The sequence below is a fragment of the Nonomuraea sp. CA-141351 genome, from assembly GCF_050944675.1.
Taxonomy (GTDB): domain Bacteria; phylum Actinomycetota; class Actinomycetes; order Streptosporangiales; family Streptosporangiaceae; genus Nonomuraea.
In genome coordinates this window covers 10519489-10572913 of sequence record NZ_CP191982.1, presented here as the reverse complement: position 1 = coordinate 10572913, position 53425 = coordinate 10519489, and the positions used below count along the sequence as shown (strand labels likewise).

Sequence of the window (53425 nt, the reverse complement as noted above, 5' to 3'; positions counted from 1 at the left end):
CAGCACGTCACGGGTGGACACCTCGGCATCGACGGCGCGGCCCAGGACGCGGGAGGTCGCCGGGATCGCCGCCATCGCGCACGTGGGCGGCTCGGGCAGCGTTCTGACCAGGTCGCCGGTGACGTACCGGAGCAGCAGCGTGGTGTCACGGAAGGTGGAGTACGGGGTGATGACCAGCATGCCGGGCGCGTCCGGCCCGGCGGGCTCCATGGTGACCGGGTCGAGCACCTCGATCAGGCCCTGATCCGTGGGGAGATGCAGGTGGCCGTCGTCGCATACCCGCCCGGCGACGGGCGCGACCTCGGTCATGGAGTAGCCGTCGAAGACCTTGGCCCCCAGCGCCTCCTCGGCGCGCAGGCGCAGCGCGTCCGTGAGCACCTCGCCGCCGGACGTGATCTCGACCAGCCCGAAGTCGCGCGGGCTCCAGCCGCCGCGCTCGGCCTCCTGGACCAGCGCGGCGAGGTAGGAGGCGGTCAGGTTCAGGTGGGTGATCAGGGGCTGCTTGCCGGGGACGTGCAGCGGAGTGGCCAGGCGGTCGAGGGTGGCGCGCGGGTCGATCATGCCGAGGTGCACGAATCCCGCGCCCGTCATCGGCACCGCCCGCTCGGCCACGATCTGGGCGATGGAGCGGGAGCTGATGGCGTTGGCCCACACATGCTCGGAGCGCAGGCCGCCGTTCAACATGGCGGCGAGCGCGGCCATGTACGACATCAGCTCGACCTCGTACGCGGAGAACCACACGAGCGTGGGGCTGCCGGTCGTGCCGGTGGTGTGCGCGAGCACGGCGGGATGGGCCAGTTCGGAGACGAACGCCGCTGGCATGCCACGCAGCGCCTGCTTCGGGGTGGGCGGGACGTCGGCCAGGTTGTCCGCCTCGAGGTGGCGGTAGTACGGGACCTCCGCTTTGGCATGCTTCATCGTCCGGCGCAGGCGCCGCTTCGTGAGGTCTTCCTGGATCTCCGGATCGGCGGCGGCCAGCATGTCCTCGGAGCCCTCTCCGGGCGAGCCGAACGCCTCCATGGTCGCCCGCGTGTCCTCCACCAGGGCTCGGACGTCCCGGATCCGGAACCGCCGGCCCGACATCATCGACCACGCGTAGCCCAGTTGCCGCACCGCTGTGCCGAACACGCCTCGCCCTCCTGTCGCGATGGAGCTGTGCGTCCCCCAGGCCCGGAGCGCCCGGGGGACAACGAGCGTCAGCCGTTGAGGATGAACACCGCGGTCGACAGCGTGCTGATGGCGTACTTGGCGTACCGGCGAACAGTCTTGACCATGGGACTCTCCCTATTCGTTCGGGATCGGGGGCTTTCGGGCTGCCCCCATGCCTGTAAACGATCAACCCGGGTCCTACAAAGCGGCTACAGAGCCGCTACACGCCTTGCGTCGGCACAGGAAGAGGCCATTAGATCCCGACCGATGACTTCCTCGCGCGCTGGCATCTGGGCTCGACTTTGCATGCAATCTGCATGCTAATGTGGAGGCATGGGAGTTATACAGGTTCGAGATGTTCCCGAAGAGACCGAGCGGACGCTGAAAACCAGGGCCGAACGTGAGGGCAAGTCGCTGGCGGCATATGTGCGCGATCTGCTGAATGAGGAGGCGTCCGTCCCGACCTTGGACGAGGTGATGACCAGGATCGCGGCTGACGAGCCAGTGCCGTATGACCCTGATTTCGTACGGGAGACGATGCGCGAGGGGCGCCGATGAGCTTGGTCGTGGACGCTTCGATCGTTTTCCGCCTGCTGGCGAACGTGAAAGGCGATGACCTTCTCCGGCAACGGCTGGCTCGTAGAGTGCACGCTCCAGCGCTGATAGATGTGGAGATCGCATCAGTCGTCCGCGGACATGTGATCACCAGCAAGCCGGAGGTGCGGATCTCCGAAGCACGGGCCAGGGTCATGTTGGAGCGGTATGGCCAGCTCAAGATCGTGCGACACCCCATGCTGCCCCTGCAGCCCCGGGTGCTGGAGCTCCGGAACAATCTCACGGCACACGACGGCATGTACGTGGCACTCGCCGAACTGCTGGGAGTGCCGCTGCTCACCGATGACGCCAAGTTCGCGGGCTCCACGGGTCATCGGGCGGAAATCCACCGATACCCGCCGCCCGCGGTGGCGTAGAGCTTCTGCGCGTTCGGGCCGGATGAGCCGCGACGTACGTGCGGCGACATGACACAGTCTCAGGGGGATGCGCGGTTCAGGTCGCCAAGCAGGACGGGGATCAGGCGTTCTTCCATCACCGTCCGGCCCCGGCTCGCCATGAGAGACGCGAGTTCCGGGGTCCCAGAGGCTCGGTGCCGCCGGGCCGGTCAGCGGGGTGGATTCGCTTTCGGCAAGTCCTGCGGCGTAGTCGGCTGATGACATGCGCCACGGGGTCGCCTGGTAGCGGGAGATCGCGCGTTCGACGGTTCGAAGGCCGGTCCAGTCGAAGTCGGCTCGCCATCCCAGCTCGCCTTCGGCCGTTTCCAGCAGGCGGTGGCAGGCTGCTGATGGCACGCCCTCGGTGCAGATCAGCGGCGCGCAACCGGGGCCCACGGTGCGGTTCGTGGATCTGCTGGGCCAGCCTGGTCTGCAGGGCATCCTCCAGGATGCGCCGCTCAGAGTCGGTGAGCAGTTGCTGCTGGTCGTTCCTGCCGGCAGAGATCTTCGCGGCGAACGCGTCGACCGGCAGCTCGCGAGCCCGGGAGGCGTGCAGCAGCACCTGGTAGTTGGCGCGGCCGCGGTCGAGGGCACGCAGTAACCACAGGTATTCGTGGCGTTTCTCGGTCGCGACGAAGTGGAACAACCGCATCCGGTCGTCCACGGTGAACGCGTCGATCCCGAAGGCCCCAGTGATCTCATCCATCCCTGAAAAGCATGCCGGATGTCGCCGACAGTCCAAGCCGTATCGGAATAGGAAACACCGTCCAGTGCTCGCCCGGCAGGCCCTACCAACCTTCGCCCCAGCTCTCGCTGTTGCTGCAGATCTTCACCGCGACGCTCTTCCGGAAGCTCTTGGGGGTGACCACCTCGAAGACGATGTTGTACGTGCCGGCGCCCTTCCACGTGATGGACGGAAGCAGGGGCTTCGACGAAGGCGTGCCCTGCTGCCTGCCCTGGTTCTGACCGTTGACGAGCCACCGGTAGCTGTAGGTGCCCGTGGCCGCGACCTTGGCCCAGATGTTCGTGTCGTTGCGCCAGCAGTCGCCCAGCTTGAAGCCCTCGTAGGTGAAGGTCACCGACGTCACGTTCCCCGAGCCGCCGCTGGCCGCGGTCGGTTTGGTGGTCGTGGGTCTCGTGGTGGGCCGCGACGTGGGCTTGGTGGTGGGCTCCGTCGTGGGGTGGGCGGTTGCGCTGGTCTTGGGGGCCTTCGGGGTCTTCGAGGTCTTGGTAGGGCGGGGCTGGGAGGTCGGGTGGGAGGTTCTGGCGGACTTCGTCGCCCCGGCGACAGGGGCGGAGGGGGTGGGGGTCGGGGCTGTGACGATGGTGGCGTTGGTGGTCCGGCCGGGCCATATGGGTGACCAGAGCCAGGCTGCCGCCACGGCACCGGCCACGACGACCGCGGTCCCCCCGGCCACGAGGGCCGGTGTGCGCTGGTTGCGGGAGGTCGCTCGGATGGGCCCGGCGTGGCGGTGGTGGACCGGAGGCGGCTGCGGATGCCCGGGTCCGGCGCCCTGGCCGGGGAATCCCGCCGGTGACGGACCGCCCGAGAATGCCGCGTGCCCGGGTCCGTGGCCCGGAAATGGCGCGCGCGCCGGCCCGTGGCCGGGGGAGGCCGCGTGTGCGGGACCGCCCGGCGATGCGTGGTACGCGTGTCCGCCTGGAGATGGGGGCGCCTGGCCGCCGATGAGCTGGAAGAGGACGTCCTGCATGGCCGGGCGGGCCGCGGGCTCCTTGGCGAGGCAGGCGTACACGATCGAGCGCAGCGGCTCGGGGACCCCGCCGAGGCGCGGCTCCTCGTACTGGATCCGCCTGAGCACCGCGGGCAGGGAGTCGTTGCCGAACGGCGGGGCGCCGGTGGCCGCGTACACGATCACCGCCCCCCACGCGAACACGTCCACGGCCGGGCCGGCGGCGCCCATGAACTGCTCGGGCGCCATGTACGCGGGCGTCCCCACAATGCTGCTGGTACGGGTCAGCGCGGCGTCCATGGCCCGGGCGATGCCGAAGTCGATGACGCGCGGCCCGTCCCGTCCGAGCAGCACGTTGGCGGGCTTGAAGTCCCGGTGGACGACGCCCGCGCGGTGGATGGCGGCCAGCGCGGTGGCCGTCGCGACCGCCAGCCGTTGCAGGTCGGCCCCGGCGTGGAGGCCCGCCTTCTGGAGCGAGGGGCCCTCGACGTACTCGGTCACGATGTACGGCCGCGCGCCCAGCGAGGCGTCCAGCACCTGCGCGATGCAGAAGGGCTCCACCCGCCGCGCGGCCGCGATCTCCTTGGCGAACCGGCCGTCACCGGGCAGCCCCTCGTGCAGCACCTTGACGGCGACCGGGGTGCCGTCGGGGGCGGTGGCCAGGTAGACCACGCCCTGGCCCCCCTCGCCGAGCTGCCTGACGACCCGGTACGGGCCGATGGTCTCCATCGTCACGAGGTTTCTATGGCGCAGACGTTGAACGAGACGCTCTTCTGCGCCGCGGAGGGCGAGGTGACCTTGAGGGTGACGGTGTGGCGTCCGGCCTTGAGCATGTACATCCCCGAAGTCGCGAACGCGGTGTATTGGTCCTCTGGCACCCACGACCTGTTTCGCGAGACCGACTTGCCGTCGAGTAGCCAGGCGTAGGAGACCCAGACCTCACGCCGGGTCGACTCCACATTGGTCTGGAAATGCACCGGTGGCATGTAGCAGCCATCGGCGTCGTTCTGACCGGGACCGCCGAACAGCTCGATCTCGAGGATGCTGGCCCGCGCGTTGGTGACCGGCTTCTTGGTGGTGCGGGTGGGCGTCGGGGTCTTGGTCGGTCGCGCCGTGGTGGCCTTGGGGGTGGGCGTGGCCGAGAGCGCGGGAGTGGTCTTGGGGGTGCTCTTCCGTACAGTGGGCGTATGGGTGGGCTCGCGGGTCTTCCGCGGCGGCGTCGTGTCGGGGTGTTTCGTGGTCCGGGTGGCGGAAGGGCTCGGGGAATCGGCGGCGAGGGATGCCGAGTTGGGCAGCTTCGACCAGGGGGCGAGCCAGACGACGCTGCCGACCAGCGTCACCACCACGACACTCGACACGCCCACGGCCACCGGAACGCCGATCCGGCGACCACCCGTAGCCCGAGCCCTCCGGCCTGGCCCAAGCCCTGCCCCCGGTATCGGCCTTTGGCGGGGCATCGGGCCTAGCCCCTGGCCGGGCATCGGTCCAGGTCCGTAGCCAGGCACGGGCGTCGGTCCGGGCCCTTGTACCCGCACTGGCGCCTGGGCCTGGAAGTCCTGGTACGGGCTGGGGACCGCGGGGTTCTGCCCGCTCAACAGCCGCAGGATCACGTCCCGCATGGTCGGCCGGGCGCGTGGATCCTTGGCCAGGCAGTCGTACACGATCGACTGCAACGGCTGCGGCAGGTCACCGAGCTGCGGTTCGTTGTGCAGGATGCGGTTGATGATGGCAGGCAACGTGTCCTGCCCGAACGGCGGCGTCTCGTTGGCCGCCCACACCATGACCGACGCCCAGGCGAACACGTCGGTGGGCGGCCCCACCGGCTGCCCCGCCAGCTGCTCGGGAGCCATGTACGCGGGCGTCCCGACGATGCTGCTGGTGTGCGTGACGGCGTCGTCCATGGCACGGGCGATGCCGAAGTCGATGACGCGCGGCCCGCCGGGACCGAGCAGCACGTTCGCGGGCTTGAAGTCCCGATGCACGATGCCCGCCGCATGGATGGCGGCCAGCGCGGTGGCCGTCGCGACCGCCAGCCGCTGCAGGTCCGCCCCGCTGTGGCGGCCTGCCTGCTGCAGGGAAGGCCCGTCGACGTACTCGGTCACGATGTACGGTCGTTCGCCCAGCGAGACGTCCAGCACCTGCGCGATGCAGAACGGCTCCACCCGTCGCGCGGCCGCGATCTCCTTCGCCAGCCTGTCGTCGAAGCCCGCGCCCTCGCGTAGCAGCTTGACAGCCACGTGCCGGCCGTCGGGCGTCTGCCCGAGATAGACGGTCCCCTGACCGCCCGCCCCCAGTCGGCCGAGCAAGCGATATGCGCCTAACGCCGCTGGGTCATCCTCCCGCAGCGGTTCGACATGCGCCATGAGAGAAGTGACTCCTGATACGGGTGCGGGTGATCTTTCGTACCATAGCGACTGGAATACGGATTTGTTGTGATGTTCCGGAGTCGTCGAAAACCTTCCCGCGTCGGCCGTGCTCGTCACGGCCGTCACTCTGTTGGTGCCGTCGGTTTGGCGCATCCGAGCCGAAAACGGCTGAACTTTCCGCCACTCCCGACACTCGAAGCATGAGTAACGGTTCGACACTCACGGGGAGATCATCATGAAGAAGATGCTCGCAGCGGTTCTGGCAGGCGGGGCTCTGCTCACCGCGGGCACGCCCGCGCTCGCCCAGACCAGCGCTCAGGCCGGTGCTCAGACCACCGCCAAGACCACGCTGGGGCCGTACGGCTACGGCAAGGTCAGGCTCGGCATGAGCGAGAAGCAGGCCAAGGCGACCAGGCAGATCGTGCTCAAGATGCCCAGCGAGGACGGCTTGTGCTCCGGCTGGGACCTGAGGGCACACCCCAGCGGCAAGAACGCCGTAGGCCTGTACATCTCCAAGAAGAAGGGTGTGGCCGTGATCAGTGCCCCGAAGGGGGTCAAGACGCCCGAGGGCATCGGCATCGGCTCCACGATGAAGCAGATTGAGAAGGCGTACCCGAACGTCAGGACCCCCGAGGACGGATACCCGTCCGTCCGCGTCCCCGGTAACCGCAAGGCCTATTACGCCTTCCTGCTCGAGAAGGGCAAGGTCCACGACCTGCTGATCGGACTCAACTCGCAGGACTGCACCAACTGACGGAGCGATCCACGCGGCGTCCACACCCAGCCCTACGCCGCGATCAGCGACAATTGCCGCATGTTGCACGTGCTGCTGGTGCGCTACACCGCTCCGATCGACCAGGTGACCCCGCATGTTCCCGGCCACGTGGCCTACCTGGAGCGGTGGCACGCCGACGGCACGTTCCTGCTGTCCGGCCAGACCGTTCCCGACAGCATCGGCGGCGTGATCCTCGCCGTCGGCCCACGCGAGCACGTCGAGAAGGCGGCGGCGGAGGATCCGTTCGCGGTCGCGGGCGTGGCCGAATACGAGATCGTGACCGTCGACCCGGGCCGCGTCCGCGACGATCTCCGCGCGCTGCTCCCCAAGAGTCACTGAGAAGCGCGCGGCAGGGACGCGGTCACGACCAGGCCGCCGCCCTCCCGCGGCTGCGCCCTGACGTCCCCGCCGTGCGCGACCGCCACCGACCGCACGATCGACAGCCCCAGCCCGGCGCTCCTCGCCGTGACCACGCGCTCGGCCCCGTGCCGGTGGAACGGCTTGAACAGCAGCGGGATGTCGTACGGCGGCACGCTCGGCCCGGTGTTGCTCACCTCCACCTCGACCTTCCCGTCCGACACGGTACGGCTCACCACCCGCACCCACCCGGTCCCGTCGTCCACGTTGTGCCGAATGCCGTTCTCGACGAGGTTGTGCACCAGCCGTTCGAGCAGCAACGCGTCCCCGGTGGTGGGCGCCTGAGCGGCGACCTCGTACACGGTGACCTTCGCGTCGTGAGCGTCGCCGGCCGTCTGCGCGACCACGTGCGTCACCACGTCCGCCAGGTCCACCGGCGACCGGTCCGCGATCTCCTGCTCGGACCGGGCCAGCAGGAGCAGGCCGGAGATGAGGCGTTCGTGGCGGGCGTTGATCTCCAGCAGGCTCTCGCCCAACTCCTTGACCTCAGGAGGGGCCGCACGGCGGTGCATGGCCAGCTCGACCAGCGCCCGGTTCAGGGTCAGTGGCGTGCGCAGCTCGTGCGAGGCGTTCGCCACGAACCTGCGCTGCCCGTCGAAGGACTCGTCCAGCCGCTCCACCATGGTGTCGAACGTGTCGGCGAGCTGCTTGACCTCGTCCGGGGGACCCTGCAGCGCGATCCGCTCGTGCAGCCCGCGTTCGGCCATGGGGGCGGCCGCGATCCTGCGCGCCGTGTCGGTCACGCGGTGCAGCGGGGCCAGCGCCCGGCCCGCGACGAACCAGCCGAGCCCCAGCGCCGCGCCGCCGGCCACGACCAGCGCGATCGCGCCCTCCGTGATCAGCGACGTGACGGCCGCGCCGCGTATCTCCGCCTCCTGCCGCCGCAGCCACTCCACCGCGGCGTCGCCGGTGAGCACGACACCGTTCTCGGCCAAGATCAGGTTCTTCATCTTGCCGGGCTCCGGCCGGTACCGGCTCTCGAACGACTGGGTCAGCTGCTGGTTGAACAGGAGATAGGTGACGCCGAGCAGGGCCAGCCCGGCGACCAGGAAGACGGCGCCGTACATCAACGTCAGCCGCAACCGGAGAGTCATGCGATCCGGTACCCCACCCCCGGCACGGTCTCCACGACCGGCGGGTCGGCGAGCTTGCGGCGCAGCTTGAGAATGGTGAGCCGGACCGCTCCGGTGAACGGGTCCGCGTTCTCGTCCCACGCCTTCTCCAGCAGCTGCTCGGCCGAGACGACGCTCCCGTTCGCCCGCAGCAGCTCGGCCAGCACCGCGAACTCCTTCTTCGACAGCGGCACGAACCGCCCGTTCCTGAACACCTCCCTGCGTGCCGGATCGAGCGTGATCCCGGCCCGCCGCAGCACGGGCGGGACGGCCGGGCGCGAGCGCCGCCCCAGGGCCAGCACGCGGGCGGCCAGCTCGGGGAACGCGAACGGCTTCGCCAGATAGTCGTCGGCCCCCAAGGACAGTCCGGTCACCCGGTCGTCGAGCTGGGCGGCGGCCGTCAGCATCAGCACCCGCGCGTCCCGCTCCGACTCGACCAGTTCCCTGCACACCTCGTCGCCGTGTACGCGCGGCAGGTCGCGGTCCAGCACGACCACGTCGTAGTCGTTGACGGCGATCCGTTCCAGCGCGGCCTCGCCGTCGTGTGCCAGATCGACCGCGTGGGTCTCCTCACGCAGCCACTCGGCAATCGCGTCGGCGAGCAGCCGCTCGTCCTCAACCACCAGCACCCGCATGGCGTACCTTTCATTCGCTTACGGAGCTGAGTGTGGCCTAGGCGGCATTTGCTCAAAATAAGCGCGAACGGAAACGCTGAGGAAACAGCGACCCCTATTGCATCTCCCCTCGAAACGGCATTCATCCGACAGAGGAGAGATTCCATGCGAGCACGAGTCCTCGGCGCGCTGGCGGCCGCCGCTCTGTTCCTGGCCGGCTGCGGCGCGGACGACGGCGGCGGAGCCGACGTGGCCTCGGTCAGTGGCACCGGCACCCAGGCCGCGGCCAGCGCGAAGCCGAGCGAAGACCCGTACCAGAAGATGCTCAAGTTCGCCCAGTGCATGCGCGAGAACGGCGTGCAGATGGACGACCCGCAGCCGGGCAAGGGCATCTTGATGAAGCTCGACGGGAGCGTCCCGAAGGAGACGGTCGACAAGGCTCAGGAGGCGTGCAAGCAGTACGCCCCGAGCGGCGAGCGTTCCGGCCAGCCCGACCCGAAGCGGGGAGAGGCGCTGCGCAAGCTCGCCCAGTGCATGCGTGACAACGGCGTGGAGAGCTTCCCCGACCCCGACGGCGGCGCCATGCGCATCACCGGCGAGGTCGGCGACGACCCCGACTTCAAGTCCGCCCAGCAGAAGTGCCAGAAGGAGTCCGCTGAGGCCGGTATGGGAGGGCTTTGATGGGGATGGCCACCCTTGATGGAAAGGCGGAGCCGGACGCGACGCCCTCCCGTACGCGCCGGCGTCGCGGCCGGGGCAAGATGGTCGCCGGGCTCCTGATCGTGGTGGCCGTGGCCGGCGGCGGGTTCGTGGCGGTCAACAGCGCGGGCCTGCTCGAAGGCAGCGCCGGCCCCACGCGGTCGGCCAACGCCCTGCCCCCGGCCACCGCCACGGTGACCAGGCAGACTTTGAACGACACCAGGGACGCCGACGGCGAGCTCGGCTACGGCCCGGTGACCACGGCGGTGAGCAGGAAACCCGGCACGATCACCTGGCTGCCCGACAGCGGCGCGCAGATCACCCGCGGCAGGTCGCTGTACCGGGTGGACAACAAGCCGGTCATGCTCATGTACGGCTCGACGCCCGCGTACCGCGACCTCAAGGCCGGCGTGGAGGGCAAGGACGTCGAGAACCTGGAGCGGAACCTCAGCAAGCTCGGCTACGACGGGTTCACGGTGGACGACGAGTACACCTATGACACGGCCGAGGCGGTCAAGGAGTGGCAGGAGGACCGCGGCCTGGACGAGACGGGCGTGGTCGAGCTGGGCCGGGTCGTCTTCGCCCCCGGCAAGGTGCGGGTGGAGAGCCTGGAGTCCGAGAAGGGCCAGCCGACCGCTCCGGGGCAGAAGGTCCTGACTTATACGGGCACGTCCAAGGTGGTCACGGTGAAGCTGGAGGCCGAGGATCAGCGGATGGCCAAGAAGGGCGCCCAGGTCGATGTCACGCTGCCGGACGGCAAGAGCGTGAAGGGCAAGGTCACCGAGGTGGCCACGGTCATCGAGCCGGGCGAGGGCCAGAACGCGGACCCGGAGACCCGGGTGGAGGCGCTCGTCTCGATCGGGAACGCCAAAGCCGCCAAGGGGCTGGACAAGGCGGCGGTGGACGTGACGTTCACGGCCTCCAAGCGCAAGAACGTGCTGACCGTGCCGGTGGCGGCGCTGGTGGCGCTGCAGGAGGGCGGGTACGGGTTGGAGGTCATCGAAGGCGGCACGTCCCGATATATCAAGGTCGAGACTGGTCTGTTCTCCGGAGGGCGGGTCGAGGTCAGCGGCGACGGGCTCGCCGAGGGCATGACCGTGGGGATGCCGAAATGACGTACCCCATGATCGCTCTGACGGACGTGTGCAGAACGTACCCGGGCGGCGTGGCGGCGCTGAACTCGGTGTCGCTGCGGATCGAGCACGGCGAGCTGGTCGCCATCGCCGGCCCGTCCGGGTCGGGCAAGTCGACGATGCTCAACGTCGTCGGCACCCTCGACCGGCCCACGTCCGGAACCATCCACATCGACGGGTACGACGTGTCGAAGCTGTCGGACAACCAGCTGTCGGCGTTGCGGGCGACGACGATCGGGTTCGTGTTCCAGTCGTTCCACCTGGCCGCGAAGGTCCCGGCGCTGGACAACGTGGCCGACGGCCTCGTCTACACCGGCCTGGGCAGGTCGGAGCGGCGCCGCCGCGCGGCCCAGGCGCTGGAACGGGTGGGGCTCGGCCACCGGATGGACCACGAGCCGCACGAGCTGTCCGGCGGCGAGCGGCAGCGCGTGGCCATCGCCAGGGCCGTGGCGGGCGACCCGCCGCTGCTCCTCGCCGACGAGCCGACCGGGGCCCTGGACTCGGTGTCGGGCACGGGGGTGATGGAGCTGCTGCACGAGCTGAACGCGGCCGGCACCACCATCGTGATCATCACGCACGACCGGGAGATCGCCGCGAGCCTGCCCAGGCAGGTACGGATGCGCGACGGCCAGATCATCTCCGACACCGCGCGGGTCCCTCTGGAGGCGGTGTGATGGCCGTTGTGGAGGTGGCGCGCCCGAAACTGCGTCCGGCCAGGATGCGGTCCCGCGACGTGATGCGGGTCGGGGCGGTGGGCCTGCGCACCCGGCCGCTGCGGGCGTTCCTGTCCGCGCTGGGCATCGCCATCGGCATCGCGGCAATGGTGGGGGTGGTCGGGCTCTCGTCCTCGTCGGGCGCCGAGCTCGACCGTACGCTCTCCGCGCTCGGCACCAACCTGCTCACGGTCTCGTCCGGCACCACGATCATGGGCGAGGCCGCGCAGATGCCGAAGGAAGCGGAGGCGATGATCGAACGCATCGGCCCCGTCAAGGCCGTCTCGTCGATCGGACGCATGGGCGACGTCAAGGTCTACCGGTCGGAGGAGATCCCCGAGGCCCAGACCAGCGGCATCGCCACGTACGCGGCCCGCCTCGACCTGCCCGCCACCGTGGGCGCGACCCTGCGGAACGGCACCTGGCTCAACGCGGCCACCGAACGCTACCCGGCCGCCGTGCTCGGCTCCTCCGCGGCGCAGCGGCTCGGCATCGGCTCGGCCTCGCCCGACACGCAGGTCGTGGTAGGAGGGATCCGCTTCACGGTCGTCGGGATCCTGAACCCGGTGGCGCTCGCCACCGACCTGGACAGCGGCGTCCTGGTCGGCTGGCCGGCGGCGGAGTCCAGGCTGGGCTTCGACGGGCACCCGACCACGCTCTACACCCGCTCGGACGAGGCCAAGCTGGAGGCCGTACGCCAGGTGCTGGCCGGCACCGCCAACCCGGAGGCACCCAACGAGGTGGACGTATCCCGGCCGTCCGACGCCCTGGCCGCCAAGCAGGCGACCAGCCAGGCGTTCGCCAACCTTCTGCTGGGGGTGGGCGCGGTGGCCCTGCTGGTGGGCGGGGTCGGCGTGGCCAACACCATGGTCATCTCGGTGCTGGAACGCCGCGCGGAAATCGGCCTGCGCCGCTCCCTCGGGGCCACGCGCGGCCAGATCCGCACCCAGTTCCTCGCGGAGTCACTCCTGCTGTCGGCCCTGGGCGGTGGCGGGGGGATCCTGCTGGGGACGGGTGTCACGATGGGGTACGCGCTGTACAGCGGCTGGCCCTCGGTGGTGCCCGCCTGGGCCACCATCGGCGGCCTCGCCGCGACCCTGGTCATCGGCGCGGCAGCGGGCCTCTACCCGGCGATCCGCGCCTCCCGCCTGTCCCCGACGGAAGCCCTCTCCACCCCCTGACACCCCTCACCCCGGGACCCGCACACTCACACGCCGCCCGGTCCAGGTGCGTCGTTCGCGCCCGACAGCGAGGCTGGGCTCGGCTGCGACGCTTGGTTGGGGCGTGCCGCTTGCACACCGCCTCACGGCACGGCTCGGGTGCCGGCCGGTTACGGGTGTGCGGCTCTGCTCGGGAGCGTTGCTCGACTGGGCACGGCTGTTCGGTTGGAGTGAGCCGCGCCATCGTCGCACCGTCGGCCGTGCCGTCATGGGTGGCGCCGTGCCACTACGCGCCCCGTGACCGGCAGCAACGCCCCGGCAGCGGTGTCGGCACGGGGAGGTCTGGTGGTGCGGGCACGGGGGAGCCCGGTGGTGGCGATGCGGGCTGTGGCTGCGGGGTGCTGGTGCGAGCGCCAGGTGGAGGGTCAGGGAGCGTGCCGGGTGGGCGGCGTCAGTCGGTGGCGTAGCAGGTTGTCTTGCCGACGATGCGGATGCCGGGCTTCTCTCCGGAGATGACGGTCAGCTCGAACGTCAGCCGCGTCTCAGGATTGCGCAGCACGGAAATATCCTGATCCCCGTCCCGCAGGTCCAGATCGTCGACCACCTTGTCGTACCCCATTGCCTGGAGCCGTTCGAGAAGTCCCGCGGAGGCGTCGGCGAGGTCGCTCTCGGCGCGGAAGTACCGCCGCACCTGCCCTGGCACGCAAGAGCCGTCTTCATCCCGCGCGACAGGCGACAAATGAAGGTCGGCGGCGCTGAGCAGAGAGGTGGCATCGGAGTCGAGCTGCCGGGCGGCCTCTTCGAGACTGGGCAGTTCGGACGCCGTCGCGCAGGCCGTCATCGCCGCGACACAGAAGAGCACCGCGGAAAAACTGTGACGGCGGGCGCGCACGATCGGACCATATCGGAGATCGTCCACGAACACCCGGGAAACGGAACAGAAACCTCTGCGGACCTGATCCGTATAAATCATCTTTTCATGGGCAGAAGCACTGCTTATCGCGATAAGGAGTCACTAGCGGAGCAGGATGACCTTCGAAACCAACGACCAAGCTCACGTGACCCCCATTTCGCGCCCTTTCGGCCTACGCGTAACCGGTGAGATCGATTACGGCAATCACCGTCTCCTTGCCGGAGCCCTCCATCGCGCGATTCGCGAGGGCGGCGAGGAGATCCGCCTCGACCTTGGGGAACTGGCCTTCATCGACGTGGCCGGGCTGCGCGTCATCGTGACGGCCGCCGCCCGATTATCCCCGCCGCGCAGGCTGATCCTCGACCCGATCTCTCCCGTGGTACGCCGCCTCCTCGCCGTAACGGGCTGGGAACACATCAAGGGCCTGCGAATGGGCTGAGCGGATGGGCGGTCACCTGTCCGGCACGGCCCAGGAGAGGCCGCTGCGAAGCCGGGCGACGAGACCCAGGTCGTCCACGAACCGGCCCAGGCCGAGGGCCACGCACTCCAGCGGCCGTTCCGCCCTCCGTACCGGCATTCTCAGCGACGCCCGCAGCCGCCGCGCGAGCCCCCGCAGCAGCGCGCCGCCTCCGATCAGTACGGCGCCTCGCCCCCCGAGGTCCGCGGCCAGTTCGGCCGGGCACCGCTCGACCGTCTCCATCGCCGCCCGCACGATCGCCTCGACCGGCTGCCTGGTCGCCTCGTAAATCTGCTGGACGGGCAGCTGCACCTCGCGCTCGTGGCCGGTTTCCGAGTCGCGGGCGTGCACCGTCACGTGCCGGTGCGCCGGTTTCCACTCGGCGCCGATGTGGCGTTTGGCCGACTCGGCCTCGTGCTCGTCGAGGAGGAGGCCGTGCTCGTGTTCGACCAGGCGCACGATGGCCCTGTCGACGGCCTCGCCGCCGCCTGGGACGGCCGTCGTGGACACGGCGGCCCCGGACGAGAGCACGGCGATCCTGGCCGAGTCGCGCCCGATGTCGATCACCATGTTCCCGGCGACGTCGTCGACCGGCAGTCCGGCGCCGAGCGCCGCCGCGAGCGAGTGCGGGACGAGCACGATCCGCCGGGCGTCCGCCTCGAACGCCACGTCGCTCAGTGCCGTCCGCTCGATCGGGGTGGAGGTGTCGGGCAGCGCCATGACCAGGCGTGGCCTGGCGAACGGACGCCGGTGCACCTTGCTCAGGAAATGCCTGACCATGCGCCAGGTCAGCTCGCCGTCGGCCGGCAGGCCGCCGCTGACCGGCCGGTACGTCTCGCCGTCGGTCGCGTCCGCGCCGTACGCGATGACCTTGCCGGTGCGCTCGTCGAGCATGACCGCCGAGGGCTCGTCGAGCACGATGCCCTTGCCCCTGGCGTAGATTCGTGTGCTCGCGCCTCCCAGATCCAGCGCCAGGTCACGGCCCAGGAGGCTCATGGCAGGACCGGGGGCTTGACCGTCATGCCGGGTGTATTTCCTGAGCCACTCCAACCCAACACCAGGAACTGAACGGTTCCCCTTTACCTATGAACCGCGTCGGGTCAGCGCCTGAGGTCGGCCAGCGTCTCCTCGGCCCACGCCAGACCGGCGCGGACGTGGCTCAGGCCGAGCTTCGCCGCGTACGCGCCGACCCCGTCCTTGGGGTGGCACTGCAGCACCGCGAGCCGCTCCTCGAAACCGGTCCTGATCCGCTCCACCACCGCGATCGCCTCGTCCGTGTCGAGCAGCGGCAGCAGGAACGCCTGGAGCGCGGTCTCGCTGCGTACGGTCACGGCGGGCTGGTGCTCGACCAGCCACGTGTGCAGCTCACGCGTGCCCTCAGGGGTGATCGTGTAGATCTTGCGCCCCCTCGCGCCCTCCGACTCGACCGCCACCAGCCCGTCGGCGGCCATCTTCACCAGCTCGGGATAGATCTGCGTGTGCCCGGCCTGCCAGACATGGTTGAGCGAGTGCTCGAACTTCTTGGCAAGGTCATAACCGCTCGCCGGGCCGATCGCCTCGAGCAGTCCGAGCAGCGCGATCCGTAGGGACATGCCCTTCAGCATAACGAAGACTTGACATGTCAGAACTTACATATAAGTTCTCACATGTGACTACTGACATGAAGACCCGTGGCAACGGGATTGTCCTGCTCGCCGTGCTCGGCGGGATGTTCCTGGCGATGCTCGACCAGACGATCGTCGGCACGGCCTTACCGCGCATCACGAGCGAGCTGGGAGGCGCCACCCTCTACGTCTGGGTCGTGACGGCGTACCTGCTCACCTCCACGGTGACCGTGCCGCTCTACGGCCGGCTGTCCGACCAGCACGGCAGGAAGCCGCTGCTGCTGATCGGGATGGTGGTGTTCGTGGCGGGCTCGGCGTTGTGCGGGGCGGCGCAGGACATGACGCAGCTCATCGCGTTCCGCGCGCTCCAGGGGCTCGGCGCGGGCGCGCTGTTGCCGCTGTCGATGGCGCTGGTGATGGAGATGTTCCCGCCGGACGGCAGGAGCGGCGCCCGCGTGCAGGGCGCGCTCGGCGGCGTGATGGGGCTGACGTACCTGGCGGGGCCGTTCCTCGGCGGGTTGTTCACCGACCACGCGAGCTGGCGGTGGTCCTTCTATGTGAACGTGCCGCTCGGCATCGTGCTGATCGCGATCGTCGTGCTGCGCCTGCCGAACCGGCCGGGCACCGGAGGCGGGCGTCCCGACTACGCGGGCATCGCGGTATTCACCGTGGCGATCAGCGCGCTGCTGCTGGGGCTGACGGAGAAGGGCCTGGACGGGCATACCTGGGCCGACGTCGCCGTGGCCGGGCCGATCGTGCTCGCGCTCGCGCTGCTCGCGGTGTTCGTGCTGATCGAGAGGCGGGTGGCCAGCCCGATCATGCCCATGCACCTGTTCGGCAACCGTACCTACACGTTCGTCAACGTCACGTCGTTCTTCACGGCGTTCTGCATGTACGCGGGGGTCGTGTTCCTGCCGCGTTACTTCCAGGAGTCCCTGGGCGTCAGCGCCACCGAATCGGGGCTGAGGATCTATCCGATGACGCTGGCGATGGTCGTGGGCAGCGCTCTCATGGGGACGCTCATGTCCAGGACCAGGGTCTACAAGCCGTGGCTGGTCGTGTCCCCGTTCCTGCTGGTCGCGGGCACCCTGCTCTGCCTCAACCTGACCGCGCACACCGACGGGGTGCTGCTGGCGGGCTGGATGCTGCTGATCGGGCTGGGCATGGGGCCCATGTTGTCCGGCCTGACCGTGGCCGCGCAGCAGTCGGTCGAGCCGCAGTACATCGGCACCGCCTCGGCGAACCTGGCCTTCTTCCGCCAGATCGGCGGCTCCGTCGCGCTGGCCGTGGGCGGCACCCTCTACGGCTCCACCGTCGCCGCGGACGCGCCCGCGCACGGCCTGGCCGCCGCGCACGCCTCCGCTGCGGCCGTGGTCATCCCGTCGCTGGGGGTGGTGGGAGCGCTGATCGCCCTGGTGGCGTTGGTGGCGATGCCGGGCAGGCGGCTGGACGCGCCGGCGGTCTCGCAAGGCAGGGTCGAAGCCGGTTTCGCGTCGTAAGCGGGGCCATGCGAAGCTGTGAGTTGTCCCCAACACCTTGGAGGTCCTCATGGCGGATACACCGGAGCCGGAAGTCAGCGAAACTCCCGAGGACGAGATGAAGCGCAAGTTCCGCGAGGCGCTGGAGCGTAAGCGCAACCTGCACGCGGACTCGGGCGCGGGTGGCAAGGGCGGCGACCCATCGAAGATCCACGGGGCGCACGGTCCGGCTGCGAGTAAAAGATCGTTCAGGCGCAAGAGCGGCGGCTGAGGCTGGATTTTTCAGGGGGTACGGCAGTGCCGTACCCCCTTTTTTCTTTGTACGGGAAGGTAGATCTTCTGCCCGTTTCATGACGAAGTGTTTGCGTATGTCCGGAATGCGTGGTTAGAGTGTTGCCCAATTCACAGCCGGTGGCGTGGACCTCACAGAGGAGGAACAGCCGGCTGGCGCCGAATCCCGATCGCTCGGGAACCGGGGACCCACTGCAAATGGGGTGAATCCGACCACACGTCGGTAGGGCATCTCCACGTCCGAACCCGCCAGCTAACCCGGTAGGCGAGATGGAGAGGACATATGAACGACTTGGACGACCGCGTCGAACTCCCAGACAGCGTGATAGCCGCCGCCTCCTGAGCGGTCCCTTCCTCAGGTTCGTTTCGCGCTCCGCGTAGCTCCCCCCAAGTCAGGTGCTTTGCCCTGCTGCGCCCTTTTGGAGCGAGCGCAACCTCCCTGCCCCCGTCGCGAAGGACTTAATTTTCATGTCTGCACGTTTTGGCCTGCGTTCCCTCGCTCTGCTCACCAGCTCTACCGTGTGCGCGCTGACCTGCGCCGGCACCGCGGCTCACGCCGACTCGAGCACTGACGAGAAGGTCCTGCTCAAGGGCTCGACCACCGCTTCATACTTCTGGGACGACTCCTCCGGCCGCGCCGGTGACACCGGCCTGCCCGCCAGCGGCAAGCCCATGCAGAAGGGCCTGGCCGCCAGTCCGAGCTGGCCGCTCATGACCGAGGGCTATGTGGTCTACGAGGGCAAGAAGCTGCCCTTCTTCGTCGGCGACCGCGGCCCGGGCGTGCCCTCCAACAACGGGGTCATGCTGGACCTGGATGCCAAGACGTTCGCGGAGCTCACCGGCGGCACGTTCAACTCCGACACACTGGGCGTCGACGGCAACGGCGGCGAGGGCCACATCAAGGTCGACTACGTCATCACCAAGTGGGGCCAGGGTCCAGGCAAGAAGAACTACCCGGTTCCGTTCTCGACCGGCGCCTGGGCCGAGCAGGACGACAACCCGGCCGAGCCTCCCGCGGCCGCCAGCGAGGCCGTGCCCGCACCGCTCTCGAAGAGCACAGCCGCCATCGTGGCCGGCGCCGTGGCCGTGGCGGGCGGCAGCGTGGCGCTCACCAGCGAGCGCATCCGCAACCTCATCAAGATCTGACTTTACGGGTCACTACCAGAATGTCATTCTGGTCCTCGTGACCACCCGTGTAGCCGCGAACGGCATCGAAATCGCCTACGAGAGTTTCGGTTCGCACGAGGGCCGTCCCCTGCTCCTCATCATGGGACTCGGCGCCCAGCTGATCCACTGGGACGAAGGGCTCTGCGAGCTGCTGGCGGGACAGGGACATCACGTCGTACGGTTCGACAACCGCGACGCGGGCCTCTCCACCCACTTCCACGACAAGGGCGCTCCCGCGCTGGGGGCGCCCTCGCCGTATCTGCTGGACGACCTGGCCGATGACGCGGCGGGGCTCATGGACGCCCTCGGCTGGCCCGCCGCGCACGTGGTCGGCGCCTCGATGGGCGGCATGATCGCCCAGGCCCTGGCCATCCGCCACCCGGACCGGGTGCTGACCCTGACCTCGATCATGTCCACGCCCGGACCCTCGGTGGCCCCGCCGACGGAGGCCGCGCTCGCCGTCCTCCTGGCCAGGCCCGCCCCCGACCGCGGATCCGTCATGGCCCAGGCGGTGCGGACCTGGTCGGTCCTCGGCTCGCCCGGATACGCGCTGGACCCTGAGAGGATCACCGAGCTGGCCGGGCTGGCGTTCGACCGCTGCTTCGACCCCGACGGCACGGCCCGGCAGCTCGCCGCGATCATGGCCTCGGGCGACCGTACGGCGCTGCTCACGGGCCTACAGGTGCCCACGCTGGTGCTGCACGGCGAGGCCGACCAGCTCATCCCTGTCGCCGCAGGCCACGCCACGGCCGCGGCCGTCCCCGGTGCCCGCCTGGTGACCTACGCGGGCATGGGCCACGACCTGCCGCGCCCGCTCTGGCCGTCCATCGTGGACGAGATCACCAAGCTCACCGCCACCGGCCCCCTTTCCGGCCCTCCCGTCGCACTTGGGTGAAGGTCCTTTTGGGGGAGGGGCGGTGGGTCACTCGTGGCGTGTGCTGCCAACGGGATCAGCCGAAGTGGGCACGGGTCTCCGCGAACGCCTGATCCGTGCCCTCCAGAGCCTTCGCCACGTCCGCCTCCGTGTGCGCGGCCGACATGAACCAGTTGTGCCACGGGTGCAGGTAGACCCCGTGCCGCAGGCAGGCGTCGCTCCAGTACATCGCGACCGAGAGGTCGGCGTCCCCGTCGAAGCTGAGCCAGGGGATCGTCACCGGCCCCGTCTGGTTCACCACGAACCCGTGGGACTTGGCCTGCGCGTGCAGCCCCTCACGCAGCTGCGTGCCCGCCCGCTCCATGGCCCCGATGCCGTCCGTGTCGCGCAGGGTCTCGATGGTCGCCTTGGCCGCCGCCATGGCGACCGCCGAGAACCAGAACGAGCCCGTGGAGTACAGCGTCTGCGCCGGTCCGCGCAGCGCGTCCGTGCCGGTGACGGCCGCGATCGGGTGGCCGTTGGCCATGGCCTTCGACCAGGCCGTCAGGTCAGGGCGTACCCCATAGGGCTCCCAGGAGCCGCGCAGGTCGATCCGGAACCCCGCCCGCACGTCGTCGATCACCAGTGCCGCCCCGAGCCGGTCGGCCAGGGCGCGGGCGCCGCGCGCGAACGCGGGCTCCACCAGCTCCTGGTCCTCGAACGAGTCGTGCTTGAACGGCGTCACGATGATCGCCGCCACGTCCCCCTCCACGGTCGCCGCCGCGGCCTCCAGCGACTCCAGGGAGTTGTACGTGAACTCCACCAGGTCCGCCCGCTCGTTGGGCGTCGTGCCCGACAGGGACGGCGTGCACCAGGGGTCCGCCCCGTGATAGGCCCCATGGGCCATCAGCACCTTGGTCCGGCCGGTGGCGGCCCTGGCGACCATGAGCGCCTGGGTGGTGGCGTCGGTGCCGTTCTTGGAGAACATCGCCCAATCGGCGCTGGGCACGGTGTCCACCAGCAGCTCGGCCAGCTCCACCATGATCGGGCCCGGGCCGTTGAGGCAGTCACCGAGCGCGGCCTGCCTCGCGGCGGCCTCCTCCACGCGCGGGTGCCGGTGCCCGAGCACGACCGGGCCCCAGCTGCACATGAAGTCGATGTACTCGCGCCCGTCCACGTCCCACTGGCGGCAGCCCTCGCCGCGTTCGAAGAACTGCGGGAAGCCGGGGGCGAAGAGGGCGGCGTTGAGGTGCCCGTACATGCCGCCGGGGACGACCTTCAAGGCCCGCCGGCGAAGTTCTGCGTCGGTCATCCGAGGATCCTTAGAGTCGAGTCGAGGTCGGTGAGGCCGGCGTCCGAGCCGAGCCCCGTGGCGACGCGGGCGGCGGCGGCCGTGCCCCAGCGGGCCGCGGTCAGCACGTCCTGCCCGTGCAGGAGCCCCGTCAGGAAGCCGGCGCAGTAGGCGTCACCGCAGCCGGTCGTGTCCGAGACGTCCGTCTTGAGGGCGGGCACCGGCTCCGTACCGTCCGGAGTGACCACGAGGCTGCCCGACGCGCCCAGCGTGACGAGCACGCCGCGCGGTCCGTCCGCCAGCAGGGCCTGGGCGGCCTCCTGGACGTCGGAGCAGTCGGTCATGAGGAGCGCCTGCGACTCGTTCGGCAGCACGTAGTCCACGTGCGGCAGAAAAGCCCGGGCCATTCCCAATAAATCCGGCATCTCCGAAAGGAGGTCCATCGTGATGATGGTGCCCGCGCCACGCACCGAGTCCAGGAGGGCGAAGAACGCCGGGTCGCCCAGGCCGAACGTGACGTCCATGCCGCCCAGGTGGATCGCGCGCACGCCGTGCAGCACCTCGGCGTCCAGGTCCGCGTACGTCACCGTAAGGTTCGCCCCGGGCACGTGGAAGCTGGGCCGCCCGCCGTCCGGCCTGATGGGCAGGATCGAGGCGGCCGTCTGCTCACCCGCCCTGCGCACGAGATGTGAGACGTCCACGCCGCGCTTGGCCAGCACGGCCACCAGGAAGTCGCCCAGCTCGTCGTCGCCGATCGCGCCCATGGTGACCACGGAGTTGCCCAGCTTGACCAGGTCTACGGCTGTCCCGGCGGCGGCGCCGGCGGCGGTGAGGCGGATCTGGTCCACCAGTACGGTGTCCTGGCCCTCGGGGATGTGCTCGACGGGCCTGGCGAGAATGTCGACGATGTGGACGCCGACGGTGGCGACGGTCATAGTCTAAATAGACAGACGTCCGAATAAAAAGTCAATGGAGGAGCCGATGCCCAAGATCGTCGATCACGACGAGCGCAGGCGCGAGGTCCTGTCAGCCGCCCGCCGGGTGATCGTCAGGGACGGCATCGACGCCGCCACCACGCGGGCCATCGCCAAGGAGGCCGGATACTCCAACGGCGTGCTCGCCCACTATTTCGCCGACAAGGACGAGATCCTGCTGTCGGCGCTGCGCCAGTCGCACCAGCGCATCCGGGACCGGCTCACCAGCAAGATCGAGGGCGTGACCGGGCTGGCCGCGCTGCGCGAGTTGCTGCTGGACAACCTGCCGCTGGACGCGGAGCGCACTCAGGAGACCCGGCTGGAGGTCAGCTTCTGGAGCCGCAGCCTGGCCTCGGACCGCCTGGCCGAGGTGCAGCGCACGGAGGCGGCCGAGCTGCGCGTCGCCGTACGCGACCTGCTGGGGCAGGCCCGCGCGGCCGGCGAGCTCCGCACGGACGACAACCTGGACGACCTGACCGAGCACCTCCTCGCCCTGATGGACGGTCTCAGCCTGCACCTGCTCCTCTACCCGGACCGGCTCAAGCGCGTCGACGTCGAGCGCCTCATGCTCCAGGCCCTCGACAGACTCTGATTGCCGCAATTCGGACGACCGACTACATTCGCCATCCATGAGCCTGCGCGAGCAGTTATGCGAGTACGGCCGTCGCGCCGTCGAGCTGGGCCTGGTCATCGGCACATCGGGCAACCTGAGCGTGCGCGAGGGGGAGCTGGTCGCGGTCACGCCCTCGGGGGTGGCGCTCGACCGGCTGACCCCCGAGATGTGTCCCGTCGTGGACGTCGAGGGGCACCTCGTGGAAGGCGAGCTCCAGCCGTCCAGCGAGACGCCCATGCACCTGGCCGTCTACGAGAGCACGGACGCCCGCGCGATCGTGCACACGCACTCGGTGTTCGGGACGGTCGTGGCCACCACCATGACCGAGCTGCCGCCCGTGCACTACAACGCGCTGCTGCTCGGCGGCACGGTCAAGGTGGCCGCGTACGCCACTTACGGCACCCCGGAGCTGGCCGCCAACGTGCGGGCGGCGATGGAGGGCAAGCGGGCCGCCCTCATGGCCAACCACGGCGGGGTGACCATCGGGGCGACGCTGGAGGAGGCGTTCGAGTCCACCCGGCTGCTGGAGTGGCTGTGCGAGGTGTACGTGCGGGGGCTCAGCGTCGGCAAGCCGACCATCCTCACGGACGAGCAGCTCAACGCGGTGATCGAGCGCGCGCTGAACCCTCCCACGTTCCCGCCGCGGCTATGACAGCGCGACCTGCTCCGCCAGCCCCAGGGGCAGCCCGCCCGACCCGGCGATCCGGTCGTGGAACTCCTTCAGCGACCCCTGGAAGGACTGCCGGATGCGGTCGATCTCGATCGCGCCCGTGAGATAGGAGGGCGCTTGCGTGGGCCAGGCGCAGTAGCGGTTCACCTCGCCCTGGGCCGTGCCGGGAGACAGCGACGCCTTGGTCGCCATGAACGTCTCCGCCTCCTCGATCGACATGTCCTCGCAGTGCAGCGCCGTGTCCACGACGATCCTGGCGGCGCGGAAGATCCGGCAGTCCAGGTGGGCCAGCTCGGTGGCCGGGGTGTCGAAGTAGCCCTGCTCGTGCAGGAGCTTCTCCACGTAAAGGGCCCAGCCCTCCGTGAAGTACGGGGTGCGGAAGACCTTCCTGACGGTACGGGGGTTGCCCGCCATGTACGACAGGTGCCAGTGATGTCCCGGGTAAGCCTCGTGCACGGAGATCGAGGGCATCTGAGCCCGCGAGTTCGTCCGCAGACGCTGGCGTACCTGCTCGGGGGTGAAGTCGTCGGGCGTGTAGGGGACGAAGAAGACGCCCTTGCGTGAGGCGCTCAGCGGGGGCGGCGCGAGGTAGTGGGCGACGGACAGGATCGGGCGGGTGTACTCGGCTGAGGGGAGGACGTCGCACTCCTCGCCATCGGCGAACGTGACCAGGTCGAGCTCCCGCACGAACTCCCTGGCCCGCCGCGTCTCGGCCTCGTACTCGGCGCGCATGTCGGCCAGCGTCGGCGGATGGTCGTCCATGAGGAACTCCATCGCCGCCCGCCAGTCCTCGCCGCCGTTGACCAGGACCGCCACCTCGCGCATCCGCGCGTCCAGCTCGGCCCAGGCGGCCTTGCCCTTCTCGTGCAGCTCGGCGGCGCCGTACCCGAGCAGTTCCTTCTCGCGCAGCAACGTGGAGTAGAGCCGCTCTCCCATCCGCCAGGTGCCGCCGCACTGGAAGCCCTCGAGGAACGTGACAAGTTCGTCGAAGGCCCTTGCGGCCGGCTCGGCGGCCTCGGCCAGCTTGGCGGCGAGCTCGGGGTCCTCGACCATGGACGGGATCGTGCGGGTGAGGAAGTTGCGGCCGGTACGCGCCTGGCCGAGCCCGCGCTTGATCAGCAGCGGCGCGGCGAGCTCGGGGTCCAGGTTGGCCTGGCAGGCGGCCAGCACGCCGGGCACCTCGGCCAGCCGGGAGAGGGCGGACGACACCAGCTCGGGCTCCGGCTTGAGCCGCCGCTGGAACGGCGTGTACATCGAGGAGAAGATCGCCGAGAGGTAGACGGCGGGGTCGCGCCGCCATTCGGGCCAGGACGCGAGCGCGATCGAGCCTCTCAGCTGGGAGAGGACCAGTTCCCTGTCGATCGCGTCGTCCGGGGAGACCGTCTCGATGCCCGAGAGGTGTCCGAGCCAGCGGACCTCCTCCCGCTCGCGGGCGGTCCAGGCGGAGGCGGTGAAGTCACCGAGGGTGTGATCGTAACCGTCGGCCCCCAATGAGCTGGCCACGACGGGACGGTCGGAAAAGTACCACTTGAGAAACTCGTCCACCGATGTACCATATCCTGAGCAAATGCCCCTGCAGATCACTGGCGCGCTAGGCGATCCTGACCTGATCCGCCTCCCCTGGGAAGTGCCGCTCCAAGACTGGCCGCAGTACCACCTCGTCGATCTACCGCGCGGCATTTCGCGGCACGTCGTGCGGTTCGCGCGGCTGTCCGGCAAGGTGTACGCGATCAAGGAGATCAGCGAGCGTTACGCCAAGCGGGAGTATCAGCTGCTCTGGGATCTCGCCCGTCTCGACGCCCCCGCCGTGGAGCCGGTCGCGTACGTGACCGGCCGCGAGGACGGGCTGGACGCGGCGCTGATCACCAGGCACCTGCAGTTCTCACTGCCCTACCGGGCGGTCATGTCGGGCACGCTGCGGCCCGACACGCTCACCCGGCTGCTGGACGCGCTGGCCGTGCTGCTGGTGCGGCTGCACCTGAACGGCTTCTACTGGGGTGACTGCTCGCTGTCCAACACGCTCTTCCGCAGGGACGCGGGGGCGTTCGCGGCCTACCTCGTGGACGCCGAGACCGGCGAGATGCACCCGATGATCAGCGAGGGCCAGCGGCTGGCCGACATCGACGTCGCGCACACGAACATCTTCGGCGAGATGCTCGACCTGGAGGCCGGCGGGCTGCTGCACCCGTCCATCGACCCCATGGACACGGCCGAGGACATCGTCGCCCGATACCACCGCCTGTGGGATGAGATCACCCAGAGCGAGATCATCGAGGAGGTCGACTGGCACCGGGTGGAGCAGCGGATCCGGCGGCTGAACCTGCTCGGCTTCGACGTGGCCGAGATGATGGTGCGGCGCAAGGTCGGCACCGGGCGGCTCATCGTACGGCCCAAGGTCGTGGACGCCGGGCACCACCAGCGGCGGCTGCTCCGGCTGACCGGACTCGACGTGGAGGAGAACCAGGCGCGGCGGCTGCTCAACGACCTCGACGGGTTCAGGGTGGCCAAGGGGCTGCGGCACGAGGACGAGGCCATCGTGGCGCACCGGTGGCTGGCGGAGGTGTTCCAGCCGACGGTCGAGGCCATTCCCGGGGAGCTGCGCGGGAAGCTCGAGCCCGCGCAGCTCTTCCACGAGATACTCGACCACCGCTGGTACCTGTCGGAGGAGCAGGGCGCCGACGTGGGGCTGGCCGCGGCCGTGAAGTCATACGTGGACAACGTGCTCGTGCACAAGCCCGACGAGAAGGCGCTCCTCCCGGACGAGCCGTCTCAGTAGGCCACCGTGATGCGCTTGCGCGGGTGGGCGCCGTTCTCCAGCTCGTCCGCGACGGCGACCGCGTAGTCCTCAGCCGAGATGAAGCTGCGGCCCTCGGCGTCGGCCAGCAGCATGTCGCCGCCGATGCGGTAGACGCCGGTACGCTCGCCGGGCGCGACCTCGGCGGCCGGCGAGATGTACGTCCAGTCGAGGTCCTCGACCTCCCGGTAGAGGCCGAGGGCCGACCTCTGGGCCAGCGACTCCTTCTTGTAGACGGCCGGGAAGTCGGGCGTGTCGACCAGGTCCTGACCGGGCGCGATCTGGAGGCTGCCCGCGCCGCCCACGACGATCAGCCTGCGCACTCCGGCCGCCCGCACGCCCTCGATGAGGGCGCGGTTGGCGTCGAGGAACGGCGGCTCCGGCTCGGTGCCGTCGCGCGGCGGGGCGATGGCGGAGACGACGGCGTCGTAGCCCTCGGCCAGCGTGGCGGCGTCGTGGACGTCGCCCTTGACCGGGCCCTTGCGGCTGACGGCGGTCACCTGGTGGCCGCGGTTGGTCAGCTCGGCGGCGATGCGCTGGCCGACCATGCCGGTCGCGCCGAAGAGCAGGATCTTCATGAGAGCCAGAGTATCCATCGGCCTGACCGGCGGGCCGAAGCGCTTCGCCCAGCTCAGGACGTGTATCGGCGTCACGCAGAAAGTCCTTCTGCGCCGTACCGGTAATGCTCCCTACATTCCGGACATGGGGTGAGTGGTGATATCGCCGCTATAAGGGAGAACGGATGGGAGTCGATCCCGAAAGCCGGTTCGAGGAGATCTACGGATCTTCGTACGGGCCGCTGCTCGGGTACGCGTTGCGTCGCTGCTCGGACCCCGACGACGCGGCCGACGTGGTGGCCGAGACCTTCATGGTCGCGTGGCGGCGCATAGAGGAGGTCCCCGAGGGCGACGAAGCGAGGTTATGGCTCTTCGGGGTGGCCAGGAATGTGCTGGCCAACCAGCGGCGCGGCGAGCGGCGGCACGAGCAGCGGACCGCCGCCCTGCGCGCGGAACTGGCGGCCTCGCCGCTCGTGGCCGAGCCGCCCGGAGAGGACCTCTCGCAGCTGGGCCGGGTGTTCCGGGCCCTGTCCGAGGACGACAGGGAGCTGCTGGCGCTGGTCGCCTGGGAGCGGCTGGATCCCGGCCAGATCGCCAGGGTTCTCGGCATCTCACGTAACGCCACACGAGTCAGGCTCTACCGCGCGCGCAAGCGCTTCGCCCGCGGGCTGACCGAGGCCGGAATCGAGTATTCGCGCGCCGTCGCGATGGAAGGGAGCAACCTGTGAACATCGCCGATCTCGCCCGGGTGCGGGACGAACAGCTGGCCGGGGATCCGGTGGGGCAGGCGTCCGGCGCGGGGGCGCGGGCGCTGATGGAGTCGATCATGGCCGAGGAGCGGGTGCCCGCGCGAAGGCGTGCCCCGCGCAGAGGACGGTGGCTCGCGCTGGGTGTGGCGGCGGCCGCGGCGACCGCCGTGCTCGTCGTCGGAGTGCCGTTCGGCGGCCCGGTCACCCAGTACGCCAACGCGGCCGTCTCGGTCAAGGCCGGCGACGACTATCTGGAAGTGGCGATCAACGACCCCGAGGCCGAGGCGGAGGAGTTCACGAAGGCGTTCCGGGCGGTCGGGCTGGACGCCGAGGTGAAGAAGGCTCCGGTGGCGCCGGAGGACGTGGGTAAGCTGATCGGCCCGATCATGGACGGGCAGTTCCCGCCCGGCACGGGCGTGAAGGGATCGTGGACGGAGGACTGCCCTTCCGCCTGGTGTGGCACGGTCTCCATCCCCGTCCACTTCAAGGGAAAGGTCATCTTCGGGATTGGCCGGTCCGCCGCGCCGGGGGAGTCCTACGCCACCCCTGGCCTGGTCTCGCCGCCCGCCGACGGCGGACCCATTGACGGCTACAAAGCCCGCGGCAAGCAGGTTTCCGAGGTCAGAGCCGATATGGAGCGGCTCGGGCTGAAGGCCAGCTACGTGGTGATGTGGCTCAAGCCCGACGGCAGCGGTCAGGGGTACAACGTGGAAGACGCGTACATCAAGGACGACTGGATCGTCGACCATGTCATCAAGACCGCGTCCGACGCCGTCCGGGTGCATGTCGAAGCCGGTCCCGGGGTGGCGCTGAACTCGTTGCCCAAAGCCGCCCCGCTCGAGGCTCCCGACTGGTGGAAGGACTGACCCTGGTCTTGCCGTTCATGTCCTCGTGCACGATGCTGGCATCTGTTCAGGCGAGGGGATCACGGCAAGGTCACGTCTCGATTGCGCCCCCTTGACGGGTGTCGGTGGCCGTTCGTACGTTCGGGCAAACGTTTAGGAAACTTTCCTAATTCCCCACGGGAGCCCTCATGACCCACCCGGGCGAGATCACTCGGCGTCAGATGCTGCGCCGCCTCGGCATGACCGCGTTCGTCGCCGGCCCCGGCGCGGGCCTCGTGAGCGCCTGCGCCACCGGCGGCACGGGAGGCGAGCCGTCGGCCGCCCCCAGCATCACCGCCTCCGCGAACTCGAAGAACCCGTTCGGTGTCGATCCTAAGAAGCCGCTCGAGGTGGTCATCTTCAGCGGCGGGTACGGCGACGCGTACGCCAAGGACCTGCACGAGGAGCTCTACAAGAAGGAGTTCCCCGGCGTGACGGTCAAGCACAACGCCACCCAGCAGATCGGCACCCAGTTACGCCCGCGCTTCGTCAGCGGCGACGTGCCCGACGTGCTCAACAACTCCGGCCCCGAGTCGATGGACCTGGCCGCGCTGGCCGCCGAGGGGCACCTGGCCGATCTGAGCGTGCTGTTCGACGCCCCTTCCATCGATGACCCGGCCAAGAAGGTACGCGACACCGTCACGCCCGCCGTGATCGACAACGCCAAGATCGACGGCAAGGACCTCGTGCTCAACTACACCGTGTCGCACCGGGCACTCTGGTACAACGCCAAGCTGTTCGCGTCCAAGGGATGGACGCTGCCGAAGACGTGGGCTGAGTTCACGGCGCTGGGGGACACGGCCAAACAGGAGGGCATCCTGCTGTTCGCGTACCCGGGGCTGAAGGGCCCGTACTACCAGCTCTGGAACGTCCTCTACACGGCCGCCAAGATCGGCGGGAACCAGGTCATCATTGACATCGACAACCTGGTCGACAACGCCTGGAACGCCGAGCCGATGAAGCAGGCGGTCACGGCCTGGGTAGACATCCAGGCGAAATATGGCGACAAAGCGTACTTCGGTCTCGATCACACCCAGACCCAGATCAAGCAGCTCCAGAACAAGCTGCTCTTCTACCCGGTGGGCTCCTGGATCGAGAACGAGATGGCCAAGGACAAGCCCGACGACTTCGAATACGCCATCGCTCCTCTTCCCGACGTCACCGCCGCGGACAAGATGCCCTACGGCGCCATCCAGGTCGGCGTCGGAGAGAACTTCATCGTGGCGGCCAAGGGCAAGAACCCGCAGGGCGGCCTCGAATATCTGCGCATCATGTTGTCCAAGGAAGGCGCGCGGGGATTCACGCAGAAGACCGAGAACCTCACGGTGGTCAACGGCGCCGCCGAGGGACTCGACCTGCCGGCCGGGCTGCGGAGCGCCGCCAAGGCCCAGGACGTGGCGGGCCAGAACATCATCACCGACGCGCGTTTCGAAGGCTGGTACAAGGAGCTGTTCGACTACGGCACCCAGCAGATCAACGTGGTCATGGCCGGGCGCATCACCCCGGAGAAGTTCTGCGCCGCCATGCAGAAGAAGGCCGACCAGATCAAGAAGGACGACGCGGTCGCCAAGCAGACGCGGAGCCAGTGAGCAGATGGAGCGGCTGCGCAAATACGGGTTCGTCGCTGGGTTTCTCGTCGTCCCGCTCACGCTCTATTCGGTCTTCGTCATCAGCCCGTACGTCCAGGCGTTCCAGCTCTCCCTGACGAGCTGGAACGGATACAGCTCGATCGTGCGGTACGTGGGGCTGGACAACTTCGGCCGGCTGTTCGACGACGAGGTGTTCTGGCAGGCCCTGCGCAACCACGGGATCATGCTGCTCGTGCTGCCGATCGTGACGATCGTCATCGCGCTGTTCCTGTCGTTCCTGCTGAACCTGGGCGGCGGCCCGCGCGGCGCCGGCATGAGCGGGGTGTGGGGGTCGAAGTTCTACCGGGTGGTGTTCTTCTTCCCCCAGGTCCTGGCCGTGGCCGTGGTGGGCGTGCTCTTCCAGTCCGTTTACCGGCCGGACGCGGACGGCGTCCTCAACGGCGTGCTCGCCAGATTCGGCCTCGAGCCCGTCGGCTGGCTCACCGAGCCGGGCCTCGCCCTCTGGTCGATCATCGCGGTGATGGTCTGGCAGGGCGTCGGCTTCTATGTGGTGCTGTTCTCAGCGGGCATGGCGGCCATTCCCAAGGACTATTTCGAGGCCGCGGCGCTGGACGGCGCCGGGCGCGTGCGGTTGTTCTTCTCGATGACGCTGCCGCTGCTGCGCGACACCATCCAGGTCGGCTGGATCTATCTGGGGATCGCCGCCTTCGACGGGTTCGCGCTGGTGCAGGTGCTGGCGGGCGACAAAGGCGAGCCGGACGGCGCGACGACCATTCTTCCCGTCACCATCTACAAAACGGCCTTCGCCTACAACAAGGTCGGGTACGCGTCCGCGATGGGTGTGGCGCTGTTCTTCCTCACCGTGACGTTCGCCGTGCTGACATTGCGTACGACCAGGCGTGAGAGGGTTGAGCTCTAGAAATGGCCAGAAACCGCCCGCCGCGCCCCAGCGTGCTCGCCGGGCTCTCGCACATCGCGCTGGCCGTCTGGGCGCTGCTGATCATCCTGCCGCTGCTGTGGACGTTCCTGGCGTCGTTCAAGAACAACACGGAGATCTTCGGCGATCCGCTGCAGCTTCCCGGGGCTTTGCGGCTGGACTCATGGGGGAGAGCGTGGGACAAGGCGCACATCGGGCAGTACATGCTCAACACCGTCATCGTCGTCTTCTTCGGCACGGCGGGCACGATGTTGTTCGGGTCGATGGCGGCGTACGTGCTGGCGCGCTACCAGTTCATCGGTAACAAGCTGATTTACTACTACTTCGTGGCCGGTCTGGCGTTTCCCGTGTTCCTGGCCCTCGGGCCGCTCTTCTTCGTCGTCAAGCAGCTCGGCCTGTTGGATTCCCATTTCGGGCTCATCCTGGTCTATATCGCCTATTCCCTGCCTTTCACGGTGTTCTTCTTAGCGGCATTTTTCCGGACATTGCCGGAAACTGTCGCCGAAGCCGCCATGATCGACGGCGCCTCGCACACCCGCACGTTCTTCCAGATCATGGTCCCCATGGCCAGGCCGGGCCTCGTCAGCATCACGATCTTCAACATCCTGGGCCAGTGGAACCAGTACCTCCTGCCCCTGGTCCTCCTGGCAGGCGACCCGAACAAATGGGTCCTCACCCAAGGCATCGCCAAGATCTCCACTTTGGCGGGATACGAGGCGGACTGGCCGGGCCTGTTCGCCGCCCTGAGCATGACGATCCTGCCGGTAATGGTCGTCTACATCATCTTCCAGCGCCAGATCCAGTCGGGGCTCAGCTCGGGGGCGCTGAAGTAACGTGACGCCATGGACACCAACCTGCCCGAATGGCGGCGTGAGGGCGACGAGATCCGGCGCACGGTCACCGCGCCCGACTTCCCCACCGCCATCCGCATCGTCGACGAGATCGCGGTCAAGGCCGAGGAGCTCAACCACCATCCCGACATCGACATCCGCTGGCGTACCCTCCATCTGACCCTGACCACCCACGACAAGGGGGGCCTCACCGACCTCGACTTCACGCTGGCCGCCATCATCGACGACATCGCGACGAAACACGGCGCCTGAGCGCGAATACGGGCCGTAGCTGCCCGATTACTCGTTAGAGTGGGTGCTCTCCCGGAGCCCGCAGTGCCGTAAGGGCTCGAACCATGGAGGGTCTCATGCGCGTGCCCGCACTCCTGCTCGTCATGCTCACCGCAGCCTGCGCGGGGTCACCCGCCCCGCTCCAGGATCTCGCGGGTCCCAGCGAGGTGCCCCCGACAGGGGAGATCAAACTGTCCGGTGCGGGGGAGTTCTCCCCGTCCGACACCTCGGCCATCGTCTACGACCGCAAGCTGGTCCCGCGGGGAGCCCAGGCCAGCGCCGCCGTCGAGTCGTCCGGCAACAAGACCCGCACCTCCCTCGTCGTCGAGGGCATGCTGCCCAACCACCGCTACGGAGCCCATCTCCACACCAAGCCCTGCGGTGCCAAGCCCGACGAGTCGGGGCCCCACTACCAGCACCATCGCGGCGAGGTCAGCCCGACCAGCGAGGTCTGGCTCGACGTGACCACCAACGGCGACGGCGCCGGCCGCTCGAGCGCGCGCAACGACTGGGCTCTCGATCCGGCCGATCTGCCCGGTTCGCTCGTCATCCACTCCCAGGGCACCAAGACCTCGGGCCCGGAAGTCGGCACGGCCGGGACCCGCGTGGCCTGCCTGACCCTCAAAAAGACGTCCTAAGCATCAGATCCGGGCATAATTACACAATTACATAGCGACGTTGGGAGTAGTCGTGACCCAGTGGCAGCCCCCCAGATTACGGCTGTTCGAAAACCTGCACCGCCGGGCGACCTGGCTCGAGCTACTCTACGACCTCGTCTTCGTCGTCGCCGTCGCCGAGCTGGCCGACGTGCTCGCCGACAGCCTTCTGACGTTCGTGGGCCTGTTCGTGCCGGTCTGGTGGGCCTGGGCGGGATATGTCTTCTACGCCAACAGGTTCGACACCGACGACGTCAGCCACCGGCTGCTCGCGTTGCCGCAGATCCTGGCCGTGGCGACGATGGCGGCGAGCGTGGGCGACATCAGCCAGCGTTCGGCGCTTTTCGCCATCTCGTACGCCGTGGCCAGGGTGCTGCTCATCGTGGCCTATGTCCGCGCCGGCCGCCACGTGCCCGAGGCCAGGCCGCTGACGACGCACTACGCCATCGGGTTCGCGGTGGCCGTGCTCATCTGGCTGGCCTCGCTCGCCGTCGATCCTCCCCTGCGTTATGTGTTCTGGGCCGTCGCGCTCGTGATCGACCTGGCCACGCCCCTCCTGGGGAGGCGACACCAGAGCAAGCTGCCGCCGCAGACCGAGCACCTGCCGGAGCGCTTCGGCCTGTTCGTGGTGATCGTGCTGGGCGAGGTGGTGGCGGCCGTCGTCGTCGGGCTGAAGGGTCACGCCGTCACGCCGGGCACGCTGCTGATCGCCCTGGTGGGAGTGGCGATCGCGATGGGCTTCTGGTGGCTGTACTTCGGCCACATCGACGAGTCCGTCGTGCTGCGTACCCAACTGGCCGGGCAGGTGTGGGTCTATTCGCACCTGCCGCTCTCGATAAGCCTGGTGGCGTTCGGGATCGGGATCGAGCACGCGATCGAGCACCCGGGGTCGACGAGCTGGTCCGTCGGGCTGCCCGCCGCCCTGGTGCTCGCCGTACTCGGCCTGCAGCACCTGTGCTCGTCCGACAGGCGCGCCGGCACGATCCGCCTCGCCGCGGCGGCGCTCACGCTCGCCACCTCGGCGCTTCTGATCGCGGCCGCGCTCCCGCTCATCCTGCTGTACGCGGCGGCGCAGGTCGTTTATGACTTGATCCGCCCCCAGCCGGAAGGTGCCGCATGACCGCCGAGGACCTGTTCGACCGCCAGCTGGCCGCCATCGCCGACCGCGACCTGGAGGCCCTGCTGAGCCAATATCACGACGACGCCACGGTCGTCCGCTTCGACCGGGTCGCACGGGGCCCCGCCGAGATCAGGGACCTGTTCAGTGCGTATCTCTCGGCGGAACCCCAGGTGGACGAGGTCATCTCAGTGCGGACGACCGACGACGTGATCTTCTACAGTGCCCTGATGACGATCGCCGGCAACCGCGTCACCACGTACGGCACCCTGGTGATCAGGGACGGCAAGATCTGGCGGCAGACGGCGGCCGCCGCGCCGGTCACCTGATCGCCGCCGCCATCGGCTGCCATGGCGTGGCGTCGAAGATCAGCATGATCGTGGCGATCTTCCCGTCGTGCAGCCTGAAGTGCTCGGCCGTCCGCTGGATCCCGGCGGGCGTCGCCGTGTGCACGTCGTAGACAAGCGTCGCCTCCGACTCGCCGTACAGCTCGCTGATCATCTCCACCTCCGTCACCACCCGCAGGAGCCCCTCCAGCCCCGCCAGGTGCCCGGCGGGGTCGGCGGAGGTGATGAACGGGCTCCTGAACGAGAACGGCTCGCCGATCAGCGCCGCGGCGGCCGCCACGTCACCCCGGAACCTGGCGTCGTGGTAGGCCCTGACGACCTCGCGCGTACTCATCGGCCCTCCTGAGCGGTCAAATAGTCGGCCAGCCGCTGCTGGTTGTCGGCCAGCCGCAGGCACAAATGGCGCAGCGAGGTCAGCTCCTCGGGCGAGAACCCCCGGAACATCGCCGCCATGGCGAGCTGCGACGGCTTCCTGAACGCCGCGATCCAGGCCCGCCCCTCGGGGGTGATCCGGGCCAGCACAGACCGCCGATCGCGCTGGTCCTGAACCCGCCGGACGAGCCCGTCCTTCTCCAGGGTGTCGACGAGCCCGGTCACGTTCCTCGAGCTCACGCCCGCCGACTGGGCCAGGTCCCCGATGCTGAGTCCGTCCTCGTCGGCGGCGCTCAGCCGCAACAGCACGTCCATCGCCCCCGAGCTGAGCCCGCGGCCCTCACTGCCGTGCGTGCGCATGCGTTCGATGGCCTGGAAGGCCGTGCGCACGGCGGCTGCGGCCTCGAAGGTGAGGGTGTCGTCCCCCGCGAGCTCGCTCATGGCGGCCCTCGCTCTGGGATCGAAGAGTGATCCGGCTGAATCATGTTCTATCTTCATAATGAAGGAGCACTTTATTACATACTTCCGGAAACTGCTAGTTGGCCGGTTTCGTACGCTTGCTCGCATGATGATTGTGGAACGTGCCCCCACGGACACCGAGCTCGTCGCCCTGCTCGACGCGGCCTTCGCCGAACTGGTCGCCAGATACGGCCCCGAGGGCCGCTCGGGCGTGCATGCCGACGCGAGGTTCCTGGTCGCCGTGGTCGACCGTGTCGCCGTCGGCTGCGGCGCCGTACAGCCGGGCGATGGCGCGACCGGCGAGCTCAAGCGCATGTACGTCGACCCCCGCCACCGGGGGCGCGGCGTCGCCCGTTCCCTGCTGAAGGCCCTGGAGGAACTCGCGGTCGAGCTGGGGTACGACCGCATGCGACTGGCCACCGGAGTCCGCCAGCCTGAGGCCGTCGCCCTCTATGAGAGCTCCGGCTACGAGCGGACCGCCCTCTATGGCAGGTACGTGGACCAGCCGCTGACCCTTTGCTATGCCAAGAACCTCGTGATGTGAAGTTCCTGGGGTTGCCATTCGGAACAGTGCTCCGAATATAATCGGAGCACTGTTCCGGATGTCGGGCTGCTCTGCCCGAGACCTCCCTAAGGAGCTCAACCGATGTCACCGATCCCCGAGGACTGGCAGGCCCGTAACGGCCGCTACGTCTCGCCCCCGCGCTTCGAGGACTACTCCGAGAAGTACGCCGACCACTTCGCGATGACCCGCCGCGACGGCGTCATCGAGCTGCGCATGCACACCGACGGCGGCCCGGCCGTCTACGGCATGGGCATGCACAACGCCTGGGGCCAGGCGTGGCAGGAGGTCGGCAACGATCCCGACAACGAAGTGCTGATCCTCACCGGGACCGGCGACTGGTGGCTCAGGCCGGCCCCGGCGGACAGGCTGGCGGAGATGATGCGCGAGCCGAGGCCCGACCACTTCGCCTATCGCACCTACTACGACGCGATGAAGCTGCTGGAGAACCTGATCCACGCGGTCGACATCCCCACCATCGCCGCGGTCAACGGTCCCAGCCCCGGCCACACCGAGTTCGCGTTGCTCTGTGACATCACCCTGGCCTCGGAGGACGCCACCTTCTCCGACACGCACCTGCTGGCCGGCACCGCCCCGGGCGACGGCATGCACCTCGGCCTCCAGGAGTTGCTGGGCACCAAGCGCGCGGCCTACTACCTGTACACCGGCGCCGAGATCGACGCACGCACCGCCCTCGACCTCGGCCTGGTCAACGAGATCCGGCCCCGCGAGAAGCTGCTGCCGCGCGCCTGGGAGCTGGCCGAGGCGATCCGCAGCCGCCCCAGGGCCGCCCGCAGGCTGACCCACGCCATCGTCTCGCGTCCGTGGAAGCGCCGCCTCGTCGAGGACTTCGGCTTCGGCCTGGCACACGAGATGTTCGGCATCTCCGCCGACAAGATCTTCGGGTAGCCGCCAGGCATCAGCCGCCCGCGGCGGCCGCACTCGCGGCGGCCTCCACGTTCTTGCGCAGGGCCGTGGCGACCGGCTCGACGGGCTCGGCCAGCACCGCGGCCCTGCCCCGGTGCTCGCGCCACTCCCGCCTGGGCACGACCCCCTTGAGCCTGGCCGCCGTGGCCAGCGCGGCCAGGACGCGGACGTCCTGCCCCAGCCGGTCCACGGGCCGGCCGCCGCGGATCGCACGGCCGACCCGTTCGGCGAGCCGGCGCGAGAGGTACGGCCGGCGCGGCGTGATCCGCTCGACCGGGAACAGCACGAGCCGTCGCCGCTCGACGCGGATCAGCCGGGCGGCCTCCAGCTCGTCCCTGACCAGGCGGAACGCACGCGAGCGATCCTTGCGGATCCAGTGCCGCCACGACCGGGCCGGGGAGTTCGTGATCTGCTCCCAGACGGCGGCCTGCAGGGGGCCGGGGTCGGCGGGGGCGGCGACCGGGCGTACCCGGCCCGACTCGTCCGCCACGTTGCCGCCCATCACGAGCTCGGCGAGCGCCGCCGCGCGCAGGAGGTAACCCAGCTCGCCGCGGTTGGACAGCTTCCCCTTGCGCAGGTCGAAGGCCAGCAGGAACGCCGACCTCGGCAGGGACTCATCCGGTTTCACCTGTCGACTCCTCTTCATCCGTGGACGTCTTGCTCGGCCGCCCGCGCGGGCGCATCCGCCCCACGCCGTCGGGCAGGCGTCCGGCCTCGGAAAGGGCCTTGCGCAGCAGGAACTCGATCTGCGAGTTCGTACTGCGCAACTCGTCGGACGCCCACCTGGCGAGCGCGTCGTGGACCACCGGGTCGAGCCGCAGCAGGATCTTCTTCCGCTCCACGGCGTTTACTGGTAGAGGGTGCCGGTGTTGACCACCGGCTGGGTGTCGCGGTCGCCGACCAGCACCACCATCAGATTGCTGACCATGGCCGCCTTGCGCTCCTCGTCCAGCTCCACCACGTCGTGCTCGGCGAGCTTGGTCAGGGCCATCTCGACCATGCCGACCGCCCCTTCGACGATCCGCTGGCGGGCCGCCACCACCGCCCCGGCCTGCTGACGCCGCAGCATCGCGTGGGCGATCTCCGGCGCGTACGCCAGGTGGACGATGCGGGACTCGATGACCTTCACGCCGGCCGCGGCCACCCTGACCCCGATCTCCGCGGACAGCTGCTCGTTGATCTCGTCGGCGTTGTCCCGCAGCGACAACCTCTGCTCGCCGTGCGCGTCGTACGGGTAGCTGCCCGCGATGTGCCGCACGGCCGTCTCCGCCTGGATGGCCACGAACTCCACGAAGTCGTCCACCTCGAACATCGCCTGTGCCGTGTCCCGCACCTGCCAGACCACCACGGTCGCGATCTGGATGGGGTTGCCGTCCGCGTCGTTGACCTTTGTCACTTCCGTCTCGTGGTTGCGGATCCTGGTGGACACCCGCCGCCGCACGGTGAACGGGTTGACCCACTGCAGACCGGGCGTCCGCAGGGTGCCGACGTACCGGCCGAGCAGCTGCACCACGCGCGCCTCGCCGGGCGCCACCGCGGTGAGCCCCCCGCACAGCACCACGCCGGCGATGAACGCCAGGCAGGCCACCGCGACCACCCACCCGCCGCCCTGCCCCGCCTCCGCGGCGAGCGTGAAGATCCCCCAGGCGAACAGCGCGATCCCGCCCAGGACCAGCACTGTCGCGATCCCGAGCACCGCGAATCCGTTGGCCGCCCGCACGGGGCGCTCGCTGGTGTGCGGCGCGGGCATGTCCACGACGGTTCCCTCAAGCGCGACCCCGCCCGATGTGTCCGCCATCTCCTGATCCCCCTTCTCCTGACTTCGGGTGCTAGCAAAGTGATATCACTTTTTTGGCAAGGGAGAAAGGGGCTCGTTCCGGTCTCTCGCGCGGTGGTGTCACTGGCGGCCGGCATCGCGCCGACGGGTGTGTGACGAACTCGTTCCCCAGGACACTGACCGTGATCGTGTAGATCAGCCGCCGGTCGTGGGCTTGGCCGCCCAGGCTCGGATCGCCGGCGTCGTGGTCCGCCGGCCAGGCGGTCGGGCGACGGGTGGGTGAGACCCGTTCGGGGACGTCAGCCGAAGACCGCGGGTGGGGGAACCGGGGCCAGGACCGGGTCGCCGTCCTTGATGGGGGAGGCGCCCGCGATGAAGTTCGTCAGCGCCTCCCCGTGCACGCATCTCGCCTGCGTGAGGCCGCCCGCCGCGCGCCGCGTCAGCAGGTCCACGGGCAGGCCCGTACGCGAGGCCGCCACGATCAGGTTGCCGAAGCGCCGGCCGCGCATGACGCCCGGCTCCGCCAGCAGGACCACGTGCCCGAACGTGCTCGTCACCGTGGCGAGCAGGCGCTTGGCGAAGGCCAGGCCCTTGCCGTCGGCCATGTTGATCAACAGAGTGCCGGTCGGCCGGAGGACTCTGGCTATGTCCCCCATGTACTCCAGCGTGGCCAGCTCCACCGGCATCGTCGCCCCCGTGAAGGCGTCCAGCACGACCAGGTCCGCCGATGCGTCCCAGATCTTGGCGGTGCCCTCCCGGCCGCCCTCCACGATGACCTTCAGCTTGGGCACCGACCGCAGGTCCAGCTGCTCGCGTACCAGATTGATCAGCAGGCCGTCGGGCTCGACGACGATGTGGCGGGAGCCCTGGCGGGTGGCGGCGATGTAGCGGGGGATGGTGCAGGCGCCCCCGCCCACGTGTACGCAGCTCAGCGGCCCTTCCGGCAAAAGGTCGATCACATCCGCTATGAGTCGTACATACTCGAATTCCAGAAATGTCGGGTCTTGTAGATCAACGTACGACTGAGGTACGCCATCCTTGGACAGCACCCAGCCGTCCTGCCTGTCCAGGTCCCGGAGCAGCTCGATCTCGCCGAACGTCACCGGATACAGGCCAGGCATCGGTTCCCGCTGTCCACGTGCCACGCTCATCCCCTCCCGGGAGAAACCGTATGCGACGGAGAAGGCTGATTGTGCTCGTTATCGCTCTTGTCGCGGTAGTTGGGGCGGGTGCTTTCGCTGTCATGGCGTCGAACCGGATCAAGGGGAGCGCTTCCCAGGCGGCTGCGGCGTACTTCGACGCATGGCGCAAAGGTGATGTGTCGCGCATGGCGAGCCTGGTGTACCAGCCGCCCCCGGACTTCGCCGTCCGGCATTACCGGTTGACGGAGGACCTCCACGTCGAGTCCATCCGGCTGACTCCCGGGCGGTTGAAGAGCACGGGGGAGGGGGTGGCCGAGGTGCCGTTCGCGGGGGTGCGGCAGCTCGCCGAGTTCGGGGCGTGGCCGTTCGACAGCACGTTACGGCTCGGCGTACGGGATCGGGCCTGGAAGGTGTTGTGGGCCCCGGAGACGCTGCACCCCCTGCTCAAGGACGGTGGCACGCTGGAGCTGGACGAGGTCGACGCCTCGCCTGCCGAGCTGGTCACCAGCGAGGGCGCCAAGATCCCGAACGACAGCTACGCGGACTCGTACCTCAACCAGCTCAAACCCGAGTTCGCGGAGGCCGGGCACGGCTGGGAGCTGGTCTCGAAGGTCCCGGGGCAGCCCGTCAGGCAGCTGATGACCCGCCAGCCCGAGGCGAACGTCGAGCGCACCACCCTGTCACGCAACGTGCAGGCGGCCGCCGCCAGGGCGCTGGACGGGGTCGAGGACTCCACGATCATCGCCATCCGGCCGAGCACCGGCGAGATCCTCGCGCTGGCCGACCGCCTCAAGGACAACTACAGCGCCGTAAGCAACGTCTTCCCGCCCGGGTCCGTCTTCAAGACGATCACGGCGGCGGCGCTCCTCGAGAACGGGCTCGACCCGGCGGCGCAGGTCCGGTGCCCGGGCACGTACACGATCCCCTTCCACCGGCCCTTCGAGAACGACGGCAAAGTCGACCGCGGCCTCGTCAGCTTCTCCGACGCGTACGCCTACTCCTGCAACACGACGTTCGTCGAGCAGGCCACCACCAGGCTCACCGCGGACCAGCTGCGCGAGACGGCCGACGCCTGGGGCTTCGGCCGGCCGATCGCGACCGGCATCGGCGGGACCTGCGGCACCATGGATGACACCGACGACCCGGACATGTTCGGCGCCGACGCCATCGGCCAGGGTCAGGTCGTCGCCACGCCGCTGTGCATGGCCGCGCTCGCCGCCGCCGTGCAGAGCGGCACCTGGCGCTCGCCCAGGCTCTTGTCGGAGGCGCAGGTACGCCGCATCGACGGCACCCCGCACAAGGACGTGCCGATGAACGAGCAGGTCGTGGCGGCGCTCAGGGACATGATGGCCGCCGTGGTCGATCACGGCACGGCCGGCGACATGGGGCTGCCGGAGGGTGTGGCGGGCAAGACGGGGACGGCCGAGGTGGACGGCGAGGAGTCGCACGCGTGGTTCATCGGCTACCAGGACGACCTGGCCTTCTGCGTCTTCGTACGGCACGGAGGCTCGGGCCGTACGGCCGCCGTTCCCATCGCCGCCCGCTTCCTCAACGGCCTCTAGCCACCGCCACAGGTAGCGGATTTCCAACCTATGGCTGGCCGCGTCCAGCGGACTGCCACAGGTATCGGATTTCGAACCTACGGTACCGTAGGTTGCATGACGACCATCACCGTTAAGCCCAGGCTGCGAGGCTGGTTGCACACTGGAGCGATGCCCGTGGCGCTGGTCGCGGGGTTCGTGCTCGTGGCGCTCGGTCCGACCCTGCAGGCGCGCCTGGCCGCCGCCGTTTACGCCATCACGTCCGGTTTGTTGTTCGGGATCTCGGCCACCTACCACCGGGGCACGCTGGGCCCGCGGCTGGCGGAGTTCCTGCGCCGGTGCGATCACGCCAACATCTATCTGATCATTGCCGGGACCTACACGCCGTTCGCCCTGCTGGCGCTTGACGGGGTGGCGAGGGTCGCGGTGCTCTCCGTCATCTGGGGCGGGGCCCTGGCCGGGGTGCTGTTCCGGGTGCTCTGGATGGGCGCGCCGCGCTGGCTCTACACCGTCCTCTACCTGGCGCTGGGCTGGACCGCGATCTTCGTGATGCCGCAGCTGCTGCAGGGCGCGGGCGTGGCCGCCGTCGTCCTGGTGGCCGTCGGCGGCGTCTTCTATTCGGCGGGAGCCGTCGTGTACGGCCTGCGCCGCCCGGACCCGTCGCCCCGGTGGTTCGGATTCCACGAGGTCTTCCACGCCCTCACCGTCGCCGCGTACCTGGTGCAGTACATCGCGGTGTCGATTGTGGTTTATTCACACATGTGAATCTTGGGACAGAACAGTACGTCTCGGTGACGACGTACCGCAGGGACGGCACCCCGGTCGCCACCCCGGTGTGGGCGGCGCAGGACGGCGACGCGGTGGTCATCTGGACCGTCGCCGACTCGGGGAAGGTCAAGCGCATCAGGAACAACCCCGAGGTCAGCGTGGCGGGCTGCGACTTCAGGGGCAACCTCAAGACCGAGCCGGTCAACGGGCGGGCCGTGGTGCTGGACGCGGCGGAGACCGAGCGGGTGCGCGGGCTGCTGCGGCGCAAGTACGGGCTCATGGGGCGCATCACGCTGCTCGGCAGCAAGCTCCGCAGGGGGAGCACCGGCACCGTGGGGGTGCGGATCACCGACATTTGACCCCGTGCTGGTCTGTTTTCGGGCACAGCTCGGAAAGCAGATCAGCATGGTAGATATCGCTCAATCGTGGTGGTTGCTGCTCCTGCGCGGCCTCGCGTCGATCCTCTTCGGCTTCCTGGCGCTCATCTGGCCGGCGATCACGCTCCTCGTGCTGGTGATCTTCTTCGGCGCGTACGCGCTGGTGAGCGGGATCTTCGAGCTGTTCGCCGGGTTCCGGCACGGGGCCAGGTCGAGAGCTTGGCTCATCATTTCCGGAATTGTCGGGATATTGGTCGGTATAGCGACATTCATCTGGCCGGGCATCACCTCGCTCGCCCTGCTCTTCGTCGTGGCCTTCTGGGCCATCGTCACCGGCGTCCTGGAGATCGTGGCCGGGATCCGGCTGCGCAAGACCATCGACAACGAGTGGATGCTCATCGTCGGAGGCATCCTGTCGGTGATCTTCGGCGTCCTGCTGCTCATCTGGCCGGTCACGGGCCTGCTCAGCCTCGTCTGGCTGGTCGGCATCTACGCGATCCTGCACGGCATCGCCGAGATCGCTCTGGCGTTCCGCGTGAAGAACTTCACTCCGGGGGTAGGTATGCCGTAAATTTTATGTAGTTAGCCGTATTCAACAAGAGGAACGCACGCCTGTCCGACGCACGTGGAGTCGCCATGGACGTACACGCCCGCCTTGCCCGCCACCTGCTCGTCGACGGATACCGCCTCGTGCTCGACCTCGAGCTCAGCCGCGGCTCCTGGCTTGTCGACGCCCGAAACGGCCGCCGCTACCTGGACTTCTACACGTTCTTCGCCTCCGCGCCGCTCGGCGTGAACCCACCCTTCGATCCCGACTTCGCCCAGCTGCTCGGCCAAGTCGCCCGCAACAAGCCGGCGAACCCCGACATCTACACCGAGCACCTCGCAGACTTCGTCGACACCTTCGCCCGGGTGCTGGGCGATCCGGAGCTGCCCCACCTGTTCTTCGTCGAGGGTGGCGCCCTGGCCGTCGAGAACGCGCTCAAGACCGCCTTCGACTGGAAGAGCCGCCGCAACGAGGCCGCCGGCCGCTCACGCGACCTGGGCACCAAGGTCCTGCACCTGACGAAGGCCTTCCACGGCCGCAGCGGCTACACCCTGAGCCTGACCAACACCGAGCCGGGCAAGACCGACCGCTTCCCGAAGTTCGACTGGCCGCGGATCGACGTGCCCGCCATCCATTTCGGCGACGTCGAGGCGGCCGAGGAACGTGCGCTGGCGCAGGCACGTGAGGCGTTCGAGCGGAATCCGTACGACATCGCCTGTTTCATTGCCGAGCCCATCCAGGGCGAGGGCGGCGACAACCACATGCGGCCCGAGTTCCTGCAGGCCATGCAGCGCATGTGCCACGAGTACGACGCCCTGTTCATCCTCGACGAGGTCCAGACGGGCGGCGGCATGACCGGCACGCCGTGGGCGTACCAGCAGCTGGGCCTCGCTCCGGATGTGGTGGCGTTCGCGAAGAAGGTCCAGGTGGGCGGGATCATGGCGGGACGCAGGGTCGACCTGGTGCCGGACAACGTGTTCCAGCAGAGCGGGCGCATCAACTCCACGTGGGGCGGCGGGCTGGTGGACATGGTGCGCAGCCGGGGCATCCTGGAGATCATCGAGCGTGACGGCCTGATCGCCCGCGCCGGCACCCTCGGCTCCGCGCTGCTCGACGATCTCACCAAGCTGGAGGCCGAGAGCCCGGAGCTGGTGTCCAACGTCCGTGGCAGGGGCCTGATGTGCGCGTTCGACCTGCCGGACCAGGCCGCGCGCGACGCGCTGGTGACCCGGCTCAGGGAGGATCACGGGGTGCTGGCGCTGCCCTGCGGGCCCCGCTCCATACGCCTGCGTCCGGCGCTGAACATCCCGGAGGCCGACGTCGACCACGGCCTGCAGGCACTGTCGGAAGCCCTTACTGCGTGACGCTGGTGGCCGTGCGGCGGGGGCCGAAGTAGCGCCAGAAGAAGTTGAGCAGCACGGTCATCCGGTTGCGCCCGCCCAGCAGGTATGCCACGTGCACGAAGATCCACACCAGCCATGCGGGCAACCCGCGCATGGTGAGCCCGTTGGACAGCTGCAACACGGCCTCCGCCTTGCCGACGGTGGCCATGATGCCCGGATCGCGATAGGAGAACGCCGTCAGCGGCCGCCCCTGCGCGGCCGCGAGGATCTGCGCGGCCACGTGCTCGCCCATCTGGATCGCCGGCTGGGCGAGCTGGGGGAGGGGGTTGGGCGGCCCCGCCAGGTCGCCGGCCACGAAGATCTCGGGATGTTCGGGTACGTTCAGCGCCTCCGTGACACTGATCCTGCCGCCCTTGCCCTGTGGCAGGCCCCAGTCGCCCACCTGCTTGGGCGCGGTGACGCCGAGCGCCCACACCGTCACGTCGCTCGGCAGCCGCGTGCCGTCGGCCAGCACCACCGCGTCCGGCTCGACGGAGGCCACCGTGGAGCCCAGCCGCAGCCGCACCCCCCTCCGGCGCAGCGCCCGCGCCGCCGAGTCCCGCAGCCTCCGCTTGTACGGCGCCAGTACGAAGTCGAACCGCTCCACCAGCGTCACACTGGTCTGGTCCGGCTTGATCTCGGGGTGTGTCAGCGGCAGCGTGCGCCGCCGCAGCTCGGCCAGCGTGCCTGCCATCTCGACCCCGGTCGCGCCCGCGCCGACCACCACGACGTGCACACTCTTGCGCCGGCCCGCCGCGGTGTCCTCCAGCTGGTGCTGGAACCGGCGGCGCAACGTCGTGGCGTCGCTGAGCGAGTAGATCGGCTGCGAGTTCTCCCGCGCGCCGTCGATGCCGAGCCAGTTGGTGGTGACGCCGGTGCCCAGCACGAGGTAGTCGTACTCGAGCCCGCTGCCGTCGTCGAGCTCCACGCGCCGCTCGGCCGGGCGGATCTTGCTCAGCGTGGCCTGGCGCGCCCGCACGTTGGGCCACTTGGCGGCGAACGTGCGGATGGGGTACGACACGTCCGCGCCGCCCATCCCGGCGGTGGCCACCTGGTAGAGGAGCGGCTGGAAGGTCGAGTACGGGTTGCGGTCGATGAGCGTCACCAGCGCCCCCGCCTTGGCCAGCTCCTTGGTGGCGGCCAGTCCGGCGAACCCCGCCCCCACCACCACGACTCGCGGTCTCTGCTCCATGCCAAGGTCCCTGGCCCTGCCGGCGGCTCTCAAACCATCATGGCCATTCTTGCCGAAAAGGTATTTCTGCCTTTTCGGCAAGATCTGTTACGGTGACGCCATGCCGACCGGTAACGGGTTGCGGGAACGCAAGAAGCGGGAGACCCGAGTGGCGTTGAGCCTCGCCACGATCCGCCTGTGCGTCGAGCGCGGCTGGGACCACGTCACCATCGAGGACATCGCCGCCGCGGCCGACGTGTCCGTGCGCACCTTCCGTAACTACTTCTCGAACAAGGCGGAGGCGATCGCCGCCGCCCACGTCGAGCGCACGCTGCGGATCGCGGACGAGATACGCGCCAGTCCGTCCGGCGAACCCCTGTGGGAGTCGATCGTGGAGGCGGTCCAGGCCAACTTCGCGCCGGACGACAGCACGGGCGTCGAGTTCCGACGATGGCGGGACGGGGTCTCACTCATGCTGGCCGAGCCGGCGCTGCAGGGCGAGGTGCTCAAGGCGAACGCGGCCACGCAGGACGAGCTGGCCAGGGCGATCGCCGAGCGCGCGGGCACCGATCTCGCGCACGACGTCTACCCGAAGCTGGTCGCCGCGGTGATCGGCGCCGGCAGCGCCGTGGCCATCGAGCACTGCCTGCGCGCCGAGCGGCCCACCCCGCTCGACCAGGTGCTGCGCGAGGTGTTCGACCGGCTCGCCGCGGGCCTTCCCGTCCCCTCAGACCTGGGAGTACACCGTGATCACTGATGTCGTGATCGTGGGCGGCGGCCCGAACGGGCTGACTCTGGCCGGGGTCCGCCCGATCGTGCTGGAACGCCTGGCCGCGGCCAGCACGGAGCCCAAGGCGAACGGCCTGCTCGGCCAGGTCGTGAGGATGGTCGACCGGCGAGGCCTCTACGAGTGCCTCAGCGGCAAGCCCGGAGCCGCCGCAGCCGAACTCCGCGTATTTCATGGGGCCTGGACTGGGAGGGCCTCGGTGGTTGGGGGACCATGGGACTGCAGGCCGACGGAGCGGGCCGCGCCTGGTCGGCGGGCCGCTCCGTCGGATGGTGCGGTCGGGTTACTCCTGGCGGGACAGCCACAGCCCGATGGCCGTGACCCGGGAGTCCACCCCTAGCTTGGCGTAGATGCGATTGACGTGGTTCTTGACCGTCTTCTCGCTGAGGAACAGCCGTTGCGCGATCTGGCCGTTGGACTGGCCGGTCGCGATCAGGTCCATGACCTCGGCTTCGCGCTTGCTCAGGGACGTGAATACGCTGTCGAGCGCTGCGTCGTCGACTCTCATCCGGCCTCCGGGGGCGCGCAGACGGTCAGATCGCCGATGGCCCCCGTGCTTCCGGCGTTAGCGGTAGACAGCGAGCATAACTCGCATTGTCGTGTTTTGGGGCCGTTGTCGGGAGAAAACGCCAACGGCCGGTCCCGAAGGACCGGCCGTGCGCACTGGGGTGAGCGAAGGGACTTGAACCCTCGGCATCCAGGACCACAACCTGGCGCTCTGCCAACTGAGCTACGCCCACCATGAGCCGCCCTCGTATGGCGGCACAGGAAAAGTGTAGCGAAGTTCAGGAGTCTTTACGCCACTCCTTTAATCGCTGACACGCTCTGCCAGCGATCTCGCGGTCGCCGAGTCGGGCCCGGGCTGCGCCACGAAGATCGCCGCGCGGTAGTAGCGCAGCTCCCTGATGCTCTCCGTGATGTCGGCCAGGGCCCGGTGCCCGCCCTGCTTCTCGGGCGCGGCGAAGTAGACCCGTGGGTACCAGCGGCGGACCAGCTCCTTGATCGATGAGACATCGATCATCCGGTAGTGCAGATAGGCGTCGACCCCGGGCATGTCGCGTGAGATGAACGTGCGGTCGGTGCCGATCGAGTTGCCGCACAGCGGCGCCTTCTTCGCCTCGGGGACGTGGCGGCGGATGTAGTCGAGCACGAGCGACTCGGCCTCCGACAGCGTCACCCCGCCGGCCAGCTCGGGCAGCAGCCCCGAGGCGGTGTGCATCTCGCGCACGACCTCCGACATCTGCTCCACCGACTCCGGCGGCGGCTTGATGACCACGTCGACGCCCTCGTCCAGCTGATTGAGCTCGCTGTCGGTGATGACACACGCCACCTCGACGAGCGCGTCGCGGCTCAGGTCGAGCCCGGTCATCTCGCAGTCGATCCAGACCAGCAAGTCACTCATTCGATCTCCTCGCCCAGCGGCTCGGAGCAATCCGCCCGCTTGTTACCCCACCAGCCTAGTGCCACTCGTTAGGCGGGCTTGAGCGAGCCGAGAACCTTACCGAGCACGTCGGTGCCCAGATTGTCGGGTACGGACGCGTACACGATGGCAGGTCGCTCACCCTCACCGCGATCCATGAGCACGACCGCGCCGTTCTCCTTCTTCCACTTGTAGCCCTTCTCCGCCGACACCTTCGAGAAGTCGAGCTCGAACTGCAACACCCAGGCGTCCTTGTCGCCGATCTTCATCGCCTTGTCCTGCACGACCTTGGTCTCGTGGGGGAGCTGGTAGTACTGGGTGGAGAAGTCGACGAAGACCGCCTTGGCCGTATCGCCCATCCCCGAGGCGTCGGAATAGGGGTAGAGCTCGTTGAGCAGCCCCGTGTAGACGTTGCCCACCCAGTCGCCCTGGCCGTCGTACTTCGCCTGCGCGGTGGCCTGCACCGCGCTCGACCACGTCTGCTGGGTCGGGTCCGTACCGTTGATCTCGTTGGACGGGGGCACCTTCCAGCTGTCGGGCACCTGGAAGGAGAGGCCGGCCTGTTCGTCGGTGATGCGGCCGTCGACCGGCTCCGGCAGTTCGACGGTGCCCTGGGTGGGCGGCTGGCTGGGCGGCGGCTCGTTGCTGGGCGGCGGCTGCTGCTCGAAGGTGTCCGCCGGACTCGGCGGCGAGGCGGTCTCCGAGCTGTTCCTGTTGACGAAGAAGATGCCGGCCACCACGATCAGCGCGACCACCACCAGCGCGGCCAGCCCTCCGAACACCCACGGCATCGGGTTGCCCTGCTTGCGCGGCGGGCCGTAGCCGGGGCCCGGCAGGGGAGCGCCGGGCCACTGGGCGGTCGGGGTGGGCTGGCCGTAGGCCGACTGGCCGAACGTCGGCTGTCCGTACTGGAGCGTGGGGTTCGCGGGCGTCGCCGACCAGCCGGGGCTCGACTGCGGTTGCGGTCCGGAGCCCGGCTGGGGCTGGGGCTGGGGCTGCGGCCCAGAGCCCGGCTGGGGCGCGCCCTGCCCCGGCTGCTGCGCGTGTACGGCATCGGTCCACTGGTTGCCGTCCCACCAGCGGAGCTGGGGCTCTCCGTAGGGGTCTGGGTACCAGCCCGCGGGGGTCTGCGTGGTCATGCTGGCCAGATTAGTAAGAACCGCTTTGATATGCATTGCTGGGAAGGCATCAACACTTGTACGTGAAGCTCGCCTTGTCGGTGCGCACCGGTCCAGGCGTCAGGATCCGCAGCGTCGCGGTGGCCTTCACGTTGCTCTTCCCCTGCAGCGTCCACCGGAACGGCACTTGATAAGTCGTCTGGTCGGACTTTGTGCGCAGAGTTCCCTTGACAACCTCTTTGTCCAGATTCTTGCGCCATTCGTAGGTGATCTCGCCGGATGCCCCGTTGGTGACGACCGTGCCGGTGATCAGAACGGCCTTGCCGCAGCCCTGGGTCTTCTTCGGCGCCGTCACGTCGATCGACATGACCGCCAGCTCCGGCGAGTCGCCCGTGTAGAGCCAGGCCAGGATCGCCCCCGCCATGATGACGGCGAAGACGGCCGCGGAGATGACCGTGCGCCGCCGCCGCGCCCGCGAGGCCTTCTTCAGCCTGCTGCCGGGGCGGTGCTCGGTGGCGACCTGATCGCGCCCGGCCCGCCAGATCCGCTCGGCCGTCGTCTCGGGCCGCTGCACCTGTGTGCCGATCCCGGGCCCGAACTGCACGGGCCCCGAGGACCGGCCGGGTACGTGCAGCAGCGTGACGATGTCGCCCTCGTCCCTGGGCGGCAGGGTGGGCGGCGGCGCGTACGCCCGCGCCTGCGCGAACGCCGACCTCCCCCGGGCGGCCTGCGCCAGCCCTTCCCGGCCCGCCGCCTCGCCGACCAGTATGTCGCGGGCGGCGGCCAGGCCCAGCGTGGCGGCCGTGGCCGCGGCATGTTCCAGCACCTCGGCGGGACGCGGCCGGCCCTGCCCGAGCGAGGCGGCCAGGCCGCGCGCCAGCGAGGCCCACCCGGCCGCGTCCCGCTCGCGCGGGGAGGCCTGGCCGCGGATGGCGTCGGACAGGCCGCGTTCGGACAGCAGCGCGGCGCCCTCCGCCGTGATCACCACGGTGCCCGGGTGGACGGAGCCGTGGGTGACCCCGGCCGCGTGCAGCGCGAGCAGGGTCCGGGCGGTCTCCACCAGCACGGACACCGCGCCGGCCGGGTCGATCGGCCCGGTGGCGAGCAGGTCGGACAGGGTGGGGCTGACCGCCTGCGCGGTGAGCAGCCACACCTGGTCGCCCGCCGCCACCACGTCGGCCACCGGGATCAGCCCGGTCAGCCCGCCCAGCACGAGCCGCTGGTCGGTCATGACCGCGTGCACCACGCGGTCGCGTACGCCGGGCAGGCCGATGATCTTGGGATCGAACAGCAGCGCCCCGGCCCTGCGGCCGTCGGGTGAGATGGCGTCGATCCAGTTGCCGAGCTCGGTCATCCAGGTGTGCTCGGTGAGCCGGAATCCGGCGATACCGTGTGCAGGGTTAGTCATCGCCGTCCCCCAGGCGCGTCCTAGCGCTTCCTTCGGTGCCGTCCCGCCATACGGCGTTTCACCGCAAGTGTGACCGGAACCGCGCCGGACGTCATCAGGCCGAAGGCGACGAGCGCGGCCGACGCCTTGCTCGCGCGGTCGAGCCGCGGCTCCTCAGGCGTCGGCTCACCCTCGTCCGTCGGCGTCGGCTCGCCCTTGGTCGGCACCTCGCCTCCGGCGTTCCCGCCGCCCCTGGGGTCCTCGCCGGCCGTTTGCGAGGGTGCCTGGCTCGGCTGGCTCGGCTGGCTCCTTGGGGTCGTGGGGGTGGGCGTCGGAGCGGGAGCTGACGAGGACGGCGGCCTCTGGCCCTCGGGTTCGTTCGCCGAGCCGGTGATCTGGGGCTCCTCCGGTGTGGGAGTGGAGGTCGGCTTCTTGGTCTTGGTGGGCGGAGTCCTGACCGGGGTGGGCGTGGGCCTGGGAGTGCGAGTCCGCGTGGGCCGCGTGCTCGCGGTCGGCTGGACGGGCGGCGGGGGTGCGTCGCTCTGCGTGGGCGTCGGCTCGGGCGTGCTCTCCTCCGGAGTGGTCTCCTCGGGGGTGGGCGTGGGCTCCTCTTCCGTCTCCGCCGGCTCGGGCGTGGCCGGGGTGGCCGTGGTCGGCGTGACCGTGCTGGTCTGCGCCCGCAGCACCGGCTCGTCCGCCGAGACGTTGGCGATGACCACGGCCGCGGCGACCAGCACGCCGACGGCGCCCGCGCCGATGGCGATCTTCGCGGGGAGCTTGCTGAGGATGCGGGACGGGTCGCGGAACCGGGTCTCGGCCAGCGAGGTCTGCACCTGCTCGGGTTCGGCGAGCTCGGTCGGGAAGAGCAGGACCAGCAGGCCCGCGAGCGCGGCCAGGCGGCGGCGTCCGCGCTCCTCCCAGTCCGATCCGTACCCCTCGACCGCGACCGCCTCGAGCTCGGTCAGGAACGCCTCAGCGGACTCCGGCCGCTCGGCCGGGTCCTTCGCCAGGCCGCGCTCGACCAGGCTCCGGAGCGGCTCGGGCACCTCGTCCACCGGTGGCGGCGAGGCCTGGTGCTGGTGGGCCAGGGCAGCGATGTTGGACGCCCGGAAGGGGCGGGTGCCGGTCAGGCACTCGAAGAACACGACGGTGGCCGCGTACACGTCGGTCGCGGGCCCCGCGCGGCCGCCCGACCACTGCTCGGGCGCCATGTACGGCGGCGTGCCCGCCGCGCCGGCGCCCTCGCCCGCCCTGACCGCGATGCCGAAGTCCACGAGCTTGCTGGTGCCGTCGCCCTGGACCATCACGTTCTCTGGCTTGAAGTCGCGGTGCACGACGCCGATCGCGTGCGCCGAGGCCAGACCCTGGAGCGAGCCCTTGAGCACGGTCAGCGCCGCTTCGGGCCCCGTGGGGCCCTCGGACCTGAGGATCTCGCGCAGCGACACCCCGTTGATCAGCTCCATGACGATCGCCGCGCCCTGGCCGCTCTCGACGTAGTCGATCAGCCGGGCGTGGTACCTGCTCTGGAGCGTGGCGAGCAGCCTGGCCTCGTGCCGGAAGCGGGCGACGAACCCCACATCGGACCTCAGCTCGTCACTGAGGTACTTGATGGCCACCTCGACGCCGTCGTGGTGGCGCCTGGCCAGGACCACGCGACCGGCCGCCCCCGAACCGAGTTGTCGTACCTCGGTATAGCCGGGGACCCCCCACTGCCCATCACCGTGCATAACGGTTCTCCTCTGGAGTATTCCGGGCCCCCACCCTCATCAATCGGCCGTAGCTTAACCAGAGGGAACCGCTTTCCCGCTACCGGAATCCCCATTAGTCAGGAATGTCACTTGATGGTGTTATCTGAGCCAGGGCTAGGGGTCCTGCTCGGCTCTTCCTCCTTGGGACATTCCTCCGTGGCGCCGCCTGCGCTGTCGCTCCCGTTGCCCGCCGCCGGGTCGGTGGAGGCCGTCACGGACCACTTGGTGCCGCACGGCAGCTTGATGGAGTGGCTCAAGGTCCTGGTGTACGAGGTGTCGCCGGACAGCGTGACCGACTCCGAGCCGCCGCCCTCGCCGGCCGAGAACGACACGACGAGCCGTACCGGCTGGGTGTTCGACGTGGTCACCGAGACGGTCGCGACGAGCCCGCCCTCACTCGCAGCGGCCCTGACGATCGACACCCGCTCCACCTGTGGCGGGCAGGGCACCGTGGTCCGCGCGGTGGCGGTCCTGCCGCCCGCGTTCACCCGTACCGACAGCGTCGCGCCGCAGGGCCGCGACCCGAAGGTGTGGGTGAACGACCGCGAGTAGGAGGTCCGGCCGGACAGGCTCGCGGTAGGGGTGCCGACCGGGTCGCCGTCGACCGCGAACTCGGCCTGGACGGGGATCTCCCCGGTGCCGCTCGCGGCCACCCTGACCAGCGCCTCGGCCGTGCGGCCCGGCGCGGCGGGCAGGTTCAGTGAGACGCGCAGGCCGGTCACCCTCGTGGGGCATGGCGGCACGGAGAGCGAGGCCGACCTGGCCCCGCCCGGGGCCGCCGGGGAGGTGGTGACGGTCAGCGTGACCGTGCTGCCGCACGGGCGCTCGCCCATGTCCCAGATGAGCGCGCGGGTGTAGGACCTGGCGCCGGACAGGCGCAGGCGCTGGACGCGGCCGTCCGCGCCGGGGGCGGTCCAGGTCGCGGTGGCGGTGACGGCGGCGGTGCCGCTGGTGCGCACGGTGACCGTGGCGGCGGCGACCCCGTCCTCGTCGACCGTGAGGCCGCCCACGCTCACCCCGAGCACCTCGGTCACCGGCGCGGGAGTGGGCGTCGGCGTGGGGGTCGGGGTGGGGGTCGGCGTCGGCTTGGGGGTGGGCTTCGGCGTGGCCTTCTTGGTGGGTTTGGGGCTCTTGACCGGCTTGGTGGCCGACGGGGTGCTGACCGTGCTCTTCTCCGGACTCGTTTCCGGGCTCTTGACGGGTACGACGGCGTCACGCGTGCTCGCGGGCGTCTGCGGCGAGGGCGTCGCTTCCGGGGTCGTCTCGGGCGTGGACTCCGGCGTGGCCGGTGGGTCGGTCGCCGGCTCCGTCGTGACCTGCGACGGCGGTACGGCCGCCGCCGCGCCGATGGGCTCCGTGGGCGGCGACGACTGGCGGTTGGCCAGCACGACCACGATCACAGCCACGGCGGCCGCCACGGCCAGCGCCCCACCCATGGCCACGCGGGTCGTGTTCGAGCGCAGGCCGCGGAACACCGTCCTGGCCAGCGAGGTCGTCGCCTCGGGAGCGGGCGTCCCCGGCGTGGGCAGCAGGAACGCGAGCAGGGCCACGAGTGCCGCCAGCCGCCGTTTGCCGCGCTCCTCCCAGTCCTCGCCGTACGCCGCCCTGGCCGTGGCCTCCAGCTCCGCCACGAACGCGTGCGCGCTGGCCGGCCGCTGCGCGGGATGCTTTGCCAGGCCGCGCCTGACCAGCTCGCGCACCGGGTCCGGCGCGTCGTGGAAGGGCACGGGCGCGTGGACGTGCTGATAGCCGAGGACGCTCGGCTCGGTCGACCGGTACGGCCGGTGCCCGGTCAGGCACTCGAAGAAGACCGCCGTGGCCGCGTACACGTCGGTCGCCGGCGAGGCCGGCAGCCCCTCCCACAGCTCGGGCGCCATGTACGGCGGCGTGCCCTCCGGCTGCGCGACCGTGCCCTGCCGTACCGCGATCCCGAAGTCGACCAGCTTGCTGACCCCGTCGTCCCTGACGAGCACGTTCTCCGGCTTGTAGTCCCTGTGCACCAGCCCGAGGTCGTGCGCCTTGGCCAGCCCGAGCAGCGAGCCCTTCAGCACGGTCAACGC

At 69.5% G+C, this 53425-nt stretch carries 60 protein-coding genes, 1 tRNA gene, 1 pseudogene and 1 riboswitch (2 of these 63 running past the window's edge); of the genes and pseudogenes, 35 read left to right on the top strand and 27 right to left on the bottom strand.

Annotation, left to right across the window (positions count from 1 at the left end; genetic code table 11):
* Window positions 1–1128, bottom strand: partial view of a phenylacetate--CoA ligase family protein gene (locus ACQPWU_RS49595; RefSeq protein ID WP_433433382.1) — the 5' portion only. 255 nt of this gene lie to the left of the window's left edge; the window shows 1128 of its 1383 coding nt (coding positions 1–1128); it begins with the start codon at window positions 1126–1128; its stop codon lies off the left edge, out of view.
* 354 nt (window positions 1129–1482) lie between these two features.
* Between ACQPWU_RS49595 and ACQPWU_RS49590 the strand changes: the two genes are divergently transcribed.
* Complete coding sequence (locus tag ACQPWU_RS49590) at window positions 1483–1707, top strand: FitA-like ribbon-helix-helix domain-containing protein (protein WP_433433380.1); 225 nt, start codon at window positions 1483–1485, stop codon at window positions 1705–1707.
* Entirely contained in the window at window positions 1704–2120 is a 417-nt protein-coding gene (locus ACQPWU_RS49585; RefSeq protein WP_433433379.1) for a type II toxin-antitoxin system VapC family toxin, read from the top strand. The genes ACQPWU_RS49590 and ACQPWU_RS49585 overlap by 4 nt, the downstream gene beginning before the upstream one ends.
* Window positions 2121–2330: 210 nt before the next feature.
* On the opposite strand, the pseudogene ACQPWU_RS49580 reads toward ACQPWU_RS49585, so the two are convergent.
* A pseudogene (locus tag ACQPWU_RS49580) lies at window positions 2331–2579 on the bottom strand (DUF2399 domain-containing protein); the annotation flags it as partial.
* Between ACQPWU_RS49580 and ACQPWU_RS49575 the strand changes: the two are divergent.
* Window positions 2545–2739 (top strand): hypothetical protein, encoded by a 195-nt coding sequence (locus ACQPWU_RS49575; protein ID WP_433433377.1) that lies wholly within the window; start codon window positions 2545–2547, stop codon window positions 2737–2739. The pseudogene ACQPWU_RS49580 and the gene ACQPWU_RS49575 sit on opposite strands and share 35 nt — an antisense overlap.
* 187 nt (window positions 2740–2926) lie before the next feature.
* Here the strand turns inward: ACQPWU_RS49575 and ACQPWU_RS49570 are convergent, their stop codons facing one another.
* A complete protein-coding gene (locus ACQPWU_RS49570) occupies window positions 2927–4558 on the bottom strand; it encodes a serine/threonine protein kinase (protein ID WP_433445499.1) in 1632 nt (543 codons plus the stop codon).
* A 2-nt stretch (window positions 4559–4560) separates the two neighbouring features.
* The gene (locus ACQPWU_RS49565) at window positions 4561–6135 is read right to left on the bottom strand and encodes a serine/threonine-protein kinase (RefSeq protein WP_433433375.1); all 1575 of its coding nucleotides are present in this window, start codon (window positions 6133–6135) and stop codon (window positions 4561–4563) included.
* A 295-nt stretch (window positions 6136–6430) separates the two neighbouring features.
* On the opposite strand from ACQPWU_RS49565, the gene ACQPWU_RS49560 reads away from it, so the two are divergent.
* The gene (locus ACQPWU_RS49560) at window positions 6431–6949 is read left to right on the top strand and encodes a hypothetical protein (protein WP_433433373.1); all 519 of its coding nucleotides are present in this window, start codon (window positions 6431–6433) and stop codon (window positions 6947–6949) included.
* A gap of 60 nt (window positions 6950–7009) precedes the next feature.
* Complete coding sequence (locus ACQPWU_RS49555) at window positions 7010–7309, top strand: YciI family protein (RefSeq protein ID WP_433433371.1); 300 nt, start codon at window positions 7010–7012, stop codon at window positions 7307–7309.
* On the opposite strand, the gene ACQPWU_RS49550 is transcribed toward ACQPWU_RS49555, so the two are convergent.
* Together ACQPWU_RS49550 and ACQPWU_RS49545 are read right to left on the bottom strand one after the other, a co-directional pair.
* Window positions 7303–8481 carry a sensor histidine kinase gene (locus ACQPWU_RS49550; RefSeq protein WP_433433370.1) on the bottom strand — a complete coding sequence of 393 codons (1179 nt, stop codon included), beginning with the start codon at window positions 8479–8481 and terminating at the stop codon, window positions 7303–7305. The genes ACQPWU_RS49555 and ACQPWU_RS49550 overlap by 7 nt on opposite strands.
* Complete coding sequence (locus ACQPWU_RS49545) at window positions 8478–9134, bottom strand: response regulator transcription factor (protein WP_349449369.1); 657 nt, start codon at window positions 9132–9134, stop codon at window positions 8478–8480. The genes ACQPWU_RS49550 and ACQPWU_RS49545 overlap by 4 nt, the downstream gene beginning before the upstream one ends.
* A 144-nt stretch (window positions 9135–9278) precedes the next feature.
* On the opposite strand from ACQPWU_RS49545, the gene ACQPWU_RS49540 reads away from it, so the two are divergent.
* The 4 genes from ACQPWU_RS49540 to ACQPWU_RS49525 are packed head-to-tail and all read left to right on the top strand — an operon-like array spanning window position 9279 to window position 12839.
* A complete protein-coding gene (locus tag ACQPWU_RS49540; protein ID WP_433433368.1) occupies window positions 9279–9794 on the top strand; it encodes a hypothetical protein in 516 nt (171 codons plus the stop codon).
* A gap of 5 nt (window positions 9795–9799) precedes the next feature.
* Window positions 9800–10927, top strand: coding sequence for an efflux RND transporter periplasmic adaptor subunit (locus ACQPWU_RS49535; RefSeq protein WP_433433366.1), 1128 nt, complete (start codon window positions 9800–9802; stop codon window positions 10925–10927).
* The gene (locus ACQPWU_RS49530) at window positions 10924–11619 is read left to right on the top strand and encodes an ABC transporter ATP-binding protein (protein WP_433433364.1); all 696 of its coding nucleotides are present in this window, start codon (window positions 10924–10926) and stop codon (window positions 11617–11619) included. The genes ACQPWU_RS49535 and ACQPWU_RS49530 overlap by 4 nt, the downstream gene beginning before the upstream one ends.
* Entirely contained in the window at window positions 11619–12839 is a 1221-nt protein-coding gene (locus tag ACQPWU_RS49525) for an ABC transporter permease (RefSeq protein WP_433433363.1), read from the top strand. Before ACQPWU_RS49530 ends, ACQPWU_RS49525 begins: the two co-directional genes overlap by 1 nt.
* Window positions 12840–13269: 430 nt before the next feature.
* On the opposite strand, the gene ACQPWU_RS49520 is transcribed toward ACQPWU_RS49525, so the two are convergent.
* A complete protein-coding gene (locus ACQPWU_RS49520; RefSeq protein ID WP_433433361.1) occupies window positions 13270–13743 on the bottom strand; it encodes a hypothetical protein in 474 nt (157 codons plus the stop codon).
* Between the two features lie 103 nt (window positions 13744–13846).
* Here ACQPWU_RS49520 and ACQPWU_RS49515 point away from each other — a divergent pair, with 103 nt between their 5' ends.
* Window positions 13847–14170 carry an STAS domain-containing protein gene (locus tag ACQPWU_RS49515; protein ID WP_433433359.1) on the top strand — a complete coding sequence of 108 codons (324 nt, stop codon included), beginning with the start codon at window positions 13847–13849 and terminating at the stop codon, window positions 14168–14170.
* Window positions 14171–14182: 12 nt separating this feature from the next.
* On the opposite strand, the gene ACQPWU_RS49510 is transcribed toward ACQPWU_RS49515, so the two are convergent.
* The gene (locus ACQPWU_RS49510; protein ID WP_433433357.1) at window positions 14183–15184 is read right to left on the bottom strand and encodes a rod shape-determining protein; all 1002 of its coding nucleotides are present in this window, start codon (window positions 15182–15184) and stop codon (window positions 14183–14185) included.
* A gap of 104 nt (window positions 15185–15288) precedes the next feature.
* Window positions 15289–15780: a PadR family transcriptional regulator gene (locus tag ACQPWU_RS49505; protein ID WP_433433355.1), complete on the bottom strand. Its 492-nt coding sequence runs from the start codon at window positions 15778–15780 to the stop codon at window positions 15289–15291.
* Between the two features lie 56 nt (window positions 15781–15836).
* Between ACQPWU_RS49505 and ACQPWU_RS49500 the strand changes: the two genes are divergently transcribed.
* The 4 genes from ACQPWU_RS49500 to ACQPWU_RS49485 all read left to right on the top strand — a co-directional run bounded on the left by ACQPWU_RS49500 (window position 15837) and on the right by ACQPWU_RS49485 (window position 19623).
* Window positions 15837–17291: an MDR family MFS transporter gene (locus ACQPWU_RS49500; protein ID WP_433433353.1), complete on the top strand. Its 1455-nt coding sequence runs from the start codon at window positions 15837–15839 to the stop codon at window positions 17289–17291.
* Window positions 17292–17340: 49 nt separating this feature from the next.
* Complete coding sequence (locus ACQPWU_RS49495) at window positions 17341–17541, top strand: DUF5302 domain-containing protein (protein WP_360686514.1); 201 nt, start codon at window positions 17341–17343, stop codon at window positions 17539–17541.
* A gap of 167 nt (window positions 17542–17708) precedes the next feature.
* Window positions 17709–17844: riboswitch (cyclic di-AMP (ydaO/yuaA leader) on the top strand.
* 185 nt (window positions 17845–18029) lie between these two features.
* The gene (locus ACQPWU_RS49490) at window positions 18030–18707 is read left to right on the top strand and encodes a hypothetical protein (protein WP_433433351.1); all 678 of its coding nucleotides are present in this window, start codon (window positions 18030–18032) and stop codon (window positions 18705–18707) included.
* Between the two features lie 37 nt (window positions 18708–18744).
* Window positions 18745–19623 carry an alpha/beta fold hydrolase gene (locus tag ACQPWU_RS49485; RefSeq protein WP_433433350.1) on the top strand — a complete coding sequence of 293 codons (879 nt, stop codon included), beginning with the start codon at window positions 18745–18747 and terminating at the stop codon, window positions 19621–19623.
* A gap of 55 nt (window positions 19624–19678) precedes the next feature.
* Here the strand turns inward: ACQPWU_RS49485 and ACQPWU_RS49480 are convergent, their stop codons facing one another.
* The gene (locus ACQPWU_RS49480; RefSeq protein WP_433433348.1) at window positions 19679–20893 is read right to left on the bottom strand and encodes an aminotransferase class III-fold pyridoxal phosphate-dependent enzyme; all 1215 of its coding nucleotides are present in this window, start codon (window positions 20891–20893) and stop codon (window positions 19679–19681) included.
* Window positions 20890–21807 carry a carbohydrate kinase family protein gene (locus ACQPWU_RS49475; protein ID WP_433433346.1) on the bottom strand — a complete coding sequence of 306 codons (918 nt, stop codon included), beginning with the start codon at window positions 21805–21807 and terminating at the stop codon, window positions 20890–20892. Before ACQPWU_RS49475 ends, ACQPWU_RS49480 begins: the two co-directional genes overlap by 4 nt.
* A gap of 46 nt (window positions 21808–21853) precedes the next feature.
* Here ACQPWU_RS49475 and ACQPWU_RS49470 point away from each other — a divergent pair, with 46 nt between their 5' ends.
* Window positions 21854–22438 (top strand): TetR/AcrR family transcriptional regulator, encoded by a 585-nt coding sequence (locus ACQPWU_RS49470; RefSeq protein WP_433433344.1) that lies wholly within the window; start codon window positions 21854–21856, stop codon window positions 22436–22438.
* Between the two features lie 37 nt (window positions 22439–22475).
* The gene (locus tag ACQPWU_RS49465) at window positions 22476–23111 is read left to right on the top strand and encodes a class II aldolase/adducin family protein (RefSeq protein ID WP_433433342.1); all 636 of its coding nucleotides are present in this window, start codon (window positions 22476–22478) and stop codon (window positions 23109–23111) included.
* On the opposite strand, the gene ACQPWU_RS49460 is transcribed toward ACQPWU_RS49465, so the two are convergent.
* Window positions 23106–24674, bottom strand: coding sequence for a DUF885 domain-containing protein (locus ACQPWU_RS49460; protein WP_433433340.1), 1569 nt, complete (start codon window positions 24672–24674; stop codon window positions 23106–23108). The genes ACQPWU_RS49465 and ACQPWU_RS49460 overlap by 6 nt on opposite strands.
* 22 nt (window positions 24675–24696) lie before the next feature.
* On the opposite strand from ACQPWU_RS49460, the gene ACQPWU_RS49455 reads away from it, so the two are divergent.
* Window positions 24697–25905 carry a DUF4032 domain-containing protein gene (locus ACQPWU_RS49455; protein ID WP_433433338.1) on the top strand — a complete coding sequence of 403 codons (1209 nt, stop codon included), beginning with the start codon at window positions 24697–24699 and terminating at the stop codon, window positions 25903–25905.
* On the opposite strand, the gene ACQPWU_RS49450 is transcribed toward ACQPWU_RS49455, so the two are convergent.
* A complete protein-coding gene (locus tag ACQPWU_RS49450; protein ID WP_433433337.1) occupies window positions 25899–26501 on the bottom strand; it encodes an NAD(P)-dependent oxidoreductase in 603 nt (200 codons plus the stop codon). The two genes, ACQPWU_RS49455 and ACQPWU_RS49450, sit on opposite strands and share 7 nt — an antisense overlap.
* Window positions 26502–26665: 164 nt before the next feature.
* Here ACQPWU_RS49450 and ACQPWU_RS49445 point away from each other — a divergent pair, with 164 nt between their 5' ends.
* From ACQPWU_RS49445 to ACQPWU_RS49405, 9 genes are all read left to right on the top strand, one after another.
* Window positions 26666–27208 (top strand): RNA polymerase sigma factor, encoded by a 543-nt coding sequence (locus tag ACQPWU_RS49445; protein ID WP_433433335.1) that lies wholly within the window; start codon window positions 26666–26668, stop codon window positions 27206–27208.
* The gene (locus ACQPWU_RS49440) at window positions 27205–28095 is read left to right on the top strand and encodes a hypothetical protein (protein WP_433433333.1); all 891 of its coding nucleotides are present in this window, start codon (window positions 27205–27207) and stop codon (window positions 28093–28095) included. The genes ACQPWU_RS49445 and ACQPWU_RS49440 overlap by 4 nt, the downstream gene beginning before the upstream one ends.
* Window positions 28096–28262: 167 nt before the next feature.
* Window positions 28263–29702 (top strand): N-acetylglucosamine/diacetylchitobiose ABC transporter substrate-binding protein, encoded by a 1440-nt coding sequence (ngcE, locus tag ACQPWU_RS49435; protein ID WP_433433332.1) that lies wholly within the window; start codon window positions 28263–28265, stop codon window positions 29700–29702.
* Window positions 29703–29706: 4 nt separating this feature from the next.
* On the top strand, window positions 29707–30621 hold the full coding sequence (locus tag ACQPWU_RS49430) for a carbohydrate ABC transporter permease (RefSeq protein ID WP_433433330.1): 915 nt from the start codon (window positions 29707–29709) through the stop codon (window positions 30619–30621).
* Window positions 30622–30623: 2 nt separating this feature from the next.
* Window positions 30624–31472: a carbohydrate ABC transporter permease gene (locus tag ACQPWU_RS49425; protein WP_433433328.1), complete on the top strand. Its 849-nt coding sequence runs from the start codon at window positions 30624–30626 to the stop codon at window positions 31470–31472.
* 9 nt (window positions 31473–31481) lie between these two features.
* On the top strand, window positions 31482–31742 hold the full coding sequence (locus ACQPWU_RS49420) for a 4a-hydroxytetrahydrobiopterin dehydratase (protein ID WP_433433326.1): 261 nt from the start codon (window positions 31482–31484) through the stop codon (window positions 31740–31742).
* 95 nt (window positions 31743–31837) lie between these two features.
* Window positions 31838–32398, top strand: a complete 561-nt coding sequence (locus tag ACQPWU_RS49415) for a hypothetical protein (RefSeq protein WP_433433324.1) — start codon at window positions 31838–31840, stop codon at window positions 32396–32398.
* A 52-nt stretch (window positions 32399–32450) separates the two neighbouring features.
* A complete protein-coding gene (locus ACQPWU_RS49410; RefSeq protein ID WP_433433323.1) occupies window positions 32451–33536 on the top strand; it encodes a low temperature requirement protein A in 1086 nt (361 codons plus the stop codon).
* Window positions 33533–33862: a nuclear transport factor 2 family protein gene (locus tag ACQPWU_RS49405; protein ID WP_433433321.1), complete on the top strand. Its 330-nt coding sequence runs from the start codon at window positions 33533–33535 to the stop codon at window positions 33860–33862. Before ACQPWU_RS49410 ends, ACQPWU_RS49405 begins: the two co-directional genes overlap by 4 nt.
* On the opposite strand, the gene ACQPWU_RS49400 is transcribed toward ACQPWU_RS49405, so the two are convergent.
* Window positions 33855–34214 (bottom strand): hypothetical protein, encoded by a 360-nt coding sequence (locus tag ACQPWU_RS49400; protein ID WP_433433320.1) that lies wholly within the window; start codon window positions 34212–34214, stop codon window positions 33855–33857. The genes ACQPWU_RS49405 and ACQPWU_RS49400 overlap by 8 nt on opposite strands.
* Window positions 34211–34693, bottom strand: a complete 483-nt coding sequence (locus tag ACQPWU_RS49395; RefSeq protein ID WP_433433318.1) for a MarR family winged helix-turn-helix transcriptional regulator — start codon at window positions 34691–34693, stop codon at window positions 34211–34213. Before ACQPWU_RS49395 ends, ACQPWU_RS49400 begins: the two co-directional genes overlap by 4 nt.
* A gap of 124 nt (window positions 34694–34817) precedes the next feature.
* Between ACQPWU_RS49395 and ACQPWU_RS49390 the strand changes: the two genes are divergently transcribed.
* Window positions 34818–35255 (top strand): GNAT family N-acetyltransferase, encoded by a 438-nt coding sequence (locus ACQPWU_RS49390; RefSeq protein ID WP_433433316.1) that lies wholly within the window; start codon window positions 34818–34820, stop codon window positions 35253–35255.
* Window positions 35256–35357: 102 nt separating this feature from the next.
* On the top strand, window positions 35358–36182 hold the full coding sequence (locus tag ACQPWU_RS49385) for an enoyl-CoA hydratase/isomerase family protein (RefSeq protein ID WP_433433314.1): 825 nt from the start codon (window positions 35358–35360) through the stop codon (window positions 36180–36182).
* Between the two features lie 10 nt (window positions 36183–36192).
* Here ACQPWU_RS49385 and ACQPWU_RS49380 read toward each other — a convergent pair whose 3' ends face one another.
* The 4 genes from ACQPWU_RS49380 to ACQPWU_RS49365 all read right to left on the bottom strand — a co-directional run bounded on the left by ACQPWU_RS49380 (window position 36193) and on the right by ACQPWU_RS49365 (window position 39128).
* Complete coding sequence (locus ACQPWU_RS49380) at window positions 36193–36828, bottom strand: GOLPH3/VPS74 family protein (protein WP_433433312.1); 636 nt, start codon at window positions 36826–36828, stop codon at window positions 36193–36195.
* Window positions 36815–37042, bottom strand: a complete 228-nt coding sequence (locus tag ACQPWU_RS49375) for a hypothetical protein (RefSeq protein ID WP_360686443.1) — start codon at window positions 37040–37042, stop codon at window positions 36815–36817. Before ACQPWU_RS49375 ends, ACQPWU_RS49380 begins: the two co-directional genes overlap by 14 nt.
* A gap of 5 nt (window positions 37043–37047) precedes the next feature.
* The gene (locus tag ACQPWU_RS49370; protein WP_433433309.1) at window positions 37048–37998 is read right to left on the bottom strand and encodes an SPFH domain-containing protein; all 951 of its coding nucleotides are present in this window, start codon (window positions 37996–37998) and stop codon (window positions 37048–37050) included.
* Between the two features lie 278 nt (window positions 37999–38276).
* Window positions 38277–39128: a spermidine synthase gene (locus ACQPWU_RS49365; RefSeq protein WP_433433307.1), complete on the bottom strand. Its 852-nt coding sequence runs from the start codon at window positions 39126–39128 to the stop codon at window positions 38277–38279.
* 20 nt (window positions 39129–39148) lie between these two features.
* Here ACQPWU_RS49365 and ACQPWU_RS49360 point away from each other — a divergent pair, with 20 nt between their 5' ends.
* The 5 genes from ACQPWU_RS49360 to lat all read left to right on the top strand — a co-directional run bounded on the left by ACQPWU_RS49360 (window position 39149) and on the right by lat (window position 43716).
* On the top strand, window positions 39149–40681 hold the full coding sequence (locus ACQPWU_RS49360; protein WP_433433306.1) for a penicillin-binding transpeptidase domain-containing protein: 1533 nt from the start codon (window positions 39149–39151) through the stop codon (window positions 40679–40681).
* Between the two features lie 96 nt (window positions 40682–40777).
* Entirely contained in the window at window positions 40778–41425 is a 648-nt protein-coding gene (gene trhA / locus ACQPWU_RS49355) for a PAQR family membrane homeostasis protein TrhA (RefSeq protein ID WP_433433304.1), read from the top strand.
* On the top strand, window positions 41422–41787 hold the full coding sequence (locus tag ACQPWU_RS49350; RefSeq protein ID WP_360686429.1) for a PPOX class F420-dependent oxidoreductase: 366 nt from the start codon (window positions 41422–41424) through the stop codon (window positions 41785–41787). Before trhA ends, ACQPWU_RS49350 begins: the two co-directional genes overlap by 4 nt.
* Window positions 41788–41833: 46 nt before the next feature.
* Window positions 41834–42376: an HdeD family acid-resistance protein gene (locus ACQPWU_RS49345; protein ID WP_433433302.1), complete on the top strand. Its 543-nt coding sequence runs from the start codon at window positions 41834–41836 to the stop codon at window positions 42374–42376.
* 65 nt (window positions 42377–42441) lie between these two features.
* Window positions 42442–43716, top strand: coding sequence for an L-lysine 6-transaminase (lat, locus tag ACQPWU_RS49340; protein ID WP_433433300.1), 1275 nt, complete (start codon window positions 42442–42444; stop codon window positions 43714–43716).
* On the opposite strand, the gene ACQPWU_RS49335 is transcribed toward lat, so the two are convergent.
* A complete protein-coding gene (locus tag ACQPWU_RS49335) occupies window positions 43706–44926 on the bottom strand; it encodes an NAD(P)/FAD-dependent oxidoreductase (RefSeq protein WP_433433298.1) in 1221 nt (406 codons plus the stop codon). The genes lat and ACQPWU_RS49335 overlap by 11 nt on opposite strands.
* A gap of 100 nt (window positions 44927–45026) precedes the next feature.
* Between ACQPWU_RS49335 and ACQPWU_RS49330 the strand changes: the two genes are divergently transcribed.
* Entirely contained in the window at window positions 45027–45662 is a 636-nt protein-coding gene (locus tag ACQPWU_RS49330; RefSeq protein ID WP_433433296.1) for a TetR family transcriptional regulator, read from the top strand.
* Window positions 45652–46032, top strand: a complete 381-nt coding sequence (locus ACQPWU_RS49325) for an FAD-dependent oxidoreductase (RefSeq protein WP_433433294.1) — start codon at window positions 45652–45654, stop codon at window positions 46030–46032. The genes ACQPWU_RS49330 and ACQPWU_RS49325 overlap by 11 nt, the downstream gene beginning before the upstream one ends.
* Here the strand turns inward: ACQPWU_RS49325 and ACQPWU_RS49320 are convergent.
* The 7 genes from ACQPWU_RS49320 to ACQPWU_RS49290 all read right to left on the bottom strand — a co-directional run.
* The gene (locus ACQPWU_RS49320) at window positions 45976–46200 is read right to left on the bottom strand and encodes a helix-turn-helix domain-containing protein (protein WP_360686412.1); all 225 of its coding nucleotides are present in this window, start codon (window positions 46198–46200) and stop codon (window positions 45976–45978) included. The two genes, ACQPWU_RS49325 and ACQPWU_RS49320, sit on opposite strands and share 57 nt — an antisense overlap.
* Window positions 46201–46356: 156 nt before the next feature.
* Window positions 46357–46432 (bottom strand) — tRNA-His (locus ACQPWU_RS49315).
* A gap of 68 nt (window positions 46433–46500) precedes the next feature.
* Window positions 46501–47094 carry an oligoribonuclease gene (gene orn, locus ACQPWU_RS49310; RefSeq protein ID WP_433433292.1) on the bottom strand — a complete coding sequence of 198 codons (594 nt, stop codon included), beginning with the start codon at window positions 47092–47094 and terminating at the stop codon, window positions 46501–46503.
* 68 nt (window positions 47095–47162) lie between these two features.
* The gene (locus tag ACQPWU_RS49305; protein ID WP_433433291.1) at window positions 47163–48251 is read right to left on the bottom strand and encodes a DUF2510 domain-containing protein; all 1089 of its coding nucleotides are present in this window, start codon (window positions 48249–48251) and stop codon (window positions 47163–47165) included.
* 49 nt (window positions 48252–48300) lie between these two features.
* On the bottom strand, window positions 48301–49638 hold the full coding sequence (locus ACQPWU_RS49300) for a hypothetical protein (RefSeq protein WP_433433290.1): 1338 nt from the start codon (window positions 49636–49638) through the stop codon (window positions 48301–48303).
* 20 nt (window positions 49639–49658) lie between these two features.
* Window positions 49659–51344 carry a serine/threonine-protein kinase gene (locus ACQPWU_RS49295; RefSeq protein ID WP_433433288.1) on the bottom strand — a complete coding sequence of 562 codons (1686 nt, stop codon included), beginning with the start codon at window positions 51342–51344 and terminating at the stop codon, window positions 49659–49661.
* A gap of 107 nt (window positions 51345–51451) precedes the next feature.
* Window positions 51452–53425, bottom strand: partial view of a protein kinase domain-containing protein gene (locus ACQPWU_RS49290; protein WP_433433286.1) — the 3' portion only. 321 nt of this gene lie beyond the right edge of the window; 1974 of the gene's 2295 nt are visible here — the last part of the coding sequence; the start codon falls outside the window, past its right edge; it ends in the stop codon at window positions 51452–51454.

Excerpts from the sequence above, each read along its gene's own strand:
- ACQPWU_RS49590 (WP_433433380.1), top strand. The coding sequence starts at position 1,483 with ATGGGAGTTATACAGGTTCGAGATGTTCCCGAAGAGACCGAGCGGACG.
- ACQPWU_RS49585 (WP_433433379.1), top strand. The coding sequence starts at position 1,704 with ATGAGCTTGGTCGTGGACGCTTCGATCGTTTTCCGCCTGCTGGCGAAC.
- ACQPWU_RS49570 (WP_433445499.1), bottom strand. The coding sequence starts at position 4,558 with ATGGAGACCATCGGCCCGTACCGGGTCGTCAGGCAGCTCGGCGAGGGG.
- ACQPWU_RS49560 (WP_433433373.1), top strand. The coding sequence starts at position 6,431 with ATGAAGAAGATGCTCGCAGCGGTTCTGGCAGGCGGGGCTCTGCTCACC.
- ACQPWU_RS49555 (WP_433433371.1), top strand. The coding sequence starts at position 7,010 with ATGTTGCACGTGCTGCTGGTGCGCTACACCGCTCCGATCGACCAGGTG.
- ACQPWU_RS49550 (WP_433433370.1), bottom strand. The coding sequence starts at position 8,481 with ATGACTCTCCGGTTGCGGCTGACGTTGATGTACGGCGCCGTCTTCCTG.
- ACQPWU_RS49545 (WP_349449369.1), bottom strand. The coding sequence starts at position 9,134 with ATGCGGGTGCTGGTGGTTGAGGACGAGCGGCTGCTCGCCGACGCGATT.
- ACQPWU_RS49540 (WP_433433368.1), top strand. The coding sequence starts at position 9,279 with ATGCGAGCACGAGTCCTCGGCGCGCTGGCGGCCGCCGCTCTGTTCCTG.
- ACQPWU_RS49535 (WP_433433366.1), top strand. The coding sequence starts at position 9,800 with ATGGCCACCCTTGATGGAAAGGCGGAGCCGGACGCGACGCCCTCCCGT.
- ACQPWU_RS49530 (WP_433433364.1), top strand. The coding sequence starts at position 10,924 with ATGACGTACCCCATGATCGCTCTGACGGACGTGTGCAGAACGTACCCG.
- ACQPWU_RS49525 (WP_433433363.1), top strand. The coding sequence starts at position 11,619 with ATGGCCGTTGTGGAGGTGGCGCGCCCGAAACTGCGTCCGGCCAGGATG.
- ACQPWU_RS49515 (WP_433433359.1), top strand. The coding sequence starts at position 13,847 with ATGACCTTCGAAACCAACGACCAAGCTCACGTGACCCCCATTTCGCGC.
- ACQPWU_RS49510 (WP_433433357.1), bottom strand. The coding sequence starts at position 15,184 with ATGAGCCTCCTGGGCCGTGACCTGGCGCTGGATCTGGGAGGCGCGAGC.
- ACQPWU_RS49505 (WP_433433355.1), bottom strand. The coding sequence starts at position 15,780 with ATGTCCCTACGGATCGCGCTGCTCGGACTGCTCGAGGCGATCGGCCCG.
- ACQPWU_RS49495 (WP_360686514.1), top strand. The coding sequence starts at position 17,341 with ATGGCGGATACACCGGAGCCGGAAGTCAGCGAAACTCCCGAGGACGAG.
- ACQPWU_RS49490 (WP_433433351.1), top strand. The coding sequence starts at position 18,030 with ATGTCTGCACGTTTTGGCCTGCGTTCCCTCGCTCTGCTCACCAGCTCT.
- ACQPWU_RS49480 (WP_433433348.1), bottom strand. The coding sequence starts at position 20,893 with ATGACCGACGCAGAACTTCGCCGGCGGGCCTTGAAGGTCGTCCCCGGC.
- ACQPWU_RS49475 (WP_433433346.1), bottom strand. The coding sequence starts at position 21,807 with ATGACCGTCGCCACCGTCGGCGTCCACATCGTCGACATTCTCGCCAGG.
- ACQPWU_RS49470 (WP_433433344.1), top strand. The coding sequence starts at position 21,854 with ATGCCCAAGATCGTCGATCACGACGAGCGCAGGCGCGAGGTCCTGTCA.
- ACQPWU_RS49465 (WP_433433342.1), top strand. The coding sequence starts at position 22,476 with ATGAGCCTGCGCGAGCAGTTATGCGAGTACGGCCGTCGCGCCGTCGAG.
- ACQPWU_RS49455 (WP_433433338.1), top strand. The coding sequence starts at position 24,697 with ATGCCCCTGCAGATCACTGGCGCGCTAGGCGATCCTGACCTGATCCGC.
- ACQPWU_RS49450 (WP_433433337.1), bottom strand. The coding sequence starts at position 26,501 with ATGAAGATCCTGCTCTTCGGCGCGACCGGCATGGTCGGCCAGCGCATC.
- ACQPWU_RS49445 (WP_433433335.1), top strand. The coding sequence starts at position 26,666 with ATGGGAGTCGATCCCGAAAGCCGGTTCGAGGAGATCTACGGATCTTCG.
- ngcE (WP_433433332.1), top strand. The coding sequence starts at position 28,263 with ATGACCCACCCGGGCGAGATCACTCGGCGTCAGATGCTGCGCCGCCTC.
- ACQPWU_RS49430 (WP_433433330.1), top strand. The coding sequence starts at position 29,707 with ATGGAGCGGCTGCGCAAATACGGGTTCGTCGCTGGGTTTCTCGTCGTC.
- ACQPWU_RS49425 (WP_433433328.1), top strand. The coding sequence starts at position 30,624 with ATGGCCAGAAACCGCCCGCCGCGCCCCAGCGTGCTCGCCGGGCTCTCG.
- ACQPWU_RS49420 (WP_433433326.1), top strand. The coding sequence starts at position 31,482 with ATGGACACCAACCTGCCCGAATGGCGGCGTGAGGGCGACGAGATCCGG.
- ACQPWU_RS49415 (WP_433433324.1), top strand. The coding sequence starts at position 31,838 with ATGCGCGTGCCCGCACTCCTGCTCGTCATGCTCACCGCAGCCTGCGCG.
- ACQPWU_RS49405 (WP_433433321.1), top strand. The coding sequence starts at position 33,533 with ATGACCGCCGAGGACCTGTTCGACCGCCAGCTGGCCGCCATCGCCGAC.
- ACQPWU_RS49400 (WP_433433320.1), bottom strand. The coding sequence starts at position 34,214 with ATGAGTACGCGCGAGGTCGTCAGGGCCTACCACGACGCCAGGTTCCGG.
- ACQPWU_RS49395 (WP_433433318.1), bottom strand. The coding sequence starts at position 34,693 with ATGAGCGAGCTCGCGGGGGACGACACCCTCACCTTCGAGGCCGCAGCC.
- ACQPWU_RS49390 (WP_433433316.1), top strand. The coding sequence starts at position 34,818 with ATGATGATTGTGGAACGTGCCCCCACGGACACCGAGCTCGTCGCCCTG.
- ACQPWU_RS49385 (WP_433433314.1), top strand. The coding sequence starts at position 35,358 with ATGTCACCGATCCCCGAGGACTGGCAGGCCCGTAACGGCCGCTACGTC.
- ACQPWU_RS49370 (WP_433433309.1), bottom strand. The coding sequence starts at position 37,998 with ATGGCGGACACATCGGGCGGGGTCGCGCTTGAGGGAACCGTCGTGGAC.
- ACQPWU_RS49365 (WP_433433307.1), bottom strand. The coding sequence starts at position 39,128 with ATGAGCGTGGCACGTGGACAGCGGGAACCGATGCCTGGCCTGTATCCG.
- ACQPWU_RS49360 (WP_433433306.1), top strand. The coding sequence starts at position 39,149 with ATGCGACGGAGAAGGCTGATTGTGCTCGTTATCGCTCTTGTCGCGGTA.
- trhA (WP_433433304.1), top strand. The coding sequence starts at position 40,778 with ATGACGACCATCACCGTTAAGCCCAGGCTGCGAGGCTGGTTGCACACT.
- ACQPWU_RS49345 (WP_433433302.1), top strand. The coding sequence starts at position 41,834 with ATGGTAGATATCGCTCAATCGTGGTGGTTGCTGCTCCTGCGCGGCCTC.
- lat (WP_433433300.1), top strand. The coding sequence starts at position 42,442 with ATGGACGTACACGCCCGCCTTGCCCGCCACCTGCTCGTCGACGGATAC.
- ACQPWU_RS49335 (WP_433433298.1), bottom strand. The coding sequence starts at position 44,926 with ATGGAGCAGAGACCGCGAGTCGTGGTGGTGGGGGCGGGGTTCGCCGGA.
- ACQPWU_RS49330 (WP_433433296.1), top strand. The coding sequence starts at position 45,027 with ATGCCGACCGGTAACGGGTTGCGGGAACGCAAGAAGCGGGAGACCCGA.
- ACQPWU_RS49320 (WP_360686412.1), bottom strand. The coding sequence starts at position 46,200 with ATGAGAGTCGACGACGCAGCGCTCGACAGCGTATTCACGTCCCTGAGC.
- orn (WP_433433292.1), bottom strand. The coding sequence starts at position 47,094 with ATGAGTGACTTGCTGGTCTGGATCGACTGCGAGATGACCGGGCTCGAC.
- ACQPWU_RS49305 (WP_433433291.1), bottom strand. The coding sequence starts at position 48,251 with ATGACCACGCAGACCCCCGCGGGCTGGTACCCAGACCCCTACGGAGAG.
- ACQPWU_RS49300 (WP_433433290.1), bottom strand. The coding sequence starts at position 49,638 with ATGACTAACCCTGCACACGGTATCGCCGGATTCCGGCTCACCGAGCAC.
- ACQPWU_RS49295 (WP_433433288.1), bottom strand. The coding sequence starts at position 51,344 with ATGCACGGTGATGGGCAGTGGGGGGTCCCCGGCTATACCGAGGTACGA.